Genomic DNA, 55,664 nt, shown 5'->3' on the forward strand with positions numbered 1-55,664 from the left:
CGACCTCAAGGGCATGATCGGTCGCTTCGTGATCTGACTCTCAGCCGCCTGGCCTCTGTACGAAAGCAGCCGAGCGAAGGTAAGGCCAGGCGAGAATCGGTGAGGAAGCGGATTGGGCTCGCACACGAGTTTACGAGCGGTCAATGAGCATTCCGAATCGATTTTTAACGAAGCATCAGGCGCGTAGCCCGCAGGCACTTTTCGTACAGGGCCTAGGGCGCCACGCGGCGCAGCACCAGCTGCCCGCCGTCGCCCTTCTGCACCCGGTAGTCACCCTCGCCCTGGCGACCGAGCAGCATCAGGGTCAGGCCGTCACGCTCGAGCAGGGCGATGCCGGCCGGCGTCGGCCGCCAGGCGCTCGGCTCGCTGGGTAGCCAGCGCTTCAGGCAGGCGGTGTCGCCGCCCAGGGCATAGCCGCTGGCCTCCGCCACTTCGCTGGCGCGCAGCTCCAGCTGGCAGATGGCGGGCGCCTCGTCCTGCTGCAGGGTCCAGCGTCCGGCGAGATCGGTGGCGCTGGGAAGAATCAGACTGCTGGCCATACTGATACCTGTGCTGAAAAAACCGGTGAGCAAGCAAACCATCCTGGAGAGCTTCGCGCTTGCCGACATCGAGAGTTCTCCTTCAAGAAGCGCGGCGCACGCCGGCGACCATCGTCGCCAAGAACGTCACTCCAAGCCAGCCGTCGCGAACCTCCGTTCGTCCGCCGGTTTTCCGGCCCGTCGCGCTGGCGCGCCACAGTTCACAACGTCGCCCGCTGCGAAGACACCTATCCATTCGAACAGTGCCCCACCGTCGTGCGTCCCTCTTCGCCAGGGAACGCGGTTCGTACCGCCGCACCGAACCACGTCCGCTTCAGCCCGTCAGACGACGATGTCGGCCTGGGTCGCCTGGCCGATCAGGTTGATCGCGAAGTCGGCATGGGCGTCGCCGCTGAAGTCGATCGCCAGGCTGCCAGCCTTGCTCGCCGCGTCGTAGGACAGGATCGCCTGGCCGGCCTGGCCGGCGAAGGCGTCGACGTACTGCAGCAGCAGGCCACCGTTGACGAAGGCGTCCAGCCCGGACAGGTCGATCTTGTCCTGGCCGCTGACGAAGTCGCGCAGGGTGTCCGGCGCCGCCGCCGAGGACTCGTCGATCGCGCCGTAGACGAAGGTGTCGGCACCCGAGCCGCCCCACAGCTGGTCGGCGCCCAGGCCGCCATAGAGGATGTCGTTGCCGGCGCCGCCCTTGAGCACGTTGGCCACCTGGTTGCCGACCAGCAGGTCGCTGCCCGAACCACCGATGGCGTTCTCCACGGTGGCCCCGGCGGCGATAGAGACGTTGCCTTTCAAGCCGCCGACGTCGGACAGCGCCTTCTCATTGAGGTTGATCTTCTGGTTCTGGCTGAAGCCGGAGAAGTCCAGGGTATCGTTGCCACCGGCGTCCCACACCGAGAACACCAGCTTGGAAGTGGAGGAAGTGGCGCTGTAGAAGTCGCGCTCGGTGTTGGAATTGAAACCGTACACCGTGTCGCCGGTGCGGGTGGTCAGGTTGGCCCCGTAGAGTTGCTGGATCGCCGCGATGTCGTCCAGCAGCGGCGCCGAGGAATAGGCACCCTTGAAGTCCTGGCCGGTGTTCTGCTCTTCCCAGTAGCTCATCACCGAATAGGCGCGGGTGTCCTCGGCGTAGGTGGCGTCGGCGTAGGTCGGGTCGCCCTCGCCGGCGTTGTAGTCGCCGGGGTGGCTGAGACCCAGGGTATGACCGATCTCGTGGGTCAGCGTCTGGCGCCCGTAGTTGCCATTGGCCGGGTTGACGTTGGCGCTGTAGCTGCTGTTGATCAGGTACCAGGACTGGCCCTTGAGCGCATCCTGAACATCCGGCAGGAAAGCGAACGCCGCGCCGCCGACGCTGCTGCTGAAGTTACCGAAGACGAGGTCGCCCTGCTCGCCCTGGCCGGCGTCGACGAAGTTGATCTTGGCGACGTCCGACCAGGATTGCAGCGACAACTTGGTCTGGGCCTGCTGCTGGGCGGAAAAGGCGCTGAACTTGCCCAGCGAATAGATATCGCTGACATACTTCCAGGGTGAATTGAAGAAGTCGTTCGGCTTGGTCAGGAACGAATAGGACAGGGTCAGCACCGAGTCGCCCGGCGCTTTCTGCCAAGCCGCGTTTTCGCGGAGAATCTGGTCCGCCGCCTGGTCGACGGTATAGGACGGATGACCGTTGACCAGTTCGTCGCCCCCCCGCGCATAGGCATGCAGGAAGGTGTCTACCTGGGTATACGCATCGCTACGACCTTTCAATGCAAGAGAATTGCTGGACATTGTCATATCCCTTTAAGTGTAAAGGAAATAACTCGGATACAATTATCGGATGGATAATTGCAGTTATCGGCCCGATCAGGCCGGAATTAAAACTGACACACCTTATTTTCCAATGTCCACAGCTTTTACGAAAAAAATTAAGTCACACTTAAAGCAGATGAACAGGCCTATTCCGCACATATAATAATCATGCAGAACGGATAGGAATCTTCAACTTCAGCATATAACCATGACGCTTCCCTATAAAACCTCCCTTATATGAATGAACAACTTCAAGCGTACTGTTCGACAGTCCTGAACATCGACGTCCTCTCTTCCTGAAAATACCCTGCGTACCTCAATTGAGCGGGCTCCGCTGCGCATCCGTCCGCGCCAGGGCATGCAGCGGCGCCGGACAATCCCGCGTCGCGCAGTCGCGAGCGGGCGGCGCCTGGCCGGCGACGAAGTTCGCCGCCACCTGCTCCAGGTCCTGTTCGCTGAGCACCCCGGCGTAGAAGCGCAGGCGCGCCCAGGCGGTCAGGTAGTCATACTTGGCCCTGGACAGCTCATTCATCGCGCTGTATAGCGCCTGCTCGGCGTTCAGCAGGTCGAGGTTGACCCGCACTCCGGCGGCGATGCTCTTGCGCGTGGCCATCACCAGCGTCCGCGCCGAATCCACGGTCATCTCGTAGGCGCGGATCTTCGCCGCGCTGCTGCTGCTCTGGTTGTACATCTTGCGCACCTGATTGAGGGTCTCGCGGACCTTGTCGTCCAGGTCGTAGTGGCTCTTCTCCATGCGGTGCGTGGCCTGGCGCGTCGCCGCCAGGCTCTCGCCGCCGGAGTACAGCGGGATGCTCAGCTGGATGCCGACGCTGTCGGTCTCGTAGCGCTGGTTGTAGGTGTTCTCCGAACCGGACTTGGACTTGCCGGTGCTGGCGTACAGGCCCAGGCGCGGCAGGAAGTCGGCGCGGTTCTGCTCGACCTCGTGGCGGGCCACGTCCACCGCGTGGCGCAGCGAGGCCAGTTCGGGATTCTCGGCCAGCGCCAGGTCACGCCAGGCGGTGTAGCTGGCGGGACTCAGCGGTCGCACCTGGAAGCGTTCGCCGAGCGGCGCCAGGTCGGAAATCTCCAGCGACACCCCGACCAGCCGCTCCAGCTCGCGCAGGGCGGCATCCTGGCTGTCGCGCGCCTCGATCTCCTGCGCCTGGGCCAGGTTGAAGCGGGCCTGGGTCTCCAGGGTGTCGGTGCGCGTGCCGTTGCCGCGCTCGAACTGGCGCTGGTTGAGCTGGAACTGCTCGCGATAGGAACGCTTCTGCGCCCGCGCCAGGTCGATCTGGTCCTGGGCCAGCAGCGCGCCGGTATAGGCTTCCAGGACCCGGACCAGCAGTTCCTGGCTCTGGCTGCGGAAGCGCGCGTCGGACAGCAGCGCCTGGGCCACGCCCTTGCGGTAGCGGCTGAAGGCTTCGTAGTCGAACAGCGGCTGCTGCAGGCTGAGGGTGGAGACGTAGCTGTCGTAGTCGCGCTCCTCCTTGAAATCGCCGCGGGAGGTCTGGGTCACGTCGGACCAGCTGCGCCCGCGGTTGTAGCTGTACACCAGGCGCGGCAGCAGGGCCGCGCGGCCGAGCGCGCGGTACTGCTTGCCGGCCTCGTGCTCCTGGATCGCGCCCTGGAACTGCGGGTCGTTCTCCAGCGCCAGATGGTAGCCGTCCAGCAGCCCGAGGGCGAAGGCGTCCTCGCGCAGCAACAACAGGAAGGCCCCCAACAGCCAGGGAATCAGGCGTCGCATGGGCATCGGTCAGTTCTCCGCCAGCGCCACGTGGGCGCGGTCCAGCAGGGGCTTGAACAGGTAGTTGAGCAGCGAGCGCTCGCCGGTGCGGACGAACACCTGCACCGCCATCCCCGGGCGGATCTGCAGGCCCTGCAGCTTGCCCATCCCGGCCGCGTCGACCTGCGCGCGCAACGCGTAGTAGGGCTGCTTGTTCTGCTCGTCGAGCAGGCGGTCGGCACTGACCATGGTCACCTCGCCGGTGACCCGCGGGGTCTTGCTCTGGTTGAAGGCGGTGAACAGCATCTCCACCGGCAGCCCGCTGTGGATCCGGTCGACCAGGTTCACCGCGAGCTGGCCCTCCACTTCCAGGCTGTCGCTGTTGGGCACGATGTACATCAGCAGTTCGCCGGGGCCGATCACCCCGCCCTCGGTGAATACCTTGAGGCCGGCGACGTAGCCGCCGACCGGCGCGCGGATCTCGGCGTGCTGCAATTCATAGCGCGCCGAGGACAGTTCCTCCCAGAGGGTCCGCGCGTTGACCTGGGTTTCCGCCAGTTGCCCGCTGACCTCCTTGCGGTATTCCTCCTGGCGCTGGCCGATGCGCATCTGCGCCTCGGCGATGCTCTGGCGGATCTGCCCGAAGCGGCCGCTGCTCTCCGACAACCGCGCGTTCACCTCGGCCAGCTGGCGTTCCTGTTCGAGCAACTGGTTGCGCGGCATGTAGCCTTCCTCGGCGAGATCGCGCGCGCCGCTCAACTGGCTGTTCAGCAGGCGTTGCTGCAGGCGCTGGTTCTGCTCGGTCTGGCGCAGACCCTCGAGTTGCGCGCGCAGGCCCTCGATGTTCGCGCGCAGCGCGGAGAGTTCGTTACCCAGCGCGGTCTGGCGGCTGCGCAACAACTGCCGTTGCAGCTCCAGGCGCTCGCCGAGGCTCGCCACCGGCGCCTGACCGGCCAGCCCCGTGGGCATCTCCAGGGTATGCAGGCCGTCGTATTCGGCCTGCAGGCGCGCCTGGTTGAGCCGGGCGTTGACGTACTGGTTGACCAGCGAGTCGACGTTGGCCTGGGCCTGGGTCGGCTCCAGGCGGATCAGCGGCTCGCCCGCCTCGACGCGCTGGCCGTCGCGCACCAGGATGTGCTTGACCACCCCGCCGACCGGGTGCTGTACCGACTTGCGCTGGCCGGAAATGATCACCGTGGCCGGCACCGCCACGCCCTGGTCGAGCGGCGCGAAGGCCGCCCACAGCAGCGCGCCGCCGAAGCCGAACAGCACCAGCAGCCAGCCCATGCGCGCATAGGCGTTCTCGTCGCGTTTCGCCATACGGGTCATTCCACTCCTCCCTGGCGCGGCGCGGCCACCACCTGCGGCGTGCCATAGCCGCCCACCCGGTAGTCCGCGCGCTGCTGCGGCGCCGGCGCGGCGCGCTGGCTGTTCAAGGCACCGAGCACCTGGTCGCGCTCGCCGTACAGGTGCAACTGCCCGGCGTTCAGCGCCAGCAGGCGGTCGGCGCAGCTCAGCACGCCGGCCCGGTGGGTGATCAGCAGCACCGTGCAGCCGCGCGCCTTGAGCGCCTGGATCGCCGCCAGCAGAGCCTGTTCGCCGCTGTCGTCGAGGTTCGAGTTGGGTTCGTCGAGCACCACCAGGTTCGGCGCGCCGTACAGCGCGCGGGCCAGGGCGATGCGCTGGCGCTGGCCACCGGACAGCCCGGCACCGCCGACGCCGAGCGCGGTGTCGTAGCCTTGCGGCAGGCGCAGTACCAGCTCGTGGACGCCAGCCAGGCGCGCCGCCTCGACCACCTTCTCCGGGTCCGCCGCGCCGAAGCGGGCTATGTTCTCCGCCACCGTGCCGGCGAACAGCTCGATATCCTGCGGCAGGTAGCCGATGCGCGGACCGAGGGTCTCGCGCCGGTACTGGCGGATCTCGGCGCCGTCCAGGCGCACGCTGCCCTGCAGGGTCGGCCAGATGCCCAGCAGGACCCGCGCCAGGCTCGACTTGCCGGAGCCGGACGGGCCGATCACGCCGACCACCGCGCCGGCCGGAATCGCCAGGGTCAGCCCGCGCAGGGTGCGCGCTTCGCTGCCGGGCGGCGCCGCGTCCACCGACTCCAGCAGCAACTGGCCGCGCGGTTCGGGCAGCTCCATGCGTGCCTCGCGGGCGGGAAACTCGCCGAGCAGGCCGTCCAGCCGACGGTAGGCGTCGCGCGCCGAACCCCATTGCTTCCACACGCCGATCAACTGGTCGATCGGCCCCAGCGCACGGCCCATCAGGATCGAGCCGGCGATCATCATCCCCGGGGTGATCCGCCCCTCCACCGCCAGCCAGGCGCCGAGGCCGAGCACCAGCGATTGCAGGGCGATGCGCAGGTACTTGCTCAGCGCGTTGATCCGCGCCGCGCGCTCGCTGGCCAGGCTCTGCTGGTCGAGGAACGCCTGGTGCAATTGCTCCCAGCGCCCGCGCAGGCTGCCGAGCATGCCCATCGCCTCGATCACCTCGGCGTTGCGCAGGGTATTGCTGGCCACCTGCCCGGACTTGATCGACAGCTCGCCGGCCCTGGCCAGCGGCGCGCGGGTGGCGCGCTCGTTGAACCAGGCCAGGGCCATCAGCGCCAGCGCGCCGACCAGCGAGAGCAGGCCGAGCCATGGGTCGAAGAGGAAGATCACCAGCAGGTAGACCGGGAACCAGGGCGCGTCGAAGAAGGCGAACAGCGCCTGCCCGGTGATGAACTGGCGCAGGGTGGTCAGGTCGTGCAGCGCCTGGCTGGCCTCCTGGCCGCCACCGCGCAGGTTGCGTTCGAAGGCGGCGGCGTAGACCCGACCGTGCAACTGGCCGTCGAAACGCTCGCTGACCCGCACCAGGACGAAGCTACGCAGCGCCTCCAGCACGCCCATGAAGACGAACACGCCGAGCGCCATCAGGGTCAGCATCAACAGGGTGACTTCGTTGGCCGACGACAGCACGCGGTCGTACACCTGCAACATATACAGAGACGGCACCAGCATCAGCAGGTTGATCACCCCGGAGAATGCCGCCACGCTGCGCACCGCGCCGCGGCTGGCGGCGAGGGCCTGTTTGATTTCGTTGGTAACGCTGGAACCGAGCCTTGCCATCGAGCGCGCTCACTTCTGCCACGACTGCCGCTGGAATCCCGAATGAGCCCGGATGGCACCTCCCTGTGCCGGGCGTTCCCTCGCCGTCAGGCAGCCAGGGCCTGGTGCTCCGGCGCCGGGTCGGCGCCGATCAGCTGAATCGCCGGGGCCGCCGGCTCGACAGCCTGGCCGAGCAGCGCCGCGAACACCCTGCCGGCGCCGTCCAGGGCGCTGTGCGCAGTGTCCCCGGCGATGCCGGCGACGATCGACAGGTCGTTGTCGAGGTCGTGCACCAGCTCGATCTGCCCCTTCGGCCCGACCCCGGCCAGGTCGGCGCCGGCAATCGTTTGCGCATACAACTTGCTGTCGAAGTGCAGGTCCAGCGTCGGCAGCGAGATGCCGATGTCCTTGACCACCGGCACATAGCCGAGGATGCCGCCGACGATGGGCAGGTCCTTGAGGGTCACCTCGTTCCAGCTCAGCAGCTTGACTTCGTTGTAGCTGCCCAGCTCCAGGGTACCGCCGACGTTGGCCACGCCCAGGTTGTAGCTGGGGCCGGCGATGCCGTAGAACTTGGCGCTGAAGCCCTCCTTGTCGACCGCGCCGACCACGCCGAGGCCGCCGAGGTTGAGCGGCGCCAGCATCGGCACCAGCGGCGCGGTGATCGGGTTCAGCGCCAGGGCGGCGGTGACCAGCGGAGTCAGCGGCGTCTCGCCGCCGAAGGTCAGGCCCTGTTCGGTGAAGGAGACGTTGATCGGCAGCGGCCCGAGGATCCCGCGGCTGTCCGGGATCGCGCCCTGCTCGTGGTTGCCGCCGAGCAACGAGCCGATCACGTTGACCCCGAGCAGGCCGTCGCTGTTGCCGAAGCTCAGCGAGCCCCCCTGGTAGGCGGCGGCGTAGAGGTCGTTGGCGGCCCTCGCGCTGTCGCTGCCGAATTCCCAGGCATGGCCGACGGTGGCCGCCACGCCCTGGCCCAGGTCGCCGACCAGCTTCAGGTAGTCCGCCGGCTCGACACGCCCGTGCAGCAGGTCATCGGCGATCGCCAGCGAATTGCCGACCAGCCCGCTCGTCGTGCCGACCGCGGAGCCCAGCGTATCCAGCGCATCGCCGGCGATCTCGCCGGCCGTACCGAGCACCGACCCGACCGCTCCACCCACCGCCTGCTCCACGGTGACGACAGCGTCATGCACCGCGTCCACCGCTTCCTGCGCCTGCTGTCCCACCGCGTCCACGGTGGAGCCCACCAGCGTCCCGGCCACGTCCGCTAGCGCCGTGACGGCAGTGGCGGCCACCTGCGTAGCGCGCTCGTAGACCTGGCCGAACAGGTTCGCGGCTGCATCGAATAGTCCCATCTTCTGTTCCTCGATTAGTTGTCTCGGTTATCGCGTATCCGGCGCAGGCCGCTGTCACGGAATGAACCGGTCACGCGGTGAAGCGCAGTCAGTGAGTTCCGAAAACGGAACGCGGGTACCTGAAGAACCATCAGGCCTGGCGACAACTTGTTGTTATTGGAAGACGGAGTCCAGAGGGCGAGCCCATTTATCCCGAGCAGCCCGGAACAGAGCGCTCTCTACCACCATTTCGCCTGTTAAGTAGGACTAACATGGGAACGACGAATTTGTACCACCACTTAATTAAGTTCAATACTTTGGTTGGGCATACCGACCTGTCAGTTTTAACAGGTATTTTTCCAACTCCATGATTTTCAAGCAGATTCCTGACGGCTTCTATCAATAACGAATGACCGACGGTCGGCCAGGAACGAACTTTGACGCGGCCGGGAATGTTGTAGCGGATATAACCTTGTTCGGCCCGCTGCATACTCCGGGCGATACCTGCGCACAACTATCGGGCCATACCGGTAAAACGTGCACCATGAACAGGCATCCACGGCTTTTCGTAATCCGGCTGACATAAACTTATTACGTGAAGTGCGTCACATATTATTGAGCCGAACATTCCAGCCATGGTGTTTCTCCCCCGCGAACGATAAGACCACGGCCGCGCAATACCCGCCTCGGGATATCGGGAAGTTGTATGCGTCATTCCAGAACGAGAAGTGCCTGCCGACGGTTTTCCGCCGTCGTGCCCTCGGCACTTCGCCCGACGCGCCAGCGACCGCACCGGTGGCGGAACAGGAAGCGGTTCATCCCCAGGCATGTGGCGAACACCACGGGGCCCCGTTGCTGCCGCCAGCGCCGATACCGACCATCGAGTACCCGGTCTGCTACCAGGCTCTCTGCCAGGTCAGGTAGAAGCGTTCCGAATGCTCGGTGATGATCCCCGCCGGTCCGCGCGAGGCGACCTGGCGATGGATTCCGTCCGGCGTGCCGGTCGTACGGAAGCGGTCGTGCAGCCAGGCCAGGCTCAGTCCTCGCAGCGGCCCGTCGAAGCTGTACTGGAAGACATTCTGGAATTCCTTGCGGGAGAAACCGTCGTAGCCGTAGGCACGGTTCGAGAAGGCGTAGTAGGAGGACATCTTCAGGCCGGGCAGGCCGAACTTGCCGAGGTCGAGGCTCGAACTGGCCTTGTACATGTCTTCGTCGCGCAGGCCGAAGAAGAAATAGAGCTTGCCGCTGCTGTTCCAGGTGCCGTGATCCTGGGCGAAGAACAACCGGTCGAAGTCATCGCCGCGTACCTGGTTCCAACTCAGGGCCACCGAGTGCCCATCGATGTTGTAGCGTAGCGTCATGTCCAGATAGCGCGCATCGTGGCTGTTCTCGGCCTGGTACAGCCGGGGCACGCCCGTATACTCGAAGAGTTCACCGGCATCCTGCTGCCGCCCGTGGGTCAGGCTGGCGACCAGCGATTGCGAGGCACCGAGGTCAACGCGCTGTTCGGCCTGGATGAAGGCGCTGCGCAGGTAGTCTTGTGCCTCGGCATATTCGCCCGCCAACCGGGTTCCGAGCGGCAAGCGATAACTGGCCGAGTAGATCTGCAGATTGTCGATCTGTTGTCCACGGAAGTTTTCCAGTCTTTCGCCCCAGCCGGCGTCATTGCGGGGGCTGAAGGCATGCACGCGACTGTAGCGCAGCTCGGCCGCATCGGTTGCGTAGCCCAGGTCCCAGCCCATGGTCGCCGCGGGCAGAATCCGGGTGGCGTCATCGGTGTAGATGAGGTAGCGGCGGGATTTCTTGCCGTACCCGCCGCTCCAGGTTCGCGCGTCGTCTCGCCATTGCAGGCGCAGGTAGGCCTCCAGTGGCTTGTTGATGCTATGTGCATCGCGTGGGGAGCGCCCGGCGGACAGGTTGGTGACGCTGCTGGCGTCGTCGCCGATACGCAGTCCATCGGCCAACGCATGGGTGTAGTCGAAGCCCAGCACGTCGCGGAACCATCCAGAGCTGAACCCCAGTTGCAGGGCCTGCACCCATTCGTCGCGATTGGGGCCGACCGCGCCACCGTCGTTTTCCTTCCAGTAATACTGACTGTATTTCAACGTAGTCTTGCCGTCGTCGATCAGCGAGCCTGCCTGCGCGCCGGATACGCACAGCAGGCCGGCCACCCCGAGCCGGAGCAGAGAGAAGGCATTCATCGAGTCACCTGTTGTTGGTGTGATGGCTGGCTGACGCGTGTGACCTGGATCAGCCCGGCAAGGCGTGCTGGATTTCCCCTGGAGGCTCGCTTTCGCGCAGGCAAGCGGTGGCGATGAGACTCAGCAGTGTGGCGAACAGCACGTACCAGGCAGGAGCCACCGGGGTGCCAGCGGCATGCACCAGCCAGGTGACGATGAAGGGGCCGAAACCGCCGAACAGCATGACCGCGATGTTGTAGGCCACCGAGATCCCCGTCGAACGCACCCGGGTGGGGAACTGCTCGGCCAAGGCGCTGGGGGCGGGCCCGAAGCAGACCCCGAGGTTGGCGCACAGCAGCAGTTGCATGAGCAGCAGCCGGCTCAGGCTGGGGGCCGCCGTGAGCCAAGCGAACAGCGGGTAGGTCAGCAGGAAGAACGCCAGCGTCGAGCCGAACAGCAGCGGGCGTCGACCGATCCGGTCAGACAATGCGCCAGCCAGGGGGATGATGAGCGTCATCACCAGCACTGCCAGCATCTGGATCAGGAATACTTGTTCCAGTGGCAGGCCAAGCTCCTTGCTGGCGAAGGTCGGCATGTGTACCAGGATCACGTAGAACGAGGCTGTACCGAAGATGGTCATGCCCATGCTGACCAACACCGCGCGGCGGTGTCTGCCGATGACTTTCAACAGCGGTTCCCGCACAGCCCGCGGATCCTGGCTGGTGGCGCGGAATTCGTCGGTCTCCTGCAGGTGCCGGCGCATCCACAGGCCCAGCGGACCGATCAACAGACCCAGAATGAAAGGGAGTCGCCAACCCCAGCTGTCGAGCGCCTCCGGTGCGAACAGGTGGGTGACCAGTGCGCCCATTCCCGCACCGGCGAACACCGCCAGGCACTGGCCGAACAGTTGCCAGGCGCCATAGAGGCCACGCTTGCCCGCTGGCGCGGATTCGACCAGGAAAGCCGTAGCGCTGGCGTATTCCCCGCCCGTGGCGAATCCCTGGAGCATGCGTGCGGCCACGATCAGCATTGGCGCCGCGAGGCCGATTGCCGCGTAGTCCGGTGCGAAGGCGATCAGGGCGATAGCCAGCGTCATCAGGCGGATGATCAGTTGCATCGCCGCCTTGCGGCCCTGTCGGTCGGCATACATGCCCAACAGGATGCCGCCGACCGGGCGCATGAAGAACCCCACGCCGAAGGTGGCCAAGGCCATCAGCAAGGAGGCGTATTCGTCCCCGGCGGGGAAGAACAGCCGGGCAATGATGCCGGAAAGAAAGCCGTAGACGATGAAGTCATACCATTCGAGTGCGTTGCCGACCACCGCGGCCAGGATCTGGCGTGGCTTCGGCGCACTGTGAGCGGAGGCGTTCATGGACGAACTCCAGGACGGTAAAGACCGTCATGCGGATGAGGAGGAAATAACGGATGGAACGGCTCAGGAGCGGCAGTTGAGCGCCCCGATGCTTCGGGATACGGGGACTGGAGAGATAGGTCGCATTCGGACACCTCGCATGGCGGCTGTTCCCGCTCTTTTTGGGCTGTGGCCGTCGAGTGATACGGCCGTGCACCAGCTAACGGCATCGACGGCAACGACACAACGGCTCGCGGTTCCGCAGGGTGGAATCGTTTGGCGGTTCGCTGCATTTTTCCACCGCCCGGCCGATGCCAGCTGGGTCACAGCGGAGTCGAGCGAAGGCGCGCTTCGGCACCGGTACGCTGGCGATCAGCGGGTTTTACCGCGACGTCGGCTGACCGAACGCGGAGAAGCCAGCTTCCGCTGGCGGGAACGGTTCATCCCTACCTCCGTGGAGAACACGGCAGATGCCCACGAACAAACCGTCCTGTTCCGGTTCTTCCTCAGTACGAGGGGAACACCCGTTCCGTATCCCACTGTTTTCAAAAAAAGAAAAACAGCGGCCCAAATGCCACCGAGCCAAGCCGCCCTCGGCAATGAAAGCCACGCCACACCGCGGTCCGATCCAGCGCAACCCTGGCGACCAGCCGAAGCCTGTCCCGCGTCGGAGCCACGCAGTCCCCCAAGCGGATTGAACGCAAGCGCAGCCGTGGCCCTCCTATGGTCAAGGGTTCCGCCCCTGCCCTTTTCATCCAGCAACGGACACGACGCCGACGACATGACCCAGCCTTTCCTGATCGAACCAGCCCCGAACAGCGACCGCCAAGCCCCGCGCTTCCTGGCTCACGGAGGCGCGGTCGGCGAGTTGCTGGGCAGGCTCGACGCGGCCGCCTCGCCCCTGGGTCCGCCGGACGGCTGGCCGGCGAGCCTGCGGGCGGCGCTGGCCATGCTGTTGCCGGCGAAGGCGCAGATCGTGCTGTTCTGGGGCGCGGAATTCATCGCGCTGTACAACGACGCCTATGCGCCGAGCATCGGCGACAAGCATCCGCGCGCCCTCGGCCGGCCGGCGATCGAGAACTGGCGCGAGCTGTGGGACGACCTCGAACCGCTGCTGCGCGGGGTGTACGAGACCGGCGAGACCTACGCGGCGCGGGACCGGGCCTTCTACATCGAGCGCCACGGGGGTGGCGAGACGGTGTATTTCGATGTGTCCTACTCGGCGGTGCGCGAAGCCGACGGCTCGGTCGGCGGCGTGCTGTGCATCGTCACCGAGACCACCGAGCGGGTCCGCGCCGAAGCCGGGATGCGCGAGCTCAACGAAAGCCTGGAGGAGCGCGTCGCAAGCATGCTCGCCCAGCGCGAGAGCGCCCTGGCGCAGCTCCACGAAGCGCGCAAGATGGAGATGGTCGGCCAGCTCACCGGCGGCATCGCCCATGACTTCAACAACCTGCTGACGCCGATCATGGCCTCGCTGGAACTGATTCGCCGCCGGCTCGACGACGATCGCTCCGGGGAACTCATCGACGGCGCCCTGCAGGCCGCCGAGCGCGCGCGCAACCTGGTCGGGCGGCTGCTCACCTTCGCCCGCCGGCAGACCCTCAAGCCACAGGCCACCGCCCTGCACGAACTGGTCGAGGGCATGCGCGACCTCATCGAGCGTTCGCTCGGCCCGTCCATCGCGGTGCGCATCGAGGTATCCGCGAGTCTCCCGGCGGTGGTGGTCGACCCGCAGCAGCTCGAACTGGCCATCCTCAACCTCGCGGTCAATGCGCGCGACGCCCTGGGCGAAGGCGGCCGCCTGGAAATCGGCGCGCGGACGGACCAGGTGGTCGGGGGCACGGTCGATGGCCTGGCCGCCGGCCGCTATGTGCGCCTGGACGTCGCCGACAACGGCGCCGGCATGCCCGGCGAGGTGCTGGCGCGCTGCATGGAACCGTTCTTCTCGACCAAGGACGTGGGCAAGGGTACCGGGCTCGGCCTGTCGATGGTGCAAGGCCTGGCGGCCCAGTCCGGCGGCGGGCTGGGCATCGCCTCGGAGATCGGCAAGGGTACCCGGGTGAGTATCTGGCTGCCGATCACCACGGAGCGCGCGCAGGACGCTGTCGAAACCGCTGCGGACGCCCCGCAGGCCTCGCGGCCGACCCGGGCCCTGCTGGTCGACGACGACAGGATGGTGCGCTACACCACGGCCCTGCTGCTCGGCGACCTCGGCTACCAGGTCAGCGAGGCGGCCTCGGCAGCGGAGGCCCTGGAGCAGGTCGACAACGGCCTGGCGCCGGATATCCTGGTCACCGACCACCTGATGGCCGACCAGACCGGCGCCCAGCTGGCCCACGAACTGCGCCGGCGCTTTGCGCAACTACCGGTGCTGATCGTCACCGGCTACGCCAACCTCACTCCCGAGCAACTCGACGGCTTCGAGGTGCTGACCAAGCCGTTCCGCCACAACCAGCTCGCCGAGCGCCTGCTCCGCTTGCTGGAGGCCTCCGGCTGAGTCCGGGGCATCGCCTCAACGCACCCGCTCGCGACTGCGCACCGCCAGGTCGAGGGCCTTCTGCATGTCCAGCCGCGCGGAACGACCGACGTCGCGGTGGTCCAGCCGGTAGCCGCGCTCCGAAGGCAGGATCGGCGCGGTGAGGTCTTCGGCGTCGGCCGGCTCGAAGTCGTGGTCGCCACCGATGGTCATGGCGCTGCGCCGCAACAGCATGCGGATCTCCTCGGGCCGCAGGCGCGGGTTGAGGGAAAGCATGGCCGCGACCGTCCCGGCGACCATCGGCGTGGCATAGGACGTGCCGCAATGCACCGCCCCGCGCGCGCCATCCTCCAGGGTCGAGGCGTGGGTGCAGGCGGCGGCGGTGACGTCTACCCGCATGTCGACATTCGAGGTGCTGCGCTTCACCGCGTAGGCCGGGTCGTCGACCGCCAGGCCCGGGCGCTCGCCACGCTGGTGACCGCCGACCACCAGCAATTGCTCGGTGATGAAGGAGGATGGCAGGCGGTATTCATCGGCGCCGGAAAACGACGAGCCGTTGCCGGCGGAATTGACCACCAGCACATCCGGGTGCTCCTGGCGCAGCCAGAGGAAGAACTCCTCCAGCAACTCCTCGTAGCCGCTCATGGCGATACCCGAGCGCACCAGCGAATCCACTTCGTCGCCCTCCACGTTGCGGGCGCCCACGCGATGGATGCCCCAGCTCCAGTTGAGCACCCGCACGCCGTCCTCCACCAGGTTCACCGAAGCGGCGATGCTGGCCGTGATGCCAGCGTCCGAATTGCGCTCGACGATCACCTCGAAGCCCTGGCTGGCGCGGTCCAGCCCACGCAGGAAGCCACTGTTGCCGCCCTGCTCCCAACGCGCGGCGAGGATGCCGGCGACCGTCGAGCCGTGGTTGTCGGGGCGCTCGGCGTCACGCGCGTAGAGGCAGGTGCGCGGCGCGCCCGTCTTGCAGGCGCCGAGGTAGTCGGCGAAGTCGGAGGCATCGAAGTCGACATCGCGCTCGATCACCCCGATGCGCACCGGGCGGACTTCCAGCGGCACCTGGCGCGCGCGGACACGACGCTGGTAGTAGTTCACCGCATCCATGAAGCGGTTCGCCGTCCACTCGTCGGAGTCGCTGTCCGGCTTGTCCGCCGGGCGCCTCGCCGCCTCGGCCTCCTCGCCCTTTTCCGGCGCGGATTCCTCCACCACCACGGCGTCCACGCTGGTTTCGCTGCCGATGCGCAGGACCAGGGCGTCGCGCTGGACCAGGTCGCGCGCCGGCAGGCGCAACTGGTAGAGGTTCAGCGGCGGGATGGCGCCGACCACCCGCGCGCCGTACTTGTCCGCCAGGCGTTCGGCCTCGCGGCGACCGTCGCGGTCTTCCTCGATCAGCAGGCTGACCAGGTCGACGTAGGTGGTCAGGCCATCCATGTTCTTCGCCACCTCGTCGGGGCCTGCGGCGAGCACATGGCTGCCGTTCAGGGTCAGCCACACCGGATTGCTGGCGCGGCCGCCCTCCTCCAGCCAGAGCGGGCCGCTGGCGTGTCCCTGGCGTTCCAGGCGCAGCCGCAGGCCGGCGCCCTCGCGGCGCAGGGCGCTCGCCGGCAGCTCGCGGCCGTCCAGCAGCAGGCGCGGCAGGCCGGCGCCCAGGCCGCGTACCCGCAGGCACCAGTCCTGGTACTCGCTGGCCAGGAGGTCGCCGCAGCGTTCCAGACGCTCCAGGCGCAAGGGTGTTTCGGCGGCGCCGGCAGGGCCGGCGAGAGACGCGAGGAGGACGGCGAAAACGGCGCGATGCAGCGGCATGGGCTCGGCTTCCGTAGCGGGGAACTGTTGTTCCGACCACCTGGCGAAACGCTTCGTTCAGCTGGAAGCGAGCGGGCCTTGGCCAGCCCGCGGGCGCTGGATGGCATGTGCCATGGTGGCGCCGTGGCGGTCGAGCGACGCAGCGCTGGAGCGACGCGTCGCGGGGATTCTTCGCCCGGCGCACGGAGCGTCCCGCTCTCGATCGAGGCCACGGACGCCATGTCACAAGCCTGCCTGAGCGAAGCGCTCCGGGACCACGCCCGCGCCAGGCCCTCCCGGGCAGCCGGGGCTATCGCCGAAACGCGGCGCACGCGCTACCCTGGCTCCCCCGACGCGGCGGCGCCTGCCGCGCCGGCCGTCCCGATCCACTGGAGTGAAACGACCATGGTCTCTTACGCGGAACTGTTCGACATCGGAGAAGACTTCAGCGCCTTCGTCGGCCGTGGCCTGGCCGCGGAACAGGGCGCGGTCGCGCGGATCCGCCAGAAACTGGAAGCCGACGCCCTGTCGGACGCCAGCCGCGAGCGCCTGCGGCGCATCGACAAGCGCTACCGCCTGCTGGCCGCCGGCGAGATGTGGTGCCCGGACTGCCAGATCAACCTCGCCGCGCTGGACTTCATGCAGCGCCTGCAACCGAATCTCGAACTGGCGATCATCTCCAGGGGCCGCGCCGAGGATGCCCTGCGCGAGCGCCTTGGCCTGGAGCGGGTATCGATTCCGCTGGTGCTGGTACTGGACGAGGAGTTCCACCCGCTCGGCCGCTTCGTCGAGCGACCGCAAGCGGTGCTCGCCGGCGGCCCCGAGGCGCTGCCGGCGTACAAGGCCGGCGACTACCTGGACAGCACCGTCGACGAGATCCTGGCGATCATCGAGAGCCCCGCCGCGGGCGACTGACGCGGCCTTCTCAGTGCCGCGAACAGCCCGCGCCGAGCGCCCGGTACTGCAGGCGATGCAGGCGCCCCTGGCGATCCCGGTAGAGCATCACCCGGGCGACCACCCCGCAGGTCGCCGGCAGGGGCGTGACGGCGAGCACCCGCGCGATGTCCAGGCTCATCCGGTAAGCGTAGCGCTCGACCGGCGGCAAGCGTTCCGCGGCCGGCGCCGGCAGGCTGGCGAGCAGCAGCAGCGCTGCCAGGATGGACGATGCCTTCATGGCGTTTCTCCTTCGCAAGGCGCGCCGCCGGCCGAGGCGGCTTGCGCATAGGCCTGGAGCAACCAGGCGAGGTCGGTGAAAAGCAAGCTGTCACGTTGCGCTCCCAGGCTCGCCAGGCGCCTCGCCGCGCGCCGGGCGTGGCGGGCGGCGCGGGCCGGTAAGCGGTGGGCGGCGGCGATGCCGGCGAGCCCGCCGGCGATGGCGAGCGCCTCGGCGCTGCCGGGCGCGGCGGTCGAGCGTGCGCCACGCAGGCGCTGCAGTTCGCGGCCTAGCTGCAGGGACAGGAAGCCCTGGCGCAGCGCCTGGCGCGCCTGTGGGTGGTCCGCCCCGTGCAACGCGCCCAACTGGGCGATACGGTGCTGCTGGCGGGACTGCCAGGCCTGCGCGTCGAAACGCCGGCGACCGCGCAGCAGCGCCAGGGTCTCGCGGTGCAGGTAATCGAGCAGCACGGTGGAATGCCGCGCCAGGTCCTTCGGCAGCAGACGGTACACGAGCAGGCTGATGCACAGCGCCAGCACCCAGGCGCAGGACTGGTTGGCGAAGTCGATGAAGTCGAACCGGGCGACATTGTCGGTGGCGACCAGCGTATTGAAGGCGATCAGGTAGGCAATCCCCTGCAGCGCCCGGCGGGGCACGGTGGTGGCCTGGATGCCGAACGACCAGAAGAAGCCCAGGCACAGCACCAGCAAGGGGAACCCGTTGACCAGCGGTAGCAGCAGGAACTTGCAGAACAGCGCGGCGGGAATCGCGTAGAGCGTGCCGCGGATGAAGTTGCGCGTCCCCTCGGCGGGGAACGCCGAAGCCGCCAGCAGCGTGCAGTACGGGCCGAGCACGGCGAGCAGGGTCGGGCCCTGGTCCCAGCCGCTGAGGAACCACGCGGCGGCGCCGATCAGCATCGCCAGCCAGGCCCGCGCGCCGTTGCGCAGGGCCTCGCGGTAGTGGCGATGGAACGCCACCGGGCGCTCGTGGGCGGGGGGATGGCCATCGAGCCGGGCGAAACCGCGCAGGGCCACGCCCAGGTCCGCCAGTTGATCGCCCAGGCGCTCCAGCTGCAACGCCACGCGGCAGGCCCGCAAGTCCTCCGCCGGCAGGCGCCGAGCGCTCGCCGCCAGTCGCTCGCGCAACGCCTCGATACGCAGCGCGGCGCCGGCGAAATCCGCCTCGCCGCGCTCCAGCCCGGCGCCCAGGACCCGCAGCTCGCCGGCCAGCGGCCGAGCCAGGTCCCGCTCCGCCTCGCCGGCAAGGCGGAACTCCATCAGCGTGGCGAACAGCGCCGCCAGGCCGCCCCGGATCGCCGCGACCGCGGCGTTCAACCTGCGTGACTCGGCGCGCCCGACGCCGAGCAGGTCGTCCAGCGCATACACCTCGCCGACCAGGCCACGCCAACGGCTCTCCTGCGCCTCGTCGAGAGCGCCGACGCAACGCGCGGCGAGCAGCTCCAGGGCCGCCGCGCACAGCCTGCCGAGCCGGTCGCGCAGGCGCTGGAGCATGGTCCGGCGGCTGAACAGCACGGTCACCAGGCTCAGGCTGCAGACCCCGACGATCACCGCCGAAGCGCGGGTGACGATATGCCCGAAGGCCAGCCCGGGCTCGACCATCGCCGGCCCCAGCGCCAGGCAGACGGTATAGCCGGCCACCACCGCGGCGGTGGCGTAGAAGTGCCGGACCAGGCTCATGACGCCGACGCAGAGGCCGAGCCAGAAACCCAGGGCGATGACGAACAGCAACATCTTCTGCGCGAACAGCGCGCTGAGGACGAAGGCGGCCAGCGCGCCGGCCAGGGTGCCCACGGCTCGCCACCAGCCCTTGCCGACCACCGCCCCCTGCACCGGGTTGACCAGCAGGAGCACGGTGGAGGCCGCGGAGAACGGCGCATCCAGCTGCAGGTAGAGACCCAGGCCGAGGGCCAGAGCCGCGGCGCCAATGCTGCGCAGCACATAGCCCAGGCTGTGCGCGTCCCAGGGCAACGGCAGCGCCGCGTGCCAGCCACGGGCGCGCAGGACCGACGCCGCCATCAGAGGTACTCCTGCAGCCAGCGGGTCAGCCGCCAGCGCCCTTCGCTGCCCGGCTGCAGCACCTCGACGCTGCCGGTCATGCCGGCGGCCAGGACCACTTCCGGCGGCACCCGGTCAAGCTCGATGCGCACCGGCACGCGCTGCGCCAGGCGAATCCAGCTGAAGGTCGGGCTGACCTGGGGCAGGCCGCTGTCGGCACGGTTTTCGTTGAGGTCGGCGATACCGCGGCCGATGCTCGCGACATGCCCTTCCAGCAGCGGGTCGAAGCCCATCAGCCGGATTCTCGCCGGCGCGCCGAGGCGCACGTTGCGCAGCTTGGTTTCCTCGAAGTAGCCGGTGACCCAGAAGCTGTGGCGGTCGACGATGAAGAGATTGGTCTCGCCCGCCGTCGCGTAGTCGCCGGGCTGCACGCGCAGCTGGGTGACGTAGCCGTCGACCGGCGCGCGCAGTTCGCTGCGGCGCAGGTCGAGCAGCGCCTGGTCGAGCGCGGCGCCGGCGGCGTCGGCCTGGGCGCGGGCGATGCGCAAGGCGCGTCCGGCGTTGGCGATCGCCTCTCGTGACATCGCTCCGGCCAGTTGCGCGCGGCGGCGCCATTCCTCGTCGCGCTGGCGCAGGGTTTCCCGCGCCTGGGCCAGCTCCGCCCAGCGCTGGCGCACGGCGAGGCGATAGCTGCTCGGGTCGATGCGATACAGCGGATCGCCGCGCGACACCTGCTGGTTGTCGCCGACGAACAGTGCGTCGAGGGTGCCGGAGACCTCCGGGGCGATGCGGATCACCTGGGCGCTGACCCGCCCGTCGCGGGTCCAGGGCGCCAGCACATAGGCTTTCCACAGCAGCGACGCCAGGCACAGGGCGACCAGGCCGCAACCCAGGGTCGCGGCGACCTTGCAGATTCGAACGATGAACATGGGCACCTCGGGGTCAGAACTTCAGCACCAGCACGGCGAGCACGATGAACGACAGGAAAAAGCGCAGCAGGCCGGGATGCCAGGCACGCTCCAGCCAGCGCGCCGCCAGGCGCTCCAGCAGCAGGTAGAGCGGCATGGCCAGGCACAGGTAGATGAACAGGGGCGGCACGTAGAGGCCGGAAACCGAGACTTCGCTGAGCATGCGGGCACCAGGGCATCGAGGGCGCGGAGCGGTCGGCCGCTCCTGTCGGGTTGATGGACGCATGCTACGAAGCGCGGCGACTTGCAGATATCGAGCATTCAGCCAGAAAATAATCGAATTCGGACAAACCCTGGAAACCGCCGTGAACCGCGAATCGCAGACTTACCTCGCCGAGCGCTTCGATCCCGACGCCCTCGTCCAGCCGGCGCTGGCCCTGCAACTGGAAGCCCGGCACAACGACACCGAGGTGCCGGTGCACCGCCACCGCAAGGGCCAGCTGGTGGTGGCCTGCCGCGGCGGCATCACCTGCAGCGTGCCCGATGGGCTATGGATGGTGCCGTCCGGTTTCGGCGTGTGGATCCCCGGCGGCATCGCGCACAGCAACCGGGTCACGGCCAACGGCAAGGTCTGCTTTCTCTTCGTCGAGCCAGGCGCGGCGCGGCTGCCGGACGACTGCTGCACCCTCGCCCTGTCGCCGCTGATCCTCGAACTGATCCTGCACCTGAGCGAGCAGCCGCAGGACTACCCGCCCACCGGCCCGCTCGCGCGCCTGGCCGGCGTGCTCCTGGAACTGCTGGAACAGGCGCCCACCGAACAGCTCTACCTGCCATTGCCGGACCATCCCGGGCTGCGCCGGATCGCCGACGAACTGACCCGGCGGCCGAACGCCCGCGCCAGCATGGCCGACTGGGCCGTGCGGGTGGCGATGAGCGAGCGCTCCCTGGCACGCATGGTCCGCCGCGAAACCGGCATGACCTTCGGCCAATGGCGCCAGCAGCTGCAGATCATCATCGCCCTGCAGCAGCTCTCCGCCGGCGCCTCGGTGCAGCGCACCGCCGAAACCCTGGGCTACGAGTCGGTCAGTTCGTTCATCGGCATGTTCCGCAAGGCCCTCGGCAACTCCCCTGCCCGCTATGTGCGCGAGAGCATGCGCCGGCCACCGGACTGAGCGTCAGCGCGCCGTGGCAGATCGCCTTGCTGTTCGTCAGGACATTTCCCCCAAGGCTGGCACTCGGGAGCACTTCTGGGAATAATGCCGCCCTTTTTTGTCCAGGAGGATCAGATGGTTACGCACTTCTTGAGCGAATCCGGCCAGGCAGCCTGCGGTCGCGGCGACAGCAACGTGAACGGCTCGAGCGCGGTCGGGCAGGTCACCTGCAAGACCTGCCGGCGCACCAACGCCTTCACCCAGGCCCAGGAACACGCCGCTCCGGCCAGTGCCGCCGTTGCTCCCACCGCCGCTGCGGCGGCGCCCCGGGCCAATGCCAGGATCAAGCACGCCGCCCGCCGGCAGGGCGGCGACGCCGCGCGCGACGCCTGGCAGACGCGCCTCAACGAGCTGTCCGGGAAGAACCGTATGCCGCGCTCCCGCCGCCGCGCGCAAGCCTATCTCTGAACCGGCCCACGGTGGCCGACCGCGCGCGCCCGGCGGTTATGACGTGAAGGCCTCAGAGCAGTCCCTGCCGCTCCGCCAGCGCCAGACCGTCGAGGGCGCTGGCGCGCATCGCCTGCAGGTGGCGCGGATCGTCCGCCAGCTCGGCCAGCTCCGACAGGCGGTGCACCACCGTCAGCAGCGCGATCCGCCGCCGCTCCAGGCGCCGCCCGCTGGCCGCTTCGTAGGCCGCGACGATGCGCTCGGTCAGGTCGGCATCGATGAAGTTCGAGTAGATGAACTCCTGGTGGAGCGGGCCGATCCCCGAATCGGCGAAGTCGTATACCCCGTTCAGGCGCCCGGCCTCGGCATCGAAGGCCATGTTCCAGCCGTGCCCGTCGAAGAAACCGTAGGTGGAACCCAGCGGGTCGGCAGGTAGCCCGGCGTACTCCCTCAGCACCCCCCCGGCACGTTCGCGCCAGGCGCGAGGCAGCGCCGCCAGCGCCCGCTGGCGAATCGCCGCGGGGGCCTGCCAGGGCGCCACCGGCAAGGCGCCGGCCGCCAGCATGCGGGCCGGCTCCAAGCGGTGCAGCTCGGCGTAGAAACCAGCCAGCGCTTCGGCCACGGCCTGCCGCGCGTGCTCATCCAGGCGCCGATAGTGCTCGCCGAGAAGAAAGCCGCCCGGCAGCTTCGCGTGCCGGGAAAACCGTGGCGGCCCGGCGTATACCCGCAGCGCCGGCACCGGCAGGCGCACCGCCGGCCGCACCAGGCGCAGCAGCGCGGCTTCGCGCAGCAACGCCGCCTCGGCCTCCGCGCCGCGGGGAAACTTGAAGACCCAGCGGCCATCCACTTCCACCGCCGTGGAATGCCAGCCCGAAGCCAGGATGGCGAAGGAAGCGCCTGTCAGTTCCGGGCACTGCGCCAGGATTGCGCGACGGTATTCCTCCAGGGCCGGCGGCTCGCTCATGGGCGACTTCTCTCGACCATCGCGACGATGGCGACGAGCAGTTCCCGGCGCGCCTCCTCGGGGCTGATCTCCTCGGTGGCGGCGGCGTGCGACAGCGCCTCGGCGGCGCCGATCATCGCCCGCAGGCCGGCGATCGAGAGCCGCCCGCCGCCGGCGAAGGGCTCCAGCACGGCGCGGCACTTGTCCATGAACAGCGCCTCGTAGTCGCGCTTGATCCGCTCCAGATCCGGCGAACTGGCGAGCGCCGCGACCACCCCGGGAATCTCCCGCCCCTGTTGCAGCACGCAGTCGACGTAGGCCGAGGCGATGACCTCGGCGCGGCCGCGCAAGGTCGCCTCGCCGGCCTCCAGGGCGGCGTCCATCAGCGCCGTCTGGCGCAGGTCGTAGTCCTGGTAGAGCGCCGCGAGCAGTCCGGCGCGGGTGCCGAAGTGATCGTAGACCACCGGCTTGGTCACTCCGGCCTGCTCGGCAAGGCGGCCCAGAGTCAGGGCCTCGGTGCCTTCTTCGCGCACCAGCTTCCAGGCCACGTCGAGGAGCTGGCGCTGGCGCTCGTCGCGAGACAGCCGCCGACGCGGCGCCGGTTCTTCGGGAGAATGCGTTGACATATACAACCTACTAAAAGTAACTTACTAAAGGTAACTTGTTTCCAGCATATCGATCCCCTCCCATTCCCGCAATTCCCCGCAGGAGACCCGTCCCATGCATGCCCTCGTCGTCGTCGCCCATCACGATCCCCATTCGCTCACCCACGCCCTCGCCGCGCGCATCGCCGAGGGCATCCTCCAGAGCGGCCATTCGGCGGAAATCGCCGATCTCGCCGCGGAAGGCTTCGAGCCGCGCTTCGGCCTGGCCGACCACGCCGTGCACCGAGGACAGGCGGCGGCGCCGGCCGACGTCCTCGCCGAACAGGCGCGCCTCGACCGCGCAGATATCCTGGTACTGGTCTATCCGGTCTACTGGTGGTCGATGCCGGCGCTGCTCAAGGGCTGGATCGACCGGGTGTTCTCCAATGGCTGGGCCTTCGACTACAGCATCGGCGGCGACCTGCGGAAGAAGCTGCAGCGCCTGCGCGTGGTGCTGGTCGGGGTCGGCGGCGCCGACCCCGGTACCTTCGAGCGCCACGGTTACGCGGCGGCGATGCGGACACAGATCGACCATGGCATCTTCGATTACTGCGGCGCCCGGGTGGTCCGTTCCGAGCTGCTGCTGGAATCGGAAACCTCCGATCCGGCACGCCACCTGGCGCACGCCCGGGAGATCGGGCGGGCGCTGTTCGTCACCACGTCCGGTAAGACCCCGGTCTCCGCCTAGCACCCGCTCGGCCACCAGCGGCAACCGCCCGCTCTCAGTACCCCAGCTCGCCGATCGAGCGGGCCTTGCCGCCGTACTGCTTGTATTCCCGCCAGTATTGCGGAATGAGGTCCTGGCACTGGACGATATCCACCGCGGCACGGCGACGTATCCAGCGATTCTCGTAGCCGGAGATGTCAGCGACCCGGTTGTCCCAGGCGATGCTCTCACGGGCGGCGGCCATGGTCGCCCGGCAATCCAGGATCGCCTCCCTGGCCCGTTCGGCCTTGTAGGCATCGGTCTTCTCATAGGCCCGGCGCGCCGCCTCGAGGCGGGCCCGCTCGGCCTCCTCGATGGCCTTCCTGGCTTCCAGGCGCTGTTGCTCGCGAAGACGCTCCTGCTCCTGGCGAACACGCTGCTCGGACGCCGCGATGAACTGCGCGACCCTCGGATCATCGGGCGGTACGCGGGCGACCCGGAACGACTGGGCGAGGTATCCCCAGAATGCCTGGTCGAACTCCTGGGTCCGCCTCACCGCATCCGGCTCGTCGCGCCGGTAGATCTCCTGGTGGCCCGTCGCGCTGAAGTAGCGGAACCCGCTGGACGCTACGTGGGTAGTGAGGTCGAGCACGCCGACCACCTTCATGCTCTGGTCCCACAGCTGCGACGCCACCGGCATCATCAGTTTTCGATACTGGGTCTCCTCCAGCAGCACACCATCGACGCGGCAGGTGATCCCCCGCCAGGCCATGGCTGCGCAGGCGCTCCTGACCTCCTCCTCGGAGCCCAGAAGGACGAACTCCGGCGCCGGCGGCCGGGAAACCGCCTGGCATCCCCCCAGCAAAGCGCCGACCATGCCCAGCAGCAGAAATGTACGAATCGACATGAGTCTCCCTGTGAAACGGCGTCCGATGCACTCCCCCGGAAGCGTCTGCTCCTAGCGGCGCGACATCATATATGCGAAGGGCCGTTGAAGGGCGACTACTCCGCCAGGTGCGCGGCGAAGCCGACCCGCCCCGGGGCGATCTCGTCGCGCAGGGTCAGCGCGGGAATCGCGTAGTCGCCACCGTTCTGCCGGCGGAACGGAATCGGCGCGGTCCGCCACAGTTCGTCCAGGCGCTGCCCCAGTTGCTCGCCGAGCGCGGCGAAGCGCCCGGCGTCGAGCCGGCCGGTGCGGTAGACGACGAACGGCGGCAACACGGTGAAGCCGGGGTAATGCAGGATGCCATGGTGGATGGGAAACAACAGGTCGTCGATCGGCCCGTTGATGCCGCGCGCGGCGTAGTGCGACTCCCAGCCGCCGGCGCTGACCACCAGCATCGCCCGCTTGCCCTGCATCCGTCCCTCGCCGTAGCGGTCGCCCCAGTGGCTGTCGGAGTGCTCGCCGACCCCGTAGGCGAAACCGCAGGCATAGACGCGGTCGATCCAGCCCTTGAGGATCGCCGGCATGCCGAACCACCAGAGCGGGAATTGCAGGATCAGCGCATCGGCCCGGCGCAGCTTGTCCTGCTCGGCGGCGATATCGGCGCTCTGCCGGCCGTTCTGGAAGGCACGCAGTGAGTCGCGGGACGGATCGAAGCGCTCGCCGGTCGCGGGTTCGAGGCTGTCCGCGGCGTCGAGCGCGGCCTTCCAGCCCATCGCGTAGAGATCCGAGACCTGCACCGCATGACCGGCCGCCTCGAGGCGCGCGACCGCGAGATCCTTGAGCGCGCCGTTGAGCGAGCGTGGTTCGGGATGGGCATAGACGATCAGTACGTTCATGGCGGCTCCCCGCAAAAAAAAGGTGAGCGCAGGATCGGCCAGCCCCGCATATAGTTGAAATGAATATCCGAAATCCCAGGTATAGCCATGAATAATCTCAGACGTCTGGACCTGAACCTGCTGGTAACCCTCGACGTGCTGCTCACCGAACACAACGTGACGCGCGCGGCGGAGCGCCTGAATTTCTCCCAGCCGTCGGTGAGCGTGCACCTGGCCAAGCTGCGGGCGATCTTCGACGATCCGCTGCTGCTTCCCGGCCCGCGCGGGATGCGCCCGACGGCGCGGGCGGAAGAGCTGCGCGAACCGCTGCGCCTGGCCCTGGAGGCGCTGGAACAGGCGGTGGCGCCAGCCGCGCCGTTCGATCCGGCGCAGTCGCGGCATACCTGGCGGGTCGCGGCCACCGACTACGCCGAGTCGGCGGTCCTCCTGCCGCTCCTCGCCGCGCTGCGCGGGCAGGCGCCGGACAGCCGGCTGGCGGTGCTGGAACTGGCGCCGGCGCAGGTCAGCCGGCAGGCGGAGCGCGGCGAGATCGACCTCGCCTTCCACACCCTCGACGAGGCGCCGCCGGGGCTGCGCTGTCGCCGGCTGTTCAGCGAGCGCTACGTGCTGGCCGGGCGCGCCGGGCATCCGGGCCTGCGCCGGCGACCGACGCTGAAGCAGTTCTGCCGCCTCGACCAGGTGATCGTCTCGCCCGACGGCGGCGGCTTCCTCGGTCCCACCGACCAGGCGCTCGCCGAACTCGGCGCGGAGCGTCGGGTAGCGTTGTCGGTGCCGCACTTCCTGTTCCTCCGCGCGGTGCTGGAGAGCACCGACCTGGTGGCGATGCTGCCGTCGCGGCTGGCACGCGGCCACGACACGCTACGGGTGGTGGAGGCGCCACTGGAGGTGCCCGGCTACGACCTGGCCATGCTCTGGCACGAGCGCTCGCATCGTGATCCCGCCCATCGCTGGCTGCGCGAACTGGTCGCCGCATCGGTGTAACGCAACGATACGCTTCGATCGTCGCCGCGGTTTGACGCACCGTCGCGCTTTGCCCAAGCTAGCGGGCTTCGATCCACCACCGGGAAATCCTTGGCGTGAAGTTTCCGTCCCATCCCTGGCGCCGCCTGCTGCTCTGCGCGCTCCCCTTCGCCGCCCTGCTGACGGCATGCGACGACGGCAGCCAGAAAGAGCCGCCCCCCGAACCCGCCGAAACCACCACCTACAACAGTGTCTCCTGGGATGCCCTGCCGGCCACCAGCGACGCCGACCTGCTCGCCGGCTTCAACGCCTGGCGCTCGGCCTGCGCGCGGCTGGCCAGGGACCCTGTGTGGGGCGCGCCCTGTGCCAGCGCCACGACGGTCGCCGATGATCCGGCGGCGGTACGCGCGTTCCTCCGCGAGCAGATGCAGGTCTATAGCCTGCGGTCCTCCGGCAATGGCGACCAGGGCCTGATCACCGGCTACTACGAACCGGTCTACCACGGCAGCCTGAGCCAGGGCGAGAAGACCCCGGTACCGGTCTACGGCGTACCGGACGACCTGATCGTGGTTTCGCTGGAAAGCGTCTACCCGGAGCTCAAGGGCAAGCGCCTGCGCGGGCGTCTGGAAGGCCGGGTGCTGAAACCCTACGACGATGCCGCGACGATCCGCGACAACGGTTCCAGCGCGCCGGTGCTGGCCTGGCTGGGCGACCCGATGGACCTGCAGTTCCTGCAGATCCAGGGCTCCGGACGGATCCAGCTGGAAGACGGCCGGCAACTGCGCATCGGCTACGGCGACCAGAACGGCCACCCGTACAAGCCGGTCGGCCGCTGGCTGGTCGAGCAGGGCCTGGTGCCGAAGGAGGAGATCAGCATGAAGCGTATCCGCGACTGGGCCGAGGCCAATCCGCAGCGGGTCTCCGAGTTGCTGGCGAGCAATCCCAGCTTCGTGTTCTTCAGCCAGCGCCCGGACAGCGACGAAGGTCCGCGCGGCTCGCTGAACGTACCGCTGACCGACGGCTACAGCGTGGCCATCGACCGCAAGGTGATCCCGCTGGGCAGCCTGATGTGGCTGTCCACCACCCGCCCCGATGACGGCAGCCCGGTGGTCCGTCCGGTGGCGGCGCAGGATACCGGCGGGGCGATCGTCGGCGAGGTCCGCGCCGATCTGTTCTGGGGTACCGGCGACGCCGCCGGCGAACTCGCCGGCCACATGAAGCAGCCCGGTCGCCTCTGGCTGCTGTGGCCCAGGGGCGTGCCGCTGCCCGCCACCTGAAGAACGCGCGGCCGGGGCGCCAGCGCGCCGCCGGCCAGCGTCGCATCGATGCGGCCGGCATGACAAGCCAGGCGAGCGAATCCATCGCCAAAAAATCAACAAAAAAGATAAGTAAAAGCAAATATTCGCGCTTTTTAATCAAATAAATAAAGCGGATCATCTTTCCATCAACCGCCCGCCCCTCGCCCCAAACGCGCGGCGCCGGGCCCAATGGAGATCCGATCATGATCGAACGTCGCCCCTTCGACCGTCTGGGCCATGCCAACCACGGCTGGCTGAACGCGCGCCATCATTTTTCCTTCGCCGACTACTACGACCCGGAGCGCGAGGACTGGGGTCGCCTGCGGGTCTGGAACGATGACGAGATCGCCGCCGGCAGCGGTTTCCCCCCGCACCCGCACCGCGACATGGAAATCATCACTTACGTCCGCGACGGCGCGATCACCCACCAGGACAGCCTGGGCAACAAGGGTCGCACCGAGGCCGGCGACGTGCAGGTGATGAGCGCCGGCACCGGCATCGTCCACTCGGAGTACAACCTCGAGGCCGAGACCACCCGGATCTTCCAGATCTGGATCATCCCCGATCGCCGTGGCGACCAGCCACGCTGGGGGTCCAAGCCGTTCCCGAAGGCCGAGCGCGATGGACGCTTCGTCACTCTCGCCAGCGGCGATGCGAATGACGGCGAGGCGCTGCACATCCGCGCCGACGCCGAGGTCGCCGCGGTGACCCTGAAGGCCGGGCAGAGCGCCGAGTACGCCCTGGAGAACGGCCGCCGCGCCTACCTGGTGCCGGCCTCCGGCAGCATCGAAGTCAACGGCGTGCGCGCCGAGGCCCGCGATGGTCTCGCGGTACGCGACGAACCGATGCTGAAGGTGACGGCCCTGGAAGACAGCGAAGTATTGCTGGTGGAAGTGGCCTGACGCGCCAGCCCCTCGCCCTCGCGGGCGAGGGGCTTTTCGTTTCGCCAGAGGCCACGGAGCAGCGGCCCCGCCACGTTCGTTCTTCCCAGCTTCACGCTTCGCGCCCACACTACCCGCAGAAGAATCCGAGAGGCTCCGCCATGCGTGAACTGCAACCCCTGCTGGAAAACCACGGGCTGCTCCTGCTGTTCCTCAATGTGCTCTGCGAACAGGCCGGCCTGCCGATTCCCGCCTACCCGGCGCTGATCGTCGCCGGCGCGCTGGCCATGCAGGGTGTCGGCGCGCCGCTGGGCGTCGTCCTGCTGGTGGTGGTGCTCGCCTGCCTGCTGGCGGACATCGCCTGGTACCTGGCCGGGCGCCGCTACGGCGGCTTCCTCCTGCGCAGCATCTGCAAGGTCTCGCTGTCCCAGGACAGTTGCATCCGCCAGAGCCAGAACATGTATCTGCGGGTCGGCCCGCGGGCGCTATTGATGTCCAAGTTCCTGCCCGGCGCCAGCGCACTGTCCACCACCCTGGCCGGCATGACCCGCACCCGCCTGCGCCGCTTCCTCGCCTACGACGCCGCCGGTTCGGCGCTGTGGGCCGGTTCCGCGCTGCTGCTGGGAGTGATCTTCAGCGATGCGCTGGACCACCTGCTGGCCCTGCTCAGCGACTACGCGGCCATCGGCGCGCTGCTGATCGCCGGCGCCTTCGCCGCCTTCATCGCCTGGAAGCTCTGGCAGCGCCAGCGCCTGCTGTCGCGCAGCCGGCGGATTCCGCGAATCAGCGTGGAGGAACTGGAAAGCCTGCGCGAACAGGGGCAGGTGCCGGTGATCCTCGACGTCCGCGCCCATCACGACGACGAGCCGAGCGGCATACCGGGCGCGATACCGGTGGAACTCAACGTGTCGCTGAAGGAACTGCCCGGCGACCTCAGGGACGCCAGCATCGTCATCTACTGCGCTTGTCCCCACGAACTCTCCGCCGCCATCCTCGCCGAGCGTCTCAATGCCTCCGGCTTCAAGCGCACCTGGGCGCTGGCCGGCGGCCTCGACGCCTGGCACAAGGCCCACGGGCAGGCCCTGGCGGAGGCTTGAGCGGAGGCGCCGGGCTCAACCCAGCGCCTGCACCGCCGCGCCGTCGCCCTGGCGTTGCGAGGCCGGCGAGGAGAACACCAGGTAGCCGTCCTCGACCTTGCCATAGCGCAGCAGCGCCAGGTCGAGGACATAGTTCTGGTAGAGCTTCCAGGGCATCCGATCGCCCTGCTTGGGCATGCGATCGGCGGCGCGCTGGATGTAGCCGGAGTTGAGGTTGAGGAACGGCTCCTCGCGCACGTCGCCACTGGTGTCGCGGGCGGTCACCTGGCGCATGCCGATGGCGTCCATGTGGTTGATCAGGCGGCAGAAGTACTCGCTGGAAAGGTCGGCCTTGAGGGTCCAGCTGGCGTTGGTGTAGCCGAGCACCGCCGCCAGGTTCGGCAGGTCGCGCAGCATGATGCCACGGTAGCCCATGCTCTGGTTGACCTGGAACGGCTTGCCGTCCACCGCGATCTCGGCGCCGCCGAACATCACCAGGTCGAGACCGGTGGCGGTGACGATGATGTCCGCCTCCAGCACTTCGCCGGTCTTCAGGCGGATACCCCTGTCGACGAAGCGGTCGATGTGCTCGGTGACCACCGAGGCCTTGCCCTTGCGCAGCACCTTGAACAGGTCGCCGTCCGGCACCGCGCAGACCCGCTCGTCCCACGGCTTGTAGCGGGGACTGAAGTGGCGCATGTCGAACTGCTTGCCCAGTTGCAGGCTGGCCAGCTTGAGCAGGGCCTTGCGGACCACGCCGGGGAAGCCCTTGGCGAGCATGAAGAAGATCATCTGCATCGCCACGTTGCGCGCCCGCGCCTGGCGATAGACCCAGGTTTCCGGGAGGAAACGGCGAAGGAAATTGGAGATCGCGTCCTTCTGCGGCAGGGTGATCACATAGGACGGCGAGCGTTGCAGCATGGTGACATGGGCGGCCTTGTCGGTCATCGATGGCACCAGGGTGACGGCGGTCGCGCCGCTGCCGATCACCACCACCTTCTTGCCGCTGTAGTCGAGGTCCTCCGGCCACAACTGCGGATGGACGATCCGCCCGGCGAAGTCCTCGCGACCGGCGAACTCCGGCGTATAGCCGGCCTCGTAGCGATAGTAGCCGGTGCACATCAGCAGGAACTGCGCGGTCATGCGCAGCGGCTCGAGCTCGTCGTCGCGCTGCACGTCGAGGTTCCAGCGCGCATTGGCGGAATCCCAGTCGGCCTTGAGCAGCCGATGGCGGTAGCGGATCTTCCGGTCGATGCCGTTCTCGCGCGCGGTGTCCTCGATGTAGCGGCGGATCGAGGGGCCGTCGGCGATGGCCTTCGGATCGCTCCACGGCTTGAAGTTGTAGCCGAGGGTGAACATGTCCGAGTCGGAGCGGATGCCGGGGTAGCGGAACAGGTCCCAGGTGCCGCCCATCGCCGCGCGCCCTTCGAGCAGGGCGAAGCGCTTGCCGGGGCAGTGCTTCGTCAGGTGGCAGGCGGCGCCGATGCCGGACAGGCCGGCGCCGACGATGAGTACGTCCAGGTGTTCGACAGGCATAAGGTTCCTCGATCGGCGGATGCGTCCAGCCGTCTGCTGGGCTGCTGCCCTCCACCCTACAGAGGGGATGCCACGGGGGTATCCCAACCTTCGTACTGCGTTGCCCGGCAAGTATGGACCCTGGCGCGGGAATTACCCATGCCGGCGCGCCGGCATGGGCGATCGGCTAGGAGGCGCGGGAGGCGCCCTCCGGCGTCTCCGCCGGCACCGCGCCGCGATCCTCCAGCTGGTCGGTCTGGAACAGCGTCTCCAGTTCCACCCGCGCCTCGCGGGCGCTTTTGATCAGCGCGTCGCGATCGTTGTAGAACAGGTGCTGGGAGGCCAGCACTTCTTCGTCGTGGCGACGGAAGCGGCGGATCCGCGCGTCGGCCTGCTCCTCGCTCAGGCCCAGGCCGCAGAGCACCATGCGGCTCATCTCCAGGCTGGAAAAGAAGGTCTCGCGCACCGGCTCGACCCCGGCGTCCAGCAGCAGGTGGACGTGCTGGCGGTTGCGCGCGCGGGCGATGATCTTCAGGTGCGGATACAGCTTGCGCACGCGCTTGGCGGTCTCGATGTTGGTCTCCGGATCGTCGGTGGCGATGACGAAGAACTCGGCCTTCTCCACCTGGGCGGCGCGGAGGATCTCCGGGCGCATCGGATCGCCGTAGAAGATCGGGATGGCGCCCAGGGTACGGGTCAGCTCGATGGTCTCCACCGAGGTGTCCAGGGCGATGAACGGCACGCGCTGGGCGCGCAGCACCCGGGCGACGATTTGGCCCATGCGGCCGACCCCGGCGATCACCACGCGCGGGGTGTCGTCGTTGTCGATGCGCTCCATTTCCGGCGGCGGCTTGACCGCCTCCGGCTGCTTCGCCAGCAGCCGCGCGAGACCGAGCACCAGCAGCGGGGTCAGGGCCATCGACAGGGTGATGGAGAGCACCAGCAGGTTGTGCAGGTCGTTCTCGAACAGGCCCTGGTCGCGGGCCATCTTGAACACCACGAAGGCGAACTCGCCGCCGGCCGCCAGGACCACGCCCAGGCGCAGCGCCGAGGCCTTGTCGAGGCCGCCGGAAATGCGTCCGACGAAATACAGCACCGGCGCCTTCAGGGCGATCAGCAGCACGGTCAGGCCGAGCACCATCCACGGCGACTTGAGCAGCAGGCTGACATCCGCGCTCATCCCGACGCTGATGAAGAACAGCCCGAGCAGCAGGCCCTTGAACGGCTCGATCTGCGCTTCCAGCTCATGCCGGTATTCCGAGTCGGCCAGCAGCAGGCCGGCGAGGAAGGCGCCGAGGGCCATGGATACGCCGGCCAGTTCCATCAGCAGCGCGGTGCCCATCACCACCAGCAGCGCGGTGGCGGTGGACATGTCCTGCAGCTTGGTCTGGGCGACGATACGGAACACCGGGCGCAGCAGGTAGCGACCGCCGACCACCACCGCGGCGATGCTGCCGACCACCTTCAGGGTCTGGGTCAGTTCGCTGCCGCCGGCGTCGCTGTGCGCGCCGCTGAGCAGCGGGATCATGGCGATCAGCGGGATCGCCGCGATGTCCTGGAACAGCAGGATGGCGAACGCCAGGCGGCCATGGGGTTGGGTCAGTTCCTTGCGCTCGGCGAGGATCTGCAGGCCGAACGCGGTGGACGACAGCGCCAGGCCCAGGCCGAGCACCACCGCGCTGTTCACCGGCTGGCCGAAGCCGACCAGGGCCACCGTGCCGATCACCAGTCCGGTGAGCAGCACCTGCAGCAGGCCGACGCCGAACACCGACTTGCGCATCACCCACAGGCGCCGCGGCGACAGCTCCAGGCCGATGATGAAGAGCAGCAGCACCACGCCCATCTCGGAGATCTGCGCGACGCTTTCCGGGTTGTCCACCAGCCCCAGCACGCTGGGACCGATCAGCACGCCGGCCAGCAGGTAGCCGAGCACCGCACCCAGTTGCAGGCGCTTGGCCAGCGGCACCATGAACACCGCCGCGATCAGGAAGACCACGCCGGACTGGAGAAAACTGCTTCCGTGTTCCACGCTCAACTCCCGCTGGCGGCGCTGGCGCCGAACCGGTCGCGGATGGTGGCGATGGTTTCCACATCCATGGCGATATAGGCCTGCCTGACGAAGGCGTCGTAGGGCAGTTCGTCGCCCAGCGGCTGCAGGTAGCGGGTGCAGTAGGCGAAACGCACGAACAGCGAGCCGGGCACCGGCTCCTCGATGGTCATGTCGAGGCTGCCGCCGGCCACCTCGGCGCTCGGCTTGATGGTGTAGTGGGCAGTGTCCGGCGCCTTCAGCACCACCTCGTCCTCGACCACCAGGCCCGGCAGGTACAGGCGCCGGTGCAGGCGGTCGCCGTCATCGGCGAGGATCTCGAAGCGCTCCAGGCCGACGACGAAATGCTGCGGCTCGCGCGCACGGCAGACCAGGCCTTCCCAGAGTTGCAGCCGGTCGAGGACCGGCAGGTCGACAAGCGTCCGGTCATTGACCTGGACCAGGTGTTCGAATTGCATGTGGCTCACTTCCTGTTCGTGCATGCGATAGGCGAGTTCTGACCGGCGATGGGGGCAGAAAGTTTTCCCGCTGCCGGCAAATCGCCAGACCTCAGGTCCGCACCATCGCCGACAGGCATTCGAGGACGCCGCCGGAGTGCCCGGCGGCACATCGTCCTCATTCGGCGTCGATCTTCCAGGGAATCGGCGGAGCGCTCAAGCGTGCGCCTTCCAGGGCATCGAGCCGGCCGAAGCGGGCATCCCCCTCCTCCCAGGCCTTCTGCGCGCGGGCGATCTCGGCCTTGCTGTGGCCGACGAAGTTCCACCACATGAAGATTTCCGCGCCGAACGGCGCTCCGCCCAGCAACAGGACCCGCGCGCCGGGATCGAGCTGCAGCCGCAGGCCATCGCGGCCGTCGCCCAGGTAGGCCAGTTCGTTCACCGCGAAATGCTCGCCGCCCACCTCCAGGCCCCCCTCCAGCGGCAACAGGCCGTACTCGAAGTGCGGGTCGAGCGCCAGTTGCAGGGTCGAGGCGTCGTGGCAGGCCAGGTCGGCGCCGAGCAGCGGCGAGTAAAGCCGGCACGGCGCCTGCCGGCCGGCCAGCGCGCCGGCCAGCAGGGTGAAGGTCACGCCCTGCTCCTGCCAGCGCGGCAGGTCGGGATGATGATCGAAGGCCGGGGCGATGTCGCGCTGTTCGTAGGGCAGCGCGATCCACAGTTGCGCGGCGTGGGCATGCCGCTCGTCGGGCAGCGACTCCTCGGTATGGGCGATGCCGTGGCCGGCGGTCATCAGGTTGACCTGGCCCGGGCGGATCACCTGGACGTTGCCCAGGCTGTCGCGGTGCAGCGCCTCGCCCTGGATCATCCAGGTGAAGGTCTGCAGGCCGATGTGCGGATGCGGGCCCACCGCCAGGCCGCCGCCGGGCTCGAATTCGGCGGGGCCGGCGTGGTCGAGGAAGCACCAGGCGCCGATCATCCGCCGCTGGCGCGACGGCATCAGCCGGCTGACGGTGAGCCCGCCGCCGATTTCCGCCGCGCGGGCGGTGACGCGTTGCAGCAGGTGTTCGCGGCGTTCCGGACAGTCCCGCGAGGAGGACAGGTCGCAACGCTCTTCGGTATTGCTCATGATCAGGCTCTCCGGTGACGAGGCATTCAACCGCGCAGACGCCGTACCCATAGCTGCAGGGCCTGCAACTGCTGCTGGATCAGCTCGCGCGCCTTGTCGTCGAGCAGCCGGCCCTGGGCGTCGAAGGCGTTCTGCGCGCTCGAGATCATCACCTCCGGCTTGTTCAGCGGATGCACGTCGAGGAAGACCAGGGTCTGCCGCAGGTGGTACTGCGCCCGCGCGGTGCCGAAGCGCCCGGCGCTAGCGCCGAGGATCGCCGCAGGCTTGCCGGAGAACGGCTGCTCCGGCGGCCGCGAGGCCCAGTCGATGGCGTTCTTCAGCACCCCGGCCATCGAGTAGTTGTACTCGGGGGTAGCGAACAGCAGCGCGTCCGCCTGGCGGATCTGCTCGCGGAACCGCTCCACCGCGGGCGGGAAGCCCAGCGCGTAGACGTCCTCGTTGTACAGCGGGATAGCGGAGATATCCGCCAGCTCGATGCTCATCCCCGCCGGGACCAGACCGATCGCCGCCTGCAACGCGGCGCTGTTGTAGGAGCCGCTGCGCAGGCTGCCGGAAATGCCCAATACCTTGATGCTGTCGTCGCTCATGTGCTGTTCCTTCCTGTGTGTGCGGGTTCAGTCGCGCAGCTGGCTGCTGATGCTGACCTCTCCGGAGAGTACACGATGAATCGGACAGGCATTGGCGATCTCCAGCAGGCGCTGGCGCTGTTCCGCGTCCAGCGCGCCGTCCAGGCGGATCTCGCGGCGAATGTGGGTGAACGGTTCCGGCTTGGTGCGCTCCTCGACGATGTTCAACTGCACGTCGATGCCTTCCAGCGGCCACTCCTTGCGCTGCGCGTACATTGCCACGGTGATCGCGGTGCAGGCGCCGAGCGCCGAGAGCAGGATCTCGTGCGGCGAGGGGCCGCTGTCGCCGCCACCCAGCGCGGCGGGCACGTCGCTGAGCCACTGATGGCTGTCGTCGCTGAGGCTGACGCGATAGGGGGTGGTGCCGAGGGAGGCGTGGATGACCTGGGTTGCCATGGGTTCTCTCCTGTGTGGGCGAGGCGCGCCGAAACCTCGTGTTCCGGCGAAAGGCGGCGTCTGAATGAAAACATCCGCGGCGAAAACGACACAAGGCACCCGATGCTCGGAGTGCCTTGTGTCCGGGTCCGGCGCGGTCGGCTTACTTCTTCACGCTGAAGCTCTGGATCAGGTTGGCGTAGGCCGGCAGATGGCCGCCGAGGATCGCGCCGAAGCCCTCGATATCGTTGCGCCAGTCACGGTGCAGTTCGCAGCCGACGCTGAACCAGTTCATCAGTTGCGCGCCGGCGGCGGACATGCGTGCCCAGGCGGCATCGCGCACCACCGGGTTGAAGGTGCCCGAGGCGTCGGTGACGACGAACACGTCGTAGCCCTCTTCCAGCGCCGACAGGGTCGGGAAGGCCACGCAGACATCGGTCACCACGCCGGCGATGATCAGTTGCTTCTTGCCGGTGGCCTTGACCGCCTTGACGAAGTCCTCGTTGTCCCAGGCGTTGATGTTGCCGGGGCGGGCGATGTACGGGGCCTGCGGAAACATTTCCTTGAGTTCCGGCACCAGCGGGCCGTTGGGGCCGTCCTCGAAGCTGGTGGTGAGGATGGTCGGCAGGTTGAAGAACCTGGCGATGTCGGCCAGCGCCAGGACGTTGTTCTTGAATTCGTCCGGGCCGAAGTCGCGGACCAGGGAGAGCAGGCCTGCCTGATGGTCGACGAACAGGACCGCTGCATCGTTCTTGTCGAGTCGCTTGTAGGTGAAGGACATGGTTTTTCTCCGGTCTCGGGCGGCGTCCGTCGCCGCGTGGTATGAATCGAAGCGCCTCTGGCGAGGCAGGCTTGGGCGGCCTCGGCAGTGCCGACCGCCCATCAAGAGTAGTGGCGGCGGTGGTGTTTTACCGCCCGGCAAAACGAGAAAACGGTGTTCTCGAAAGACGAACGATCCTCCCCTGCCGGCGCGCTACGCTTGCCCTGCCGCCCCCGACACAGCGCGACCGGCACGCCCAGCCCCTTACCAGGAGTTCGCCCGCATGCGACAGTCTGCCTCCCGATTGTTTCGAGATTAGCCATGAGTCTGCGCCTTGAAGACATACAGGCCTTCCTCAACGTGGTCGAGCTGGGCAGCATCAGCGCCGCCGCCGAACGCATGAGCCTGTCCAAGTCCGTGATCAGCAAACGCGTCAGCGACCTCGAGCGCCACCTGGGCGTGCGCCTGCTCTACCGCTCGACGCGCAACGTCGAGCCGACCGAGGCCGGCGGCTTCTTCTACAAGTCGGCCAAGGCTTCGGTGCAGGACCTGAACAACGCAGCGGAAAGCGTGGCCCTGCGCGAGAACGACCTGTGCGGGGAACTGCGGGTGATGGCGCCGATGAGTTTCGGCACGCTCTGGCTGGGCCCGCTGGTGATGGAGTTCATGGCACGCAACCCGCGCCTGGAGGTGGTGCTGCAGCTGGACGACCGGATCATCGACTTCGAGAAGGAAGGCTACGACCTGGCGATCCGCATCACCCGCCTGCAGGACAGCTCGCTGATCGCCCGCCAGCTCGGCACCAGCCGCCGGGTGGTGTGCTGCAGTCCGGAATACCTGGAGCGGCACGGCGCGCTGCAGCGCCTCGAGGACATCCTCTGCCATCCCTGCATCGGCTACAGCCACAATACCCCGTCGCAGCTGTGGAGCTTCGAACCGCGGGTGGCCGGCGAACCGGCGCGGATGATCACCCCGCGCGGACGCTTCAACACCAACAACGGCCAGACCATGCGCGACGCCGCGGTGCGCGGTCTGGGCCTGGCGATCCTGCCGCTGTTCATCGTCGCCGAGGACCTCGCCGCCGGCCGCCTGGTGGAGGCCCTGCCCGAGGAGCGGCCGCTGGACGACCTGATCTACGCCATGTACTCGCGGGCGGCGACCCTGTCGCCGAAGGTCAGGCTGTTCGTCCAGTTTCTCCAGCAGGCGCTCAATGCGCCGCCGTGGGGCGTGCGCTGAGCGTCGCTCAGCGCTTGCGGCAGACGCTCAGGCCGTCGCCGATCGGCAGCAGCGAGTAGTCCACCCGCGCGTCGTTCTTCAGCGCCAGGTTGAGCTGCTGGATGCCGCGGGTATCCGCACTCTTCGGCTGCGCCTCGAGCACCCGCCCGCTCCACAGCACGTTGTCGAAGAGCACCAGCCCACCCGGGCGCACCAGCGCCAGCGCGGCCTCCAGGTATTCGGGATAGTTGGCCTTGTCGGCGTCGATGAAGGCCAGGTCGAATTGCCCGGCCTTGCCCTCGTCGAGCAGCGCGCGCAGGGTTTCCAGGGCGGGCCCGAGGCGCAGTTCGATGCGCTCCTCGACAGCGGCCTCGCGCCAGTAGCGGCGCGCGGTGAGATGGTAGTCGCCGGGCAGGTCGCAGCAGGTCAGGCGCCCCTGTTCGCCCAGGGCGGTGGCCATGCACAGCGCGCTGTAGCCGGTGAAGGTGCCGACCTCCAGCGCCCGCCGAGCGCCGATCAAGGTGAGCAGCAGGGCGATGAACTGGCCTTGCTCGGGAGCGATCTGCCAACGCGCGTTGGGCAGTCTCGCGGTCTCCTCGCGCAGACGGGTCATCAGCGGGGTTTCCCGCAGCGAGACGTCGAGCAGGTAGCGGTACAGGTTGTCGTCGAGGTTGAGGGTGCGGGTGGTCATGCGCCCTCCTCGCCTCAGGGCATCCGCGCCAGCGGCGAAGGGCCGACCAGCACGCGCTTGGCGTCTAGGTAGGCGCGCTGCCAGTAGCTATTCTGCAGGCTGTCCAGGCGTACCGTGCCGCCGGTGCGTGGCGCGTGCACGAAGCGGCCCTCGCCGACGTAGATCCCGGCATGGCTGACCGTGCGTCCGCCGGAGGTGGCGAAGAACACCAGGTCGCCGGTCTGCAGGGCCTGCACCGGCACGCTGGGAGCGCGCATGGAGATCATCTCACGGGTCGAGCGCGGCAGCTTGATGCCGGTCATGTCGCGGTAGACGAAGTTGATCAGGCCGCTGCAATCGAAGCCCGAATCGGGCGTGTTGCCGCCCCAGCGGTAGGGCGTACCCACCAGGCCGAGGGCGCGGAACAATACATCGTCGGCGGCGGGGGAGAAATTCGTCGCCGGACGGAACACGACCTGTTTGGCGGGCGCGGGAGGCGGCGCTTTGCTGGCGCAGGCGGTAAGCAGCGCAGCAAAGGCGAGGAGCGAGAATCGAGCCAGTGCGTGCATAGTGAAAGCCTTCCTGGTACGGAATGCCTTCACTTTGCTACGACAAAGAGTTAAACGCAATACTTAAAGTAAAACTTTAAGTTTAGCGCTTGCTGGTCAGGGTGTCCTTGTAGCCAGGCTCGAGCACCCGCTTGGCTTCCATGTAGCTCAGGCTCCAGTAGCTGGAGTCCAGGCTGTCCACCCGCACCCCGCCGCTGCGACGGCTGGCGGAATGGATGAACTGGCCGTCGCCGATGTAGATGCCGGCGTGGCTGACGCGGCCACGGCCACGGTTGTTGAAGAACAGCAGGTCGCCGGGCTGCAACTCGTCCTTGGAGACCAGCGGCACGTCCATATCGATGAGTTCGCGGGTGGAGCGCGGCAGCTTGATGCCGGCCTCCTCGCGGAACAGGTAGCCGACGAAGCCGCTGCAATCGAAGCCTTTCGCCGTCGTGCCGCCGAAGCGGTACGGCGTACCGATCAGCTCGAAAGCGCGCTCGAGGATGCTGGACGCCAGCGCAGGCGTACCAGCCGATGAATTGTCCGCCCCTTCGTCCTCAACATTCTGCCAAGCGATCACGTCGCGTTCGACGTCGATGCTGCTCTTGGCTGCGGCCGGCTCTTTGGCGACCTGCGGCTCCGGCGAATGGCTGGCGCATGCGGCCAGCAACAGAACGAAACTCATGGGCACGAGGGGTGCTAAGCGTTTAAGCATGGGCACGACCGTGTCTCATTAGTTTTACTAGCGGGCTAATTTGCCCTCTCGATCAAACCTATGCAAGTTTTTTATCGATAAATGTGACTCAGCACCTGCGGCATGATGTCTAAGGCTCGTCCTGTCATTTTCACATCGACCCGCCCGCTGAGGTCGGTGGTGCCGGGATTCACCTCCGCGGTGAAGCCTCCCGCCTGGCGCGTGCGCAGCACCGGCTCGACGATATAGGGGAAGCTCGCGGTGGTCCCCACCACCAGCACCGCCTCGAAGCCCTTGCGCAATTCGCGGTACAGGGCGTCGATCGCCGCCTCCGGCAGCATTTCCTCGAACAGCACCACCGGCGGCCGCAGCACGCCACCGCAGGCCGCGCAGCGCGGCGGCAACCGGCCGTGCAGATGTTCTTCCAGGCCGCCGCTCTCGGCGCCGCAGGACTGGCAGTAGAGCGGCGCCAGTTCGCCATGGATCTCGATCAGGCGTTCGACCGGCGAGCCGGCCTGGCGATGGAAGCCATCGATGTTCTGGGTCAGCACCCAGCATTCCGGCTTGCGCTTCTGCAACTCGGCGATGGCTTCGTGGCCGGCGTTGGGCCGCGCCGCCAGGCAAGCCTTGCCGAGTTCCGCGAGGTACTTCCAGCACAGCGCCGGATCGCGCCGCAGCATCGGCCCGGAGAGTGCCGCCTCGATCGGCAGGCCCTCCTCCGTGCGCCCGTTGTAGAGGCCGCCGAGGCCACGGTAGGTCGGCATCCCCGAGTCGGCGGAAAGACCGGCGCCGGTGATGACCAGGATGCGCTCGGCATGCCGCAGGGCGCGGGCGACGATGGCGATCGGGCTGTGGCTGTCCATGGGCGGCTCCTGTCAGGCTGGCGGGCTGGCGGCTGGCGATAAACCCAGTCGGCGCATGCGGCCGAGCAGGGTCGTGCGCGGTATCCGCAACCGCGCGGCGGCCCGGGAGAGATTGCCGCGTGCCTGGCGCATGGCGTCTTCTATCAGGTTGCGCTCCTGTTGCGCCAGCGCCTCGCGCAGGCCTCCGACCGCCGCGGTCTTCAGCGCGCGCGCGGCCTCGGCGACCACGGCCTCGGCGCCATCGTCGGCGAACGCCACCTCATCCAGCAGTGCGCCGCCCTCCCCGTGCAGCAGCAGGCTGCGGCGGATCACGTTTTCCAGTTGCCGGACATTGCCCGGCCAGTCGCAGGCCAGCAATTGCGCCAATGCCCGCTCGCCAAGGGCGGTGACGCGCGGGTTGAGGCTGCGCGCATCGCGCCGGACGAAGGCCCGCGCCAGCAGTTCGACATCGCCGGGACGCTCGCGCAGCGGCGGAATGCACAGGCTGCCCACGTCCAGCCGGTAATAGAGGTCCTCGCGCAGGCGTCCCTCGGCGATCGCCTGGCGCGGCGGCTGGTTGCTCGCCGCGATCAGGCGTACGTCGGCCCGCTGCGGGCTCAGGCTGCCCAGCGGCAGGTAGCTGCCATCCTGCAGCACCCGCAGCAGCTTGCTCTGCATGGCCATGGGCATGGAGTTGATCTCGTCGAGGAACAGCGTCCCGCCCTGCGCCAGGGCGAACATGCCCTTGCGGTTCTCGGCGCCGGTGAAGGCACCGCGGGTGGTGCCGAACAGCGTGCTTTCCAGCAGGGTCTCGGGGATCGCCGCACAGTTCAGGCTGATCATCGGGCCGCCGCGCCGCGGGCTTAGCGCATGGGCGCGGCGAGCGAACAGCTCCTTGCCGGTACCGGTCTCGCCATGGACCAGCAGCGGCAGGTCGGTGGCGGCGAAGATGTCCAGGCGGCGCAATTGTCGCAGCAGGCTCGGCGCCTCGCTGAGAATGGCCGGACAGTCGCCCACGGCAGCGGGCTCGTCAGCCTCCGCCACCACCTCGCCGACCTCCATCGCGCCGACCAGCTCGCCGCCACGTCCACGCAGCGGAACCGCCCGGTGGCGGTACTGCAGCAATTCGCCGCCGGCGCCGACATAGGCCTGTACGGTATCGATGGACGGCCGCCCCTGGGCCAGGCAACGCAGCAGGGTGCTCTGCTCCGCCGCCAGCCAGGGCGCGCTCTGCAACACGTGCATGCCCAGCGCCTGTTGCGGATCGAGGCCGTCGAGCAGGCCACTGGCGCGGTTGTAGTAGACGAAACGGCCAGCCGGATCGACCACCGTGACCGGTTGTCGCAACCCATCGAAAATCGGTGCGAGACAGCCGACCAGCCAGGCCAGCTCGTCGCTTCGCGTTGAATTCGTCGGTTTTTCGACAAGTGCCATGCGCGCCCCCGCTTCCTGATGTCGAGATATCGACAGATGTCCCATGATCGACCATCCGCGGCTTCCGGTCCTTGGTCCGGATCAACGAATCCACCGCAAAGCCAGGGAAATCTTCCGATTTATCAAGGTTTTCCCGCACGAAACCCTCGCCGTCCCTGGCGCGCGGCTTGCAACGATCACCTCGTCCCAACACGAGGAAAACCATCATGTTCAAGCACATCATCGCCCGCACCCCCGCCCGCAGCCTGGTCGACGGCCTGACCTCCAGCCACCTCGGCAAGCCGGACCACGCCAAGGCCCTGGAGCAGCACAACGCCTACATCCGTGCCTTGCAGACCTGCGACGTGGACATCACCCTGCTGCCGCCGGACGAACGCTTCCCCGACTCGGTGTTCGTCGAGGATCCGGTGCTCTGCACCCGGCGCTGCGCCATCATCACCCGCCCCGGCGCGGAGTCCCGGCGCGGCGAGACCGAGATCATCGAAGAGACCATCCAGCGCTTCTACCCGGGCAAGGTCGAGCGCATCGAGGCGCCCGGCACGGTGGAGGCCGGCGACATCATGATGGTCGGCGAGCATTTCTACATCGGCGAATCGGCGCGCACCAACGCCGAAGGCGCCCGGCAGATGATCGCGATCCTCGAGAAACACGGCCTCAGCGGCTCGGTGGTACGCCTGGAGAAAGTCCTGCACCTGAAGACCGGGCTCGCCTACCTGGAGCACGACAACCTGCTGGCCGCCGGCGAGTTCGTCGACAAGCCGGAGTTCCAGCGCTTCAACATCATCGAGATCCCCGAAGAGGAGGCCTACGCCGCCAACTGCATCTGGGTCAACGAGCGGGTGATCATGCCCGCCGGCTATCCCCGGACCCACGAGAAGATCGCCCGCCTCGGCTACCGGGTGATCGAGGTCGACACCTCCGAGTACCGCAAGATCGACGGCGGCGTCAGCTGCATGTCGCTGCGCTTCTGACCTCGCCCAACGGCGGCGGGCACCTGCTTGCCGTCCCTTGTCGCCCGCGCCAGGGCCTGGCGCGGTGCGACCTACCGGATGCAGTTTCGGAGGTGTCACATGCCGGATTCGGACAAGGGCAAACTGGGCTTGCCGGCGCTGACCGCGCTGGTGGTGGGTGGGATCATCGGCAGCGGCATCTTCAGCCTGCCGCAGAACATGGCCGAGGGTGCCGGCGCCGGCGCGATCCTGATCGCCTGGGCGATCACCTTCGTCGGCATGCTGACCCTGACGCGGATCTTCCAGTGGCTGTCGACCACCCGTCCCGAACTCGACGACGGCGTCTACGGCTATGCCCGCGAGGGTTTCGGCGAGTACCTGGGTTTCAACGCCGCCTGGGGCTACTGGATTTCCGCCTGGGTCGGCAACGCCGGCTACCTGGTGGTGCTGTTCAGCGCCCTCGGCTCGTTCGGCGCTCTGGCCTTCTTCGGCGACGGCACCACCTGGCCGGCGCTGCTCGGCGAACTGGCGGTGCTGTGGCTGATGCACGCCTTCGTCCTCCACGGCGTGCACAACGCGGCGATCACCAACGCCATCGTGACCCTCGCCAAGGTGGTGCCGATCGCCCTGTTCATCCTCTGCGTGGCCCTGGCCTTCCGCATCGAGACCTTCCACCTGGACTTCTGGGGCAGCCCGGCGCTGGGCAGCGTCACCCGCCAGGTGGAAACCACCATGCTCTACACCGTCTGGGTATTCCTCGGCATCGAGAGCGCCACGGTCTATGCCAGCCACGCGCGGCGCGCGGCCGACGTCAGCCGCGCCACCCTGCTCGGTTTCGTGGTCACCCTGCTGTTGCTGGTCTGCGTCTCGGTACTCTCGCTGGGGGTGGTGCCGCAGCATGAACTGGCGCAGATGAAGAACCCGTCCATGGCCCAGGTGATGGCCGCCGCGGTGGGCCCCTGGGGTGCCACGCTGATCAACGTCGGGCTGGTCGTCTCGGTCGGCGGGGCGCTGCTGGCCTGGACCATGCTGGCGGTGGAAATGCTCTACCTGGCCAGCCGCGGCGCCAACCACACCGCCCCGGCGCTGTTCGGTCGCACCAACGCGGTGGATACCCCGGCGCCGGCGCTGTGGTTGACCAACACGCTGATCTCGGCGTTGCTACTGGTGGCCTTCCTCAACGCCTCCGGCTACAACGCGCTGATCCAGCTGGCCACTTCGATGGCGCTGATCCCCTACCTGCTCTGCGCCGGCTTCTGCCTGAAGCTGGTGACGCGCCGGCCGCGCCCGGGGGCACTGCTGGCGCTGGCAGCACTGGGGACGCTCTATGGGGTCTGGCTGATCTACGCCGCCGGCCTGAAATACCTGCTGCTGTCGATGATCCTCTACGCGCCGGGCCTCGGCTTCTTCCTCCATGCCCGTCGCCAGCGCGGCCTGCCGGCGTTCGGCAACCCCGCCGAGGGCGCCGTCGCGACGCTGGTGCTGGTGCTCGCGCTGGCGGCGCTGTGGATGATCGGCAGCGGTCGGCTGAGCCTCTAGCTCAGTGGTTGACGGTATGCGCCAGCATCACCGACAGCTGGCACAGCGGCCGCCTGCTCTCCTCGCGCCACTGGTTGAAGGCGGCCTGCACGGCGGCCAGGTCCTTGAGGCTGGTGGGCGGCTTGTCGATGATTTCCTGGGCCTTCAGCGCGGCGACCATGTCGTCGGTGGGAATGAAGGTGTCCTTGCCGGCCATTCGCAGGAAACGCGGCGCCGACAAACCGCCGAGCTGGTTGCCGCGTTTGGTCAGCAGCTTCCACAGGCCGACGATGTCGGTTTCCGGCCAGTCGGCGAGCAGGTTGCCGAAGCTGCCATGTTCGCGGGCCAGGTCGAGCACCATCTGCGCGTTGCGCGGCACGCTCTTGAGCTTGCCCAGGTGGCGGATCAGGCGGGCATCCTGCATCAGCCGCTCGAGATGCTCGGCGCTCATCAGCACGACCTTCTGCGGATCGAAGCCGAAGAACACCTCCTCGAAGGCCGGCCACTTGGCGTCCACCAGGCTGTGCTTGAGGCCGGCGCGGAAGATCCGCAGGCTGATCAGCGACAGGTAGCGGTCGTCGCCCACCGCGCGCAGCTCGGCGGCGCTCTTCGGCTGCGGCAGGCGCGCCTCCAGGGCCGCCCTGGAACCAAAGCGGTTCAGGCAGTATTCGTACATCCAGGCGTAGTCGCGCATCGGAACTCCTTGCAGACCGGGGAGAAGAACTGACCGGCGGCGCGGCTCAGAGGTTCATCACATCGAGGAAGCGCGGCGTGGCGCTCTCGTCGATGCGCAGGCTGGCGAAGTCGAACAGGTTGCGGTCGGCCAGTTGCGACGGCACCACGTTCTGCAAGGCGCGGAACATGATCTCGGTACGCCCCGGCGACTTGCGCTCCCACTCCAGCAGCATTTCCTTGACCACCTGGCGCTGCAGGTTCTCCTGCGAACCGCAGAGGTTGCAGGGGATGATCGGGAACTCCTTGAGCTGGGAATAGGCCTCGATGTCCTTCTCGCTGCAGTAGGCCAGCGGGCGGATCACCACGTTGCGCCCGTCGTCGGCCAGCAGCTTCGGCGGCATGGCCTTCAGGGTGCCGCCGTAGAACATGTTGAGGAAGAAAGTCTCGAGAATGTCGTCACGGTGGTGACCGAGGGCCATCTTGGTCGCGCCGATCTCGTCGGCGAAGGTGTACAGCGTGCCACGGCGCAGGCGCGAGCACAGCGAGCAGGTGGTCTTGCCTTCCGGGATCTTCTCCTTGACCACCGAGTAGGTGTCCTTCTCGACGATGTGGTACTCGACGCCGATCGACTTCAGGTATTCCGGCAGGACGTGCTCCGGGAAGCCGGGCTGCTTCTGGTCCATGTTCACCGCGACGATCTCGAAGCGGATCGGCGCGACCTTCTGCAGGTAGAGCAGGATGTCGAGCATGGTGTAGCTGTCCTTGCCGCCGGACAGGCAGACCATGACCTTGTCGCCATCCTCGATCATGTTGAAATCGGTGATGGCTTCGCCGGCCAGGCGGCGCAGGCGCTTCTGCAGTTTGTTCTGATTGACCGAAAGGGTGCCCATGGTGCTCTGGAATCCGGGTGTACGAGGAGAAAAGCTGGCTATTTTACGCACAAAACACCCGGCCGGGATACGCACTTACCCCGTCGACAGGCAACCGGCAACATCCTTCCATCCATGGGCAATCCGCCGGTCCCATGCGATGGAGACAGGCGCCGCCACCCGATCAGCGCCTGATTGCGCCTTCGTTGGGCAGAACGCCTGCGCAAAGCGGTGCCCATCGCGTTCCTTCAGGGTTGCCTCGCAGCTCCGGGCAGAGAGGCTCCGCCAGCCACTGGATGTCGGCTAGCCGCCTGCCTCGTCGCAGAGTTTCTGCAACTCGGTGACCAGGCGGGCGGCGTGGAACCCATCGCAAACGGCGTGGTGTACCTGCACCGCCAGGGGAACGAGTGTCTTGCCGGCCTGGGAATAGTACTTTCCGACGGTGAACAACGGCGCAAAGAAGTTGTTCGCGCTGGCGAAGTTGAAATCGAAGCTGGTGAAGCTTACCCAGGGATTAGCCGAGACGTAGAAGACATTCTCGATGAAACCCTTGGGGAAATACGAATGGTCGTTCCGGTATTTTTCCCTGTCCATGGAATATTCGGCGAGGAAACGCGCCAGATCATCGTGGTAGTGGCTCCAGAAGGACGAGAATGTCTCGGTATCGGGATGGAAGGTCGTGTAGTTGGGATGGACGCAGTCCCAGACGATCAGCTCGTCGCCTTTCATGGCCATCCGGTATTCCGGGAACCGGTTCACCACTTTCGCAATCGAGTGAATGAACACCGGATAGAACCTGTAGCCCCTGGACCTGGTGAAGTCGAGCAGCCGCGTGATATCGAGTTGAACCGTCTGGCTGAACGTGCACTGCCCGTCGCCTCTGAATATTTCGAAGTGCTCCCGCCTGTTCCAGGACGAAATATCCACTCTCGTATAACTCATGATTACCTTTCACCGGTTGTCTGGCATGACCGTTCATTGTGCCACTCCGATCGACCTCGCGTATCATGCCGAGCAGCGGAACGGCCCGCATTACAGACGCGACGCCAGCCGCCCGTTGCCAACGCCCGATGCTAGTCTTGTCCCATGACTGCCGACCTCGACCATCGCCTCGACCTCGCCGGGCAGATCCTCTGCCTGCTGCGCGAGCACCCCGAAGGACTTTCCGAATACCAGCTGATCCGGTTGCTGAAAGCCCGCCATTCCACGCATATCCCGCACCGCGAGCTGGCCGACAAGCTGGTGCTGTTCCGCACCCATTTCCTGCTGTTCAACGCGCTCTACCACTTGCGCGACCACCTCCGCGCCGAGGGCGAGGCGCACCTGGAGATCAGCCCGCTGAGCCTGCGCCTGCGGCCCTACGTCGCTGGCGAGCAGGCGCTGGAGCGGGGCGACCCGTTGCGCGACTACTATCTCGACCTGCGCCACCTCGGCCAGACCAGCGAGGCCGACGTCGAGCGGCTGCTGCAGAGTTTCTGGACGCGCATGCAGGGCGGCGAGGAAAAGGCCGCCGCCCTCGCCCTGTTCGAACTGGACGGCGCTGCCGACTATCCCGCCATCAAGCTGCGCTACCGGCAACTGGTCAACCAGCACCATCCCGACCGCGGCGGCAGCACCGCGCGCCTGCAATCGATCAACAAGGCCATGGAAATACTGCAACGCTATTACAGCCGGCCGTGAAACTTCGATTTGCTCTAACCCCGCAAGCGACGCGGGGTCGGCCCGTTCCTATACTGCGACATAAGGTCGCATAGGTCGGCCGAGCACCGGTTGGCGCTGTCCATGCGCGTCCGGCGCTTCGCTGGGGGGCGGCCGCATAAGAACGAGGAGGAAACGGGCATGATCCATCATGTATGGGGGCTCTTCACCCATCCCGATCAGGAATGGCAGGAAATCCGTGGCGAAGAGGAAAGCATCAGCCACATGTACCTGACCCACATCCTGGTCCTGGCTGCCATACCGGCGATCTCCGCCTATATCGGCACCACCCAGGTCGGCTGGGTGATAGGCAATGGCGACCCGGTCAAGCTGACCCAGGCCAGCGCGCTGCAGATGACCGTGCTCACCTACCTGGCGATGCTCGCCGGGGTCGCGGTGATGGGCGCCTTCATCCACTGGATGGCGCGCACCTACGACGCCAACCCGAGCCTAACCCAGTGCATCGTGTTCGCCGCCTACAACGCCACGCCGCTGTTCATCGCCGGGCTGGCGGCGCTGTACCCGCACCTGTGGCTGGGGATGATCGTCGGGGTGGCCGCGATCAGCTACACGGTGTACCTGCTCTACGTGGGGATTCCCACCTTCATGAACATCCACAAGGACGAAGGCTTCCTGTTCTCCAGCTCGGTGCTGGCGGTCGGCCTGGTGGTGCTGGTGGCGATGATCGCCCTGTCGGTGATCCTCTGGGGCAGCGGGGTCGGCCCCGAATACACCAGCTGAGCCGCCGTGCCATGCGACCGGGCCGCAGGCAACCGCCGCCCGGTCCTTTTCCTGCCCACCGCCGCGCTTGCCTGATCCTGCACCCCGGACGAGCGGTCGCCATGACGACTGCGCCCTCCCTCCTCTCTCCGGCATAATCGCCCGCTGCCGGAGTTTCCCGAATGCCCGAACACCTCAACGCCCGCGTCGAGGCCTGCTATCGGCAGGCCGAAGACTTCTTCCAGCGCACCTTTCCTCGCCCGACCGTCAGCTTCCGCCTGCGCGGCCAGAAGGCCGGGGTCGCCCACCTCGACGAGAATCTGCTGCGCTTCAACCCCCAGCTGTACCGCGAAAACCGCGAACACTTCCTCGAACAGACCGTGGCCCACGAAGTCGCGCACCTGATCGCGCACCAGTTGTTCGGTCCGCGCATCCGTCCCCACGGCGAGGAATGGCAACTGATCATGCGCGGTATCTACGGCCTGCCGCCGGACCGCTGCCACACCTATGCGGTCAAGCGCCGCACCGCCACTCGCTACCTGTACCGCTGCCACTGCCCGGAGCACAACGACTTCCCGTTCTCCGCGCAACGCCACAACCTGGTGGCCAAGGGGCGCCGCTACTACTGCCGGCGCTGCAAGGCAACCCTGGTATTCAGCGGCGAAGTGACCCGCGACTGACTCAGGCGATCGCCCTGGCGGCCTTCAGCTCGGCGATCCGCTCGGCGGTATAGCCCAGCCCTTCGAGCACCGCCACGGTATCGGCGCCCAGCGCCGCGCCGATGTGGCGAGGCGCCGGCAGGCCGGCGGAGAACTTGATCGGGCAGGCCACCTGCGCCTGGCTGCCACCTTCCGGCCTCGGCACCTGGGCGACCAGCCCGCGTGCCTGCAACTGCGGGTGCGCGACCGCTTCGGAGAGCGGCAACATCGGCTCGACGCAGGCATCCAGGGCGGCGAACACCTCCTGCCACTCGGCGAAGTCGCGCTTTTCGAATTCGATCTCGATCTCGCGCTTCAGCGCGCGCTGTTCTTCCGGCTTCGGCGACAGGCCGCGGGCGGCAAGCTCCGGACGGCCGAGGGCAGCGCAGAACTGCTGCATGAACTGCGGCTCCAGGCTGCCCACCGAGAACCAGCGGCCATCGCGGGTGCGGTAGTAGTCGTAGAAGCTGCCGCCGTTCAGCGCCAGCGCCTCCATCTCCGGCTCGACCCCGGCCGCGAGGTAGCCGGCGCCGGCCATGCCGTGCAGGCTGAAGGCGCAATCGGTCATGCTGACATCGACGAACTGCCCCTCGCCGGTCTGCTGTCGGTGGATGACCGCCGCCAGCAGGCCCATCACGCCATGCAGCGAACCGCCGGCGATATCCGCCAGTTGTACCCCCAGCGGCAACGGCCCGCGTTCGCTGCGGCCGGTGTAGCTGGCGATCCCGGCCAGGGCCAGGTAGTTGATGTCGTGCCCGGCGCGCTCGCGGTAGGGCCCGGTCTGGCCGTAACCGGTGATGGCCACGTAGATCAGGCCCGGATTGACCGCCTTCAGCGCCTCGTAGCCGACGCCGAGCCTGTCCATCACTCCAGGACGGAACTGTTCGAGGACGATGTCGTACTCGCGCACCAGTTCCAGCACCACCTCGCGCGCGCCGGGCCGCTTCAGGTCGAGGCCGATGGAGCGCTTGTTGCGGTTCAGGTAGGCATGGCTGGCCGAGGTGCCGTCGACGTGCGGCGGCAGCACCCGCACCAGGTCCATGCGTCCCGGGGACTCCACGCGCAGCACGTCGGCGCCCATGTCCGCCAGCAGCAGCGAGGCGAACGGCCCTGGCAGCAGGGTGGAGAAATCCAGCACTTTCAACGAAGACAACGGGCCTTTCATGGTCACTCCTGGTATTCGCCGGGGGATCGTCGAGACATGGTGCCGACAGCCTAGCCGCGCGACGCGCGACGCGACATGGCCGTGGCGTCGGCCGGGCTCAGAGCTTCATGCCGCGGCTGATGATCTCCTTCATGATCTCCGAGGTGCCGGCGAAGATCCGCTGGATACGGGCATTCGCGTACATCCTGCAGATCGGGTACTCCCACATGTAGCCCCAGCCGCCATGCAGCTGCACGCCTTCGTCGACCACCCTGCCCAGCAGCTCGGTGGTGAACAGCTTGGCTTCGGCGGCGACTTCCGGGGTCAGCTTCTTCTGGTTGTGGTCCATCACGCAGCGGTCGGTGAAGACCTGCGCCACGTCGATCTGGGTACGCATCTCGGCGAGCTTGAAGCGGGTGTTCTGGAAGTGCGCCACCGGCCGGCCGAAGGCCTGGCGCTCCTTCACGTAGTCGATGGTCGCCTGCAGCGCCGCCTCGGCCCCGGCCACCGCGCCGCAGGCGTTGGTCAGGCGCTCCTGGGCGAGCATGTTCATCAGGTAGAAGAAGCCGCCCTTGGCGTCGCCCAGCAGGTTTTCCTTAGGCACCCGCACGTTGTTGAAGAACAGCTCGGCGGTGTCCTGGCTCTTCATGCCGAGCTTCTTCAGGTTGCGCCCGCGCTCGAAGCCCTCCATGCCGCGCTCCACCAGGAACAGGCCCATGGCGTGCCGGTTCGCCGGGTCGGTCTTCGCCGCGACGATCACCACATCGGCCAGCAGGCCGTTGGAGATGAACACCTTGGAGCCGTTGAGCAACCAATGGTCGCCCTTGTCCACCGCGGTGCTGCGCATGCCGGCCAGGTCGGATCCGGCGGCGGGTTCGGTCATGGCCACGGCGAGGATGGTCTCGCCACGGATGATCCCCGGCAACAGGCGGGCCTTCTGCTCGGCGTTGCCGTACTCGGCGATGTAGGGGCCGCACAGCGCCGAGTGCAGCGGGATCATGAAGCCCGGTTCGTTGATCCGCGCCAGCTCCTCGCACATGATCTGCTCGTAGCGGAAATCCTTGAGCCCGGCGCCGCCGTATTCCTCGTCCGCCCAGGGCAGCAGGAAGCCCATCTCCCCCGCCTTGGCCCACACGCCACGATCGACCACACCGGCCTCTTCCCATTCTTCCTGGTGCGGCACCACCTCCTTGAGGAGGAAGGCGCGGAAGGCATCGCGGAACAGGTTGTGTTCGGTCTCGAAGATCTGCCGTTGCATGTTCTGGGACTCCCTGGCGGTCAGTGGTCCCGCAGGGTAGGCGGCGCCGGCCGGCGCCCTCAATGACGCGAGCGCTCAGGCTCGCTTGACCGAATCGGACAGCTACCAGTCCATGCTCGCCGGCTCCACCCCCTGGTGCGAGGGAAACAGCGGCAGCACCTCCTCGGCCAGTTCCTGGATGACTTCCGCCGCCGGCCTGGCGGAGAACTGGATGCCCAGGGCGGCATGGTTGACGCCCGCCGCGCGCCACTCGCCGAGCAGCTCGATCAGGCCGTGGCGCCCGGTGCGCAGGACGTAGCCGCCGTGCAGGGGCGTGCGCGGATACGCCGGGTCGTCCACCAGGTCGAGCCATTCGTTGGTCATGTGCGGGCGGAACCCGCCATCGGTGATGGACATCCTCCAGGCGCGGATCTTCCCGGCCAGGCGACGTGGCCCGGACGCATCGACAGTCGACTCCGGATAGGTCAGCCAGCCATCGGCCTGGCGCGCCAGCCAGTCCGCCGTCTGCCGCGCGCTACCGGTGACGATCAGCGGAATGGCGCCGGCCGCCGGACGCGGCAACAGCTCGGCGTCGTCCAGCGTGGCCAGCGACGAGGCGAAATGCCGGCTGCCGTGGAACAACTGACGCAGGTAGTCCAGGCCCTGGGCGAAACGCTCGCCGCGTTGCGCATGCTCCAGGCCGTAGGCGGGAAACTCCAGCGGCCGGTCGCCGGAGGCGAGGCCGAGGACCAGGCGTCCGCCGGACAACCGGTCGACGCTCGCCGCGGCCTTGGCCAGATCCACCGGCTGGCGCAGCGAGAGCACCGCGCTGCCGGTGGCCAGGGCGATACGGTGGGTGCGCGCGGCCAGGTAGCCGAGGTAGGTGAACGGATCGAACACCTGCCCGGCGTCGCCGAAGCGCGGGTCGAACAACGGCACGTCGCGCACCCAGACGGCGGCGAACCCCAGCCGGTCGATCTCCTCGACCAGCCGCGCCTGGCCCAGCAGCACCGCCATGTCGCCCTGGTAGAAACGCAGCGGCAGGAACAGGCCCAGGGTCAGCGCGTCCTCGGCGAACATCCGCCGATAGCCCGGGTGCCCGGCGAAGGCCGCCGCCGAGGCGCCTTGCAACAGGGCGCTCATGGTCCCACCGCCGGTTCCGGCAGGACGATCCCGCGCCGCACCGCCGGCCGCTGGGCCATGCGTCGATGCCAGTCGTCCAGGTGGCGATGATGACTGAAGTCGAAGTCGACGATGCGCGCCGTGTGGGTCCAGCCGAAGGTGGCGATGTCGGCGATGGAATACTGCTCGCCGGCCAGCCAGGGCCGTTCGGCCAGGCGCCGGTCGAGGGTGGCGAAGATTTCCTCGGAGAGCCGCCGGTAGCGTTCGATGGCAGGTGCGTGGCGCTCTTCGGCGAATATCTCGAAGTGCACCCGCTGGCCGAGGATCGGCCCCATGCTCGATGCATGGAAGGTCAGCCAGGTCAGGGCCTCCCAACGCTCGCGGGGCGACTCGGGCAGCAGTTGGCCGGTCTTTTCCGCCAGGTACTGGAGGATCGCCGCCGATTCGAACAGGGTTATGCCGGCGGCGCGGTCGACCAGCACCGGGATCCGGCCATGCGGATTCAGCCGCAGGAACGCCGGGCGGCGCTGCTCGCCGTGGTCGATGCGGACGTGGTGCAGCGCATAGGGCAGCCCCAGTTCCTCGAGAGCGATGGTGATCTTGAAGCCGTTGGGTGAACTGTCGCTGTACAGCTGGAGGGAAGGCATCGCGAATATCCTTGCGGCGGTGGATTGTACGGCGCCGTACCGTCGGGACCGGCGACGACCGGGAAGCGGGCCTGCCGCTTCCCGCGAGCCGAAGAAAGCAGCTAGGCTAAAATGCTTCCCGTCTCGCACCGTCATGCTGCTCCCAGGCCCGGCGGGAGAGAAACGATCCTTTCTCCAATCTCTTTATAGAAAAACTGAAACCATGGGTGCCGTCCTTCCGCTCCTCGCGCTACGCGCCTTCGTCGAAACAGCCCGCCACGGCAGCCTGACCCGCGCAGCCGTCTCCATGGGCGTCACCCCCGGTGCGGTGAGCCAACAGCTACGGCTGTTGCAGGCGCGCACCGGCGTCGCCCTGTTCCAGCGCTCCAGCCACGGCATGCGCCTGACCGCGGCGGGCGAGCAGGTCTATCCCGGACTCCGCCAGGCCTTCGAGCAGATCGCCGCAAGCCTCGCCCAGCTGGAAGCCATCAATGCCCGGCAGACCCTTACGGTGAGCACCGAGCCCTCCTTCGCCGCCGCCTGGCTGGTGCCGCGCCTCGGCCAGTTCAGTGCTCGCCATCCCCAGGTGGAAGTCCGTGTCGAGGCCTCGGCGCAGCTCGCCGACCTGCGTCGGGAGCGCATCGACGTCGCCATTCGCCACGGCCTCGGCGACTACCCCGGGCTCGACGTGCAGGCGCTGATGGCGCCGCCACTGATCCCGGTGGCCAGCCCGCGCCTGCTGGCGGAAGGCCCGGCGCTCTGCGAAGCGGCCGATTGCCTGGCCTACCCGCTGCTGCAGGAAGCGGAGCGCCGCGACTGGCGCCTGTGGCTGCAGGCGATGGGGGTGGCGGACGACCCCCGGATGGACAGGGGCCCGGCCTTCGCCGACGACCTCCTCCTGCTGCGCGCCGCCGAGGCCGGCCAGGGCATCGCCCTGGTGCGCGACATCCACGCCCGCGCGGAGATCGCCAGCGGCCGCCTGGCGCTCGCCCTCGACAGCCCCTGGCCGAGCCGCTTCGCCTACTATGCGGTGAGCCTGCCCGGGGCGGCGCAACGGGCGCCTCTTTCCCAGTTCCTCGCCTGGCTACGCGAGCAGGCCGCCACCGAGGCATAAAAAAACCCGCCACGAGGGCGGGTTCGAAGGGCGGCAGGGAGCTCTTCACTTCCCCCTGCCGAACAGGGTTGAGCTTAGACCGCTTCGCGGCCGCCCACCGGAATATCGCTGGCGGGCGACGAGGCGTTGCCCTCGCCGGCCAGTTCGCGCTGCAAGGTGCCTTCGTCGAGCTGCTTGCACCACTTGGAAACCACTACCGTGGCCACGCCGTTGCCGACCAGGTTGGTCAGCGCGCGGGCCTCGGACATGAAGCGGTCGATGCCGAGGATCAGCGCCAGGCCGGCGACCGGCAGGTGGCCGACGGCGGAGAGGGTCGCGGCGAGCACGATGAAGCCGCTGCCGGTGACGCCGGCGGCCCCCTTGGAAGCGATCAGCAGCACCAGCAGCAGGGTGATCTGGTGGGTGATGTCCATCGGCGTGTCGGTGGCCTGGGCGATGAACACCGCGGCCATGGTCAGGTAGATCGAAGTGCCGTCGAGGTTGAAGGAGTAGCCGGTGGGAATCACCAGGCCGACCACCGACTTGTTGCAGCCGAGCTTCTCCATCTTGTCGATCATCCGCGGCAGGGCCGACTCGGAGGACGAGGTGCCGAGCACGATCAGCAGCTCCTCGCGGATGTACCTGATGAAGCGCAGGATGCTGAAGCCATGGGCGCGGGCGATGCCGCCGAGGACGATGAGCACGAACAGCAGGCAGGTGATGTAGAAGCACAGCATCAGTTGGCCGAGCTGCACCAGCGAGCCCACGCCATAGGCGCCGATGGTGAAGGCCATGGCGCCGAACGCGCCGATCGGGGCGACCTTCATGATCACGTTGATGATGTTGAACATCACGTGGGAGACGC

The 55,664-nt window shown here is 67.7% G+C and carries 54 protein-coding genes (2 of these 54 cut by a window edge); 17 read left to right on the forward strand and 37 right to left on the reverse strand.

Annotated elements, in window-relative coordinates; all coding sequences use genetic code 11:
• Positions 1–37 carry the final stretch of a methyl-accepting chemotaxis protein gene (locus PSPA7_RS19670; protein WP_012076617.1) on the forward strand. The gene continues 1,589 nt to the left of window position 1, outside the view, so 37 of the gene's 1,626 nt are visible here — the last part of the coding sequence; the start codon falls outside the window, past its left edge; its stop codon occupies positions 35–37.
• Positions 38–212: 175 nt separating this feature from the next.
• On the opposite strand, the gene PSPA7_RS19675 is transcribed toward PSPA7_RS19670, so the two are convergent.
• From PSPA7_RS19675 to PSPA7_RS19710, 8 genes are all read right to left on the reverse strand, one after another.
• Positions 213–608 carry a protease inhibitor Inh/omp19 family protein gene (locus tag PSPA7_RS19675; RefSeq protein WP_003150970.1) on the reverse strand — a complete coding sequence of 132 codons (396 nt, stop codon included), beginning with the start codon at positions 606–608 and terminating at the stop codon, positions 213–215.
• Positions 609–860: 252 nt separating this feature from the next.
• Complete coding sequence (aprA, locus tag PSPA7_RS19680) at positions 861–2,300, reverse strand: serralysin family metalloprotease AprA (RefSeq protein WP_012076619.1); 1,440 nt, start codon at positions 2,298–2,300, stop codon at positions 861–863.
• Positions 2,301–2,637: 337 nt separating this feature from the next.
• Positions 2,638–4,071, reverse strand: a complete 1,434-nt coding sequence (locus PSPA7_RS19685) for a TolC family outer membrane protein (RefSeq protein WP_012076620.1) — start codon at positions 4,069–4,071, stop codon at positions 2,638–2,640.
• Positions 4,072–4,074: 3 nt separating this feature from the next.
• Positions 4,075–5,373: an HlyD family type I secretion periplasmic adaptor subunit gene (locus PSPA7_RS19690; protein ID WP_012076621.1), complete on the reverse strand. Its 1,299-nt coding sequence runs from the start codon at positions 5,371–5,373 to the stop codon at positions 4,075–4,077.
• The gene (aprD, locus tag PSPA7_RS19695; protein ID WP_012076622.1) at positions 5,370–7,151 is read right to left on the reverse strand and encodes an alkaline protease secretion ATP-binding protein AprD; all 1,782 of its coding nucleotides are present in this window, start codon (positions 7,149–7,151) and stop codon (positions 5,370–5,372) included. Before aprD ends, PSPA7_RS19690 begins: the two co-directional genes overlap by 4 nt.
• 86 nt (positions 7,152–7,237) lie before the next feature.
• On the reverse strand, positions 7,238–8,482 hold the full coding sequence (locus PSPA7_RS19700; protein ID WP_012076623.1) for a hypothetical protein: 1,245 nt from the start codon (positions 8,480–8,482) through the stop codon (positions 7,238–7,240).
• An 875-nt stretch (positions 8,483–9,357) separates the two neighbouring features.
• Positions 9,358–10,662: an OprD family outer membrane porin gene (locus PSPA7_RS19705; protein WP_012076624.1), complete on the reverse strand. Its 1,305-nt coding sequence runs from the start codon at positions 10,660–10,662 to the stop codon at positions 9,358–9,360.
• 49 nt (positions 10,663–10,711) lie between these two features.
• Positions 10,712–12,013, reverse strand: coding sequence for an MFS transporter (locus PSPA7_RS19710; RefSeq protein WP_012076625.1), 1,302 nt, complete (start codon positions 12,011–12,013; stop codon positions 10,712–10,714).
• A gap of 760 nt (positions 12,014–12,773) precedes the next feature.
• Here PSPA7_RS19710 and PSPA7_RS19715 point away from each other — a divergent pair.
• The gene (locus tag PSPA7_RS19715) at positions 12,774–14,489 is read left to right on the forward strand and encodes an ATP-binding protein (RefSeq protein WP_012076627.1); all 1,716 of its coding nucleotides are present in this window, start codon (positions 12,774–12,776) and stop codon (positions 14,487–14,489) included.
• Positions 14,490–14,504: 15 nt separating this feature from the next.
• Here PSPA7_RS19715 and PSPA7_RS19720 read toward each other — a convergent pair whose 3' ends face one another.
• Complete coding sequence (locus PSPA7_RS19720) at positions 14,505–16,277, reverse strand: S8/S53 family peptidase (protein ID WP_012076628.1); 1,773 nt, start codon at positions 16,275–16,277, stop codon at positions 14,505–14,507.
• A gap of 384 nt (positions 16,278–16,661) precedes the next feature.
• Between PSPA7_RS19720 and PSPA7_RS19725 the strand changes: the two genes are divergently transcribed.
• Entirely contained in the window at positions 16,662–17,171 is a 510-nt protein-coding gene (locus PSPA7_RS19725; protein WP_012076629.1) for a thioredoxin family protein, read from the forward strand.
• A gap of 10 nt (positions 17,172–17,181) precedes the next feature.
• On the opposite strand, the gene PSPA7_RS19730 is transcribed toward PSPA7_RS19725, so the two are convergent.
• Genes PSPA7_RS19730 through PSPA7_RS19745 form a run of 4 tightly spaced genes read right to left on the reverse strand, consistent with a single transcriptional unit; the run spans position 17,182 to position 20,555 of the window.
• Positions 17,182–17,430: a DUF2790 domain-containing protein gene (locus tag PSPA7_RS19730; protein WP_012076630.1), complete on the reverse strand. Its 249-nt coding sequence runs from the start codon at positions 17,428–17,430 to the stop codon at positions 17,182–17,184.
• A complete protein-coding gene (locus PSPA7_RS19735) occupies positions 17,427–19,445 on the reverse strand; it encodes an FUSC family protein (RefSeq protein ID WP_012076631.1) in 2,019 nt (672 codons plus the stop codon). The genes PSPA7_RS19730 and PSPA7_RS19735 overlap by 4 nt, the downstream gene beginning before the upstream one ends.
• Positions 19,445–20,353: an efflux RND transporter periplasmic adaptor subunit gene (locus tag PSPA7_RS19740; protein ID WP_012076632.1), complete on the reverse strand. Its 909-nt coding sequence runs from the start codon at positions 20,351–20,353 to the stop codon at positions 19,445–19,447. The genes PSPA7_RS19735 and PSPA7_RS19740 overlap by 1 nt, the downstream gene beginning before the upstream one ends.
• A gap of 13 nt (positions 20,354–20,366) precedes the next feature.
• Positions 20,367–20,555, reverse strand: coding sequence for a DUF1656 domain-containing protein (locus tag PSPA7_RS19745; protein ID WP_012076633.1), 189 nt, complete (start codon positions 20,553–20,555; stop codon positions 20,367–20,369).
• Positions 20,556–20,697: 142 nt separating this feature from the next.
• Here PSPA7_RS19745 and PSPA7_RS19750 point away from each other — a divergent pair, with 142 nt between their 5' ends.
• Together PSPA7_RS19750 and PSPA7_RS19755 are read left to right on the forward strand one after the other, a co-directional pair.
• Positions 20,698–21,504: an AraC family transcriptional regulator gene (locus PSPA7_RS19750; protein WP_041025380.1), complete on the forward strand. Its 807-nt coding sequence runs from the start codon at positions 20,698–20,700 to the stop codon at positions 21,502–21,504.
• 114 nt (positions 21,505–21,618) lie between these two features.
• A complete protein-coding gene (locus tag PSPA7_RS19755; RefSeq protein WP_012076635.1) occupies positions 21,619–21,951 on the forward strand; it encodes a hypothetical protein in 333 nt (110 codons plus the stop codon).
• Positions 21,952–22,003: 52 nt separating this feature from the next.
• On the opposite strand, the gene PSPA7_RS19760 is transcribed toward PSPA7_RS19755, so the two are convergent.
• Together PSPA7_RS19760 and PSPA7_RS19765 are read right to left on the reverse strand one after the other, a co-directional pair.
• Positions 22,004–22,852 (reverse strand): aminoglycoside phosphotransferase family protein, encoded by an 849-nt coding sequence (locus tag PSPA7_RS19760; RefSeq protein WP_074197524.1) that lies wholly within the window; start codon positions 22,850–22,852, stop codon positions 22,004–22,006.
• A 38-nt stretch (positions 22,853–22,890) separates the two neighbouring features.
• Positions 22,891–23,499 carry a TetR/AcrR family transcriptional regulator gene (locus tag PSPA7_RS19765; protein WP_012076637.1) on the reverse strand — a complete coding sequence of 203 codons (609 nt, stop codon included), beginning with the start codon at positions 23,497–23,499 and terminating at the stop codon, positions 22,891–22,893.
• Between the two features lie 94 nt (positions 23,500–23,593).
• Here PSPA7_RS19765 and PSPA7_RS19770 point away from each other — a divergent pair, with 94 nt between their 5' ends.
• Entirely contained in the window at positions 23,594–24,205 is a 612-nt protein-coding gene (locus PSPA7_RS19770) for an NAD(P)H-dependent oxidoreductase (RefSeq protein WP_003153812.1), read from the forward strand.
• A 34-nt stretch (positions 24,206–24,239) separates the two neighbouring features.
• Here the strand turns inward: PSPA7_RS19770 and PSPA7_RS19775 are convergent, their stop codons facing one another.
• Positions 24,240–25,070 carry a hypothetical protein gene (locus PSPA7_RS19775; protein ID WP_012076638.1) on the reverse strand — a complete coding sequence of 277 codons (831 nt, stop codon included), beginning with the start codon at positions 25,068–25,070 and terminating at the stop codon, positions 24,240–24,242.
• A gap of 95 nt (positions 25,071–25,165) precedes the next feature.
• Positions 25,166–25,945 carry an NAD(P)H-dependent oxidoreductase gene (locus PSPA7_RS19780; protein WP_012076639.1) on the reverse strand — a complete coding sequence of 260 codons (780 nt, stop codon included), beginning with the start codon at positions 25,943–25,945 and terminating at the stop codon, positions 25,166–25,168.
• Positions 25,946–26,032: 87 nt separating this feature from the next.
• Between PSPA7_RS19780 and PSPA7_RS19785 the strand changes: the two genes are divergently transcribed.
• From PSPA7_RS19785 to PSPA7_RS19800, 4 genes are all read left to right on the forward strand, one after another.
• Positions 26,033–26,926, forward strand: coding sequence for a LysR family transcriptional regulator (locus PSPA7_RS19785; protein ID WP_012076640.1), 894 nt, complete (start codon positions 26,033–26,035; stop codon positions 26,924–26,926).
• 95 nt (positions 26,927–27,021) lie between these two features.
• Positions 27,022–28,182 (forward strand): murein transglycosylase A, encoded by a 1,161-nt coding sequence (mltA, locus tag PSPA7_RS19790; RefSeq protein WP_012076641.1) that lies wholly within the window; start codon positions 27,022–27,024, stop codon positions 28,180–28,182.
• Positions 28,183–28,406: 224 nt separating this feature from the next.
• Positions 28,407–29,105 carry a pirin family protein gene (locus PSPA7_RS19795; RefSeq protein WP_012076643.1) on the forward strand — a complete coding sequence of 233 codons (699 nt, stop codon included), beginning with the start codon at positions 28,407–28,409 and terminating at the stop codon, positions 29,103–29,105.
• 140 nt (positions 29,106–29,245) lie between these two features.
• Positions 29,246–30,181 (forward strand): DedA family protein/thiosulfate sulfurtransferase GlpE, encoded by a 936-nt coding sequence (locus tag PSPA7_RS19800; protein ID WP_003152166.1) that lies wholly within the window; start codon positions 29,246–29,248, stop codon positions 30,179–30,181.
• 15 nt (positions 30,182–30,196) lie between these two features.
• Here the strand turns inward: PSPA7_RS19800 and PSPA7_RS19805 are convergent, their stop codons facing one another.
• The 7 genes from PSPA7_RS19805 to ycaC form a co-directional block, all read right to left on the reverse strand.
• Positions 30,197–31,696: a flavin-containing monooxygenase gene (locus PSPA7_RS19805; protein WP_012076644.1), complete on the reverse strand. Its 1,500-nt coding sequence runs from the start codon at positions 31,694–31,696 to the stop codon at positions 30,197–30,199.
• Between the two features lie 166 nt (positions 31,697–31,862).
• Positions 31,863–33,704, reverse strand: a complete 1,842-nt coding sequence (gene kefB, locus PSPA7_RS19810; protein ID WP_003152168.1) for a glutathione-regulated potassium-efflux system protein KefB — start codon at positions 33,702–33,704, stop codon at positions 31,863–31,865.
• Positions 33,705–33,706: 2 nt separating this feature from the next.
• Positions 33,707–34,180, reverse strand: coding sequence for an SRPBCC family protein (locus tag PSPA7_RS19815; protein ID WP_012076645.1), 474 nt, complete (start codon positions 34,178–34,180; stop codon positions 33,707–33,709).
• A gap of 157 nt (positions 34,181–34,337) precedes the next feature.
• On the reverse strand, positions 34,338–35,285 hold the full coding sequence (locus PSPA7_RS19820) for a pirin family protein (RefSeq protein ID WP_033998812.1): 948 nt from the start codon (positions 35,283–35,285) through the stop codon (positions 34,338–34,340).
• 26 nt (positions 35,286–35,311) lie between these two features.
• Positions 35,312–35,872, reverse strand: coding sequence for an NAD(P)H-dependent FMN reductase (locus PSPA7_RS19825; RefSeq protein WP_003153301.1), 561 nt, complete (start codon positions 35,870–35,872; stop codon positions 35,312–35,314).
• A 27-nt stretch (positions 35,873–35,899) separates the two neighbouring features.
• Entirely contained in the window at positions 35,900–36,307 is a 408-nt protein-coding gene (locus PSPA7_RS19830) for an OsmC family protein (protein WP_003153303.1), read from the reverse strand.
• Positions 36,308–36,449: 142 nt separating this feature from the next.
• Positions 36,450–37,067 carry an isochorismate family cysteine hydrolase YcaC gene (gene ycaC, locus PSPA7_RS19835; protein WP_003153304.1) on the reverse strand — a complete coding sequence of 206 codons (618 nt, stop codon included), beginning with the start codon at positions 37,065–37,067 and terminating at the stop codon, positions 36,450–36,452.
• Positions 37,068–37,367: 300 nt separating this feature from the next.
• On the opposite strand from ycaC, the gene PSPA7_RS19840 reads away from it, so the two are divergent.
• Entirely contained in the window at positions 37,368–38,282 is a 915-nt protein-coding gene (locus PSPA7_RS19840) for a LysR family transcriptional regulator (RefSeq protein WP_012076647.1), read from the forward strand.
• Positions 38,283–38,289: 7 nt separating this feature from the next.
• Here the strand turns inward: PSPA7_RS19840 and PSPA7_RS19845 are convergent, their stop codons facing one another.
• The 5 genes from PSPA7_RS19845 to PSPA7_RS19865 all read right to left on the reverse strand — a co-directional run bounded on the left by PSPA7_RS19845 (position 38,290) and on the right by PSPA7_RS19865 (position 42,449).
• Positions 38,290–38,952 (reverse strand): O-methyltransferase, encoded by a 663-nt coding sequence (locus tag PSPA7_RS19845; protein ID WP_012076648.1) that lies wholly within the window; start codon positions 38,950–38,952, stop codon positions 38,290–38,292.
• A 14-nt stretch (positions 38,953–38,966) separates the two neighbouring features.
• Positions 38,967–39,500 carry a C40 family peptidase gene (locus PSPA7_RS19850; protein ID WP_033998808.1) on the reverse strand — a complete coding sequence of 178 codons (534 nt, stop codon included), beginning with the start codon at positions 39,498–39,500 and terminating at the stop codon, positions 38,967–38,969.
• 82 nt (positions 39,501–39,582) lie between these two features.
• Positions 39,583–40,200, reverse strand: coding sequence for a C40 family peptidase (locus PSPA7_RS19855; protein ID WP_023443045.1), 618 nt, complete (start codon positions 40,198–40,200; stop codon positions 39,583–39,585).
• 65 nt (positions 40,201–40,265) lie between these two features.
• Entirely contained in the window at positions 40,266–41,036 is a 771-nt protein-coding gene (locus tag PSPA7_RS19860) for an NAD-dependent deacylase (RefSeq protein WP_012076651.1), read from the reverse strand.
• A gap of 12 nt (positions 41,037–41,048) precedes the next feature.
• Positions 41,049–42,449, reverse strand: coding sequence for a sigma-54 interaction domain-containing protein (locus PSPA7_RS19865; RefSeq protein ID WP_012076652.1), 1,401 nt, complete (start codon positions 42,447–42,449; stop codon positions 41,049–41,051).
• 206 nt (positions 42,450–42,655) lie between these two features.
• Here PSPA7_RS19865 and ddaH point away from each other — a divergent pair, with 206 nt between their 5' ends.
• Together ddaH and PSPA7_RS19875 are read left to right on the forward strand one after the other, a co-directional pair.
• Positions 42,656–43,420 carry a dimethylargininase gene (ddaH, locus tag PSPA7_RS19870; RefSeq protein ID WP_012076653.1) on the forward strand — a complete coding sequence of 255 codons (765 nt, stop codon included), beginning with the start codon at positions 42,656–42,658 and terminating at the stop codon, positions 43,418–43,420.
• A gap of 99 nt (positions 43,421–43,519) precedes the next feature.
• Positions 43,520–44,938, forward strand: coding sequence for a basic amino acid/polyamine antiporter (locus tag PSPA7_RS19875; RefSeq protein ID WP_003156919.1), 1,419 nt, complete (start codon positions 43,520–43,522; stop codon positions 44,936–44,938).
• A 1-nt stretch (position 44,939) separates the two neighbouring features.
• Here the strand turns inward: PSPA7_RS19875 and PSPA7_RS19880 are convergent, their stop codons facing one another.
• The 3 genes from PSPA7_RS19880 to catA form a co-directional block, all read right to left on the reverse strand.
• On the reverse strand, positions 44,940–45,611 hold the full coding sequence (locus PSPA7_RS19880; RefSeq protein ID WP_012076654.1) for a DNA-3-methyladenine glycosylase I: 672 nt from the start codon (positions 45,609–45,611) through the stop codon (positions 44,940–44,942).
• 46 nt (positions 45,612–45,657) lie between these two features.
• Positions 45,658–46,482: a tRNA 2-thiocytidine(32) synthetase TtcA gene (ttcA, locus tag PSPA7_RS19885; protein WP_003156921.1), complete on the reverse strand. Its 825-nt coding sequence runs from the start codon at positions 46,480–46,482 to the stop codon at positions 45,658–45,660.
• Between the two features lie 282 nt (positions 46,483–46,764).
• Positions 46,765–47,403: a type A chloramphenicol O-acetyltransferase gene (catA, locus tag PSPA7_RS19890; protein WP_012076655.1), complete on the reverse strand. Its 639-nt coding sequence runs from the start codon at positions 47,401–47,403 to the stop codon at positions 46,765–46,767.
• A 144-nt stretch (positions 47,404–47,547) separates the two neighbouring features.
• On the opposite strand from catA, the gene PSPA7_RS19895 reads away from it, so the two are divergent.
• From PSPA7_RS19895 to PSPA7_RS19905, 3 genes are all read left to right on the forward strand, one after another.
• Complete coding sequence (locus tag PSPA7_RS19895) at positions 47,548–48,141, forward strand: DNA-J related domain-containing protein (RefSeq protein ID WP_012076656.1); 594 nt, start codon at positions 47,548–47,550, stop codon at positions 48,139–48,141.
• A 159-nt stretch (positions 48,142–48,300) separates the two neighbouring features.
• On the forward strand, positions 48,301–48,900 hold the full coding sequence (locus tag PSPA7_RS19900; protein WP_012076657.1) for a Yip1 family protein: 600 nt from the start codon (positions 48,301–48,303) through the stop codon (positions 48,898–48,900).
• A gap of 161 nt (positions 48,901–49,061) precedes the next feature.
• The gene (locus PSPA7_RS19905; protein ID WP_003156924.1) at positions 49,062–49,559 is read left to right on the forward strand and encodes a SprT family zinc-dependent metalloprotease; all 498 of its coding nucleotides are present in this window, start codon (positions 49,062–49,064) and stop codon (positions 49,557–49,559) included.
• A gap of 1 nt (position 49,560) precedes the next feature.
• Here PSPA7_RS19905 and PSPA7_RS19910 read toward each other — a convergent pair whose 3' ends face one another.
• From PSPA7_RS19910 to PSPA7_RS19925, 4 genes are all read right to left on the reverse strand, one after another.
• Entirely contained in the window at positions 49,561–50,742 is a 1,182-nt protein-coding gene (locus PSPA7_RS19910) for a CaiB/BaiF CoA transferase family protein (RefSeq protein ID WP_003156925.1), read from the reverse strand.
• A 97-nt stretch (positions 50,743–50,839) separates the two neighbouring features.
• Complete coding sequence (locus PSPA7_RS19915; protein WP_012076658.1) at positions 50,840–51,979, reverse strand: acyl-CoA dehydrogenase family protein; 1,140 nt, start codon at positions 51,977–51,979, stop codon at positions 50,840–50,842.
• Positions 51,980–52,081: 102 nt separating this feature from the next.
• Positions 52,082–53,101, reverse strand: coding sequence for an LLM class oxidoreductase (locus PSPA7_RS19920; protein ID WP_012076659.1), 1,020 nt, complete (start codon positions 53,099–53,101; stop codon positions 52,082–52,084).
• Positions 53,098–53,727, reverse strand: coding sequence for a glutathione S-transferase family protein (locus PSPA7_RS19925; protein WP_012076660.1), 630 nt, complete (start codon positions 53,725–53,727; stop codon positions 53,098–53,100). Before PSPA7_RS19925 ends, PSPA7_RS19920 begins: the two co-directional genes overlap by 4 nt.
• A 202-nt stretch (positions 53,728–53,929) precedes the next feature.
• On the opposite strand from PSPA7_RS19925, the gene PSPA7_RS19930 reads away from it, so the two are divergent.
• Complete coding sequence (locus PSPA7_RS19930) at positions 53,930–54,820, forward strand: LysR substrate-binding domain-containing protein (protein WP_012076661.1); 891 nt, start codon at positions 53,930–53,932, stop codon at positions 54,818–54,820.
• 74 nt (positions 54,821–54,894) lie between these two features.
• On the opposite strand, the gene dctA is transcribed toward PSPA7_RS19930, so the two are convergent.
• Positions 54,895–55,664, reverse strand: the 3' portion of a protein-coding gene (dctA, locus tag PSPA7_RS19935) for a C4-dicarboxylate transporter DctC (RefSeq protein WP_012076662.1). It continues 541 nt past the right edge of the window; only the last 770 of its 1,311 coding nucleotides appear in the window; its start codon lies off the right edge, out of view; the stop codon is at positions 54,895–54,897.

The organism is Pseudomonas paraeruginosa PA7 (genome assembly GCF_000017205.1).
GTDB lineage: Bacteria > Pseudomonadota > Gammaproteobacteria > Pseudomonadales > Pseudomonadaceae > Pseudomonas > Pseudomonas paraeruginosa.

Coding starts and splice junctions, on each gene's coding strand:
- PSPA7_RS19875 (WP_003156919.1), top strand. CDS start 43,520: ATGCCGGATTCGGACAAGGGCAAACTGGGCTTGCCGGCGCTGACCGCG.
- PSPA7_RS19740 (WP_012076632.1), bottom strand. CDS start 20,353: ATGTTCATCGTTCGAATCTGCAAGGTCGCCGCGACCCTGGGTTGCGGC.
- PSPA7_RS19840 (WP_012076647.1), top strand. CDS start 37,368: ATGAGTCTGCGCCTTGAAGACATACAGGCCTTCCTCAACGTGGTCGAG.
- PSPA7_RS19825 (WP_003153301.1), bottom strand. CDS start 35,872: ATGAGCGACGACAGCATCAAGGTATTGGGCATTTCCGGCAGCCTGCGC.
- PSPA7_RS19745 (WP_012076633.1), bottom strand. CDS start 20,555: ATGCTCAGCGAAGTCTCGGTTTCCGGCCTCTACGTGCCGCCCCTGTTC.
- PSPA7_RS19815 (WP_012076645.1), bottom strand. CDS start 34,180: ATGCAATTCGAACACCTGGTCCAGGTCAATGACCGGACGCTTGTCGAC.
- ddaH (WP_012076653.1), top strand. CDS start 42,656: ATGTTCAAGCACATCATCGCCCGCACCCCCGCCCGCAGCCTGGTCGAC.
- PSPA7_RS19755 (WP_012076635.1), top strand. CDS start 21,619: ATGGTTACGCACTTCTTGAGCGAATCCGGCCAGGCAGCCTGCGGTCGC.
- PSPA7_RS19715 (WP_012076627.1), top strand. CDS start 12,774: ATGACCCAGCCTTTCCTGATCGAACCAGCCCCGAACAGCGACCGCCAA.
- PSPA7_RS19820 (WP_033998812.1), bottom strand. CDS start 35,285: ATGAGCAATACCGAAGAGCGTTGCGACCTGTCCTCCTCGCGGGACTGT.
- catA (WP_012076655.1), bottom strand. CDS start 47,403: ATGAGTTATACGAGAGTGGATATTTCGTCCTGGAACAGGCGGGAGCAC.
- aprD (WP_012076622.1), bottom strand. CDS start 7,151: ATGGCAAGGCTCGGTTCCAGCGTTACCAACGAAATCAAACAGGCCCTC.
- PSPA7_RS19775 (WP_012076638.1), bottom strand. CDS start 25,070: ATGTCGATTCGTACATTTCTGCTGCTGGGCATGGTCGGCGCTTTGCTG.
- PSPA7_RS19915 (WP_012076658.1), bottom strand. CDS start 51,979: ATGCAACGGCAGATCTTCGAGACCGAACACAACCTGTTCCGCGATGCC.
- PSPA7_RS19675 (WP_003150970.1), bottom strand. CDS start 608: ATGTCGGCAAGCGCGAAGCTCTCCAGGATGGTTTGCTTGCTCACCGGT.
- PSPA7_RS19690 (WP_012076621.1), bottom strand. CDS start 5,373: ATGACCCGTATGGCGAAACGCGACGAGAACGCCTATGCGCGCATGGGC.
- PSPA7_RS19925 (WP_012076660.1), bottom strand. CDS start 53,727: ATGCCTTCCCTCCAGCTGTACAGCGACAGTTCACCCAACGGCTTCAAG.
- PSPA7_RS19780 (WP_012076639.1), bottom strand. CDS start 25,945: ATGAACGTACTGATCGTCTATGCCCATCCCGAACCACGCTCGCTCAAC.
- PSPA7_RS19685 (WP_012076620.1), bottom strand. CDS start 4,071: ATGCCCATGCGACGCCTGATTCCCTGGCTGTTGGGGGCCTTCCTGTTG.
- PSPA7_RS19830 (WP_003153303.1), bottom strand. CDS start 36,307: ATGGCAACCCAGGTCATCCACGCCTCCCTCGGCACCACCCCCTATCGC.
- PSPA7_RS19795 (WP_012076643.1), top strand. CDS start 28,407: ATGATCGAACGTCGCCCCTTCGACCGTCTGGGCCATGCCAACCACGGC.
- PSPA7_RS19800 (WP_003152166.1), top strand. CDS start 29,246: ATGCGTGAACTGCAACCCCTGCTGGAAAACCACGGGCTGCTCCTGCTG.
- PSPA7_RS19905 (WP_003156924.1), top strand. CDS start 49,062: ATGCCCGAACACCTCAACGCCCGCGTCGAGGCCTGCTATCGGCAGGCC.
- PSPA7_RS19895 (WP_012076656.1), top strand. CDS start 47,548: ATGACTGCCGACCTCGACCATCGCCTCGACCTCGCCGGGCAGATCCTC.
- PSPA7_RS19785 (WP_012076640.1), top strand. CDS start 26,033: ATGAATAATCTCAGACGTCTGGACCTGAACCTGCTGGTAACCCTCGAC.
- PSPA7_RS19930 (WP_012076661.1), top strand. CDS start 53,930: ATGGGTGCCGTCCTTCCGCTCCTCGCGCTACGCGCCTTCGTCGAAACA.
- ycaC (WP_003153304.1), bottom strand. CDS start 37,067: ATGTCCTTCACCTACAAGCGACTCGACAAGAACGATGCAGCGGTCCTG.
- PSPA7_RS19920 (WP_012076659.1), bottom strand. CDS start 53,101: ATGAGCGCCCTGTTGCAAGGCGCCTCGGCGGCGGCCTTCGCCGGGCAC.
- aprA (WP_012076619.1), bottom strand. CDS start 2,300: ATGTCCAGCAATTCTCTTGCATTGAAAGGTCGTAGCGATGCGTATACC.
- PSPA7_RS19900 (WP_012076657.1), top strand. CDS start 48,301: ATGATCCATCATGTATGGGGGCTCTTCACCCATCCCGATCAGGAATGG.
- PSPA7_RS19845 (WP_012076648.1), bottom strand. CDS start 38,952: ATGACCACCCGCACCCTCAACCTCGACGACAACCTGTACCGCTACCTG.
- PSPA7_RS19805 (WP_012076644.1), bottom strand. CDS start 31,696: ATGCCTGTCGAACACCTGGACGTACTCATCGTCGGCGCCGGCCTGTCC.
- PSPA7_RS19725 (WP_012076629.1), top strand. CDS start 16,662: ATGGTCTCTTACGCGGAACTGTTCGACATCGGAGAAGACTTCAGCGCC.
- PSPA7_RS19880 (WP_012076654.1), bottom strand. CDS start 45,611: ATGCGCGACTACGCCTGGATGTACGAATACTGCCTGAACCGCTTTGGT.
- PSPA7_RS19910 (WP_003156925.1), bottom strand. CDS start 50,742: ATGAAAGGCCCGTTGTCTTCGTTGAAAGTGCTGGATTTCTCCACCCTG.
- PSPA7_RS19735 (WP_012076631.1), bottom strand. CDS start 19,445: ATGGCGGCGTCGGTCCTGCGCGCCCGTGGCTGGCACGCGGCGCTGCCG.
- ttcA (WP_003156921.1), bottom strand. CDS start 46,482: ATGGGCACCCTTTCGGTCAATCAGAACAAACTGCAGAAGCGCCTGCGC.
- PSPA7_RS19720 (WP_012076628.1), bottom strand. CDS start 16,277: ATGCCGCTGCATCGCGCCGTTTTCGCCGTCCTCCTCGCGTCTCTCGCC.
- PSPA7_RS19700 (WP_012076623.1), bottom strand. CDS start 8,482: ATGGGACTATTCGATGCAGCCGCGAACCTGTTCGGCCAGGTCTACGAG.
- PSPA7_RS19860 (WP_012076651.1), bottom strand. CDS start 41,036: ATGGACAGCCACAGCCCGATCGCCATCGTCGCCCGCGCCCTGCGGCAT.
- PSPA7_RS19730 (WP_012076630.1), bottom strand. CDS start 17,430: ATGAAGGCATCGTCCATCCTGGCAGCGCTGCTGCTGCTCGCCAGCCTG.
- PSPA7_RS19770 (WP_003153812.1), top strand. CDS start 23,594: ATGCATGCCCTCGTCGTCGTCGCCCATCACGATCCCCATTCGCTCACC.
- PSPA7_RS19765 (WP_012076637.1), bottom strand. CDS start 23,499: ATGTCAACGCATTCTCCCGAAGAACCGGCGCCGCGTCGGCGGCTGTCT.
- PSPA7_RS19710 (WP_012076625.1), bottom strand. CDS start 12,013: ATGAACGCCTCCGCTCACAGTGCGCCGAAGCCACGCCAGATCCTGGCC.
- PSPA7_RS19850 (WP_033998808.1), bottom strand. CDS start 39,500: ATGCACGCACTGGCTCGATTCTCGCTCCTCGCCTTTGCTGCGCTGCTT.
- PSPA7_RS19705 (WP_012076624.1), bottom strand. CDS start 10,662: ATGAATGCCTTCTCTCTGCTCCGGCTCGGGGTGGCCGGCCTGCTGTGC.
- PSPA7_RS19865 (WP_012076652.1), bottom strand. CDS start 42,449: ATGGCACTTGTCGAAAAACCGACGAATTCAACGCGAAGCGACGAGCTG.